Raw genomic sequence first — 57,671 nt, forward strand, 5'->3', positions numbered from 1 at the left:
TAAAAATCCAATAATATAATTTTTTATAAACAAATCGCCATTATTTGGCATATTTTTGATTTTTAAAGAAGCTTTCTAAGGTCAGAAACTAAACAAAATATACCAAACTGTAAACATAATCCTATATAACATTACTTAAGTCAAATTTCATTACATATCAAATAACATTCCACTTAATTTATTATAATATATGAATTTTTTTTGTTATTCACATATTTAATCTCTTTCAAATAGTATTGATGATAACAAATTGTTAATTATCATAACTCAATAGCATCCAAATTAACCAGAATTAATATTACATCATCCTTTCATATACAGAACTTAATTCTATACCGCATAGATAATGTAGATTATAAATCCAAACCGAACAGTTTGGTATAAAATGTTTTGTTTTTTAACAAAATTTTACATATTTAGGTTAAATAAATATATTTGAATCTTTCATTGGATGATTATTGCTAAATTACAAATTTTTATTAGAAAATATTACTTATAAAAACCTTTTCCACTGAATTTCCTCTTATTTCGCAAGAAATTTCAGTTTACTCGCACTTTTGAACATTTCGGATACAGCTCGTTTTTTTATCAATGATTTTATCTCCTTGTTTAATTTTTAAAATAAAATCAATGTATTATATCTATTTCTGCAAATGGGATATTTTTTATTTAATTACACGTGTTTACTTTATAAACTCAATTGTTATAAAAGCTGTTTATTTAGAGCTTTCCTCATAAAATTGACTAAAAGTAAGTAAAAGTCACTGATTTCTATCTCGTCATCTGACAATGTGCATATTAATATAACTAGGACTTTTTTATGGAGAGATGGTGAAAATTATCTATTTTAGCCTATTATATAAGCTGAAAAATAAACCTTATTTTATCGTCGATAATTTTCTCATCTAATAGCATATACAGATGAATTTCTCGCCGTTTAACTCATTTTCACCACATCTAATTCAGAATACCTGCATTAAATATCAATAGTGATATTTGGGGGGCAATATGTTCACCAGAATTAAATATTTATTCGAAATAGCAGTAAGATGCGATAAATGAGAATGAAATTACGCCAACCAGATAGTGCTGGCGTTTATATTCATATAGTTACCGAAGTGAATTGCATAATCAGTGAACACAGATAATCACTGTTTTCTTACGACTTATAGACCATCAGCCCTGACTTGTTCTCTAATGGCGTCATGCACTTCATTAAAATTAACCTCACCATTTGGATTTTGTTCGGCTAAAACTTCAGTTAACGCTTGAGCAAATGAATGGGTTTCGATCGGCGGTAACTCACTATTCCAATCGATCGCAATCGTTGGGCTATTTGGGTCATTTAGCAATGCACGGATAATACTAATATATTCAGACTGGCACTCAGCCCAGCCTTCATCAGTGGATGCCCAAAACCAGCGTGTGAGCGCAAAGTTGTACCACAGATCGTCCCATCCGCTATAAACCATTCGTAGCAGTGGTGCGAGCATGAGTGTCCAGTTTTTAGCTTCCTGTTCCGTGATATATTGCAACTTGCATCCGTTCAGGCACAACATACTGAAACGAACATAGTCCCAGGCCAAATATTGGATATTTTGAATATCGTTTTCATTGTTATACATCATGGTATAACGCCAGATGCTTTCTTGCTTATCGGATGCATTCATATCACTTTGCTGGACGCCCACTAAAATTTCATCAAATTCCGGTTTTGATAATTCACTGAGTTCATCTCGCATTTTGTAATAATCAGCAGCATGTCCGTTAATAAGTAGTTTAAATAACTGGAAAACGAGATCTTGCCGATTTTCAATTCCCCAAGCTGATGACAAACCACCATCATCCTCTTCTGGAGAATAATCATTACAATTCCATCCATTAAAGTAGGCATAGGGAGCACCCAGTATCATGCCCCAATCAGAGGTTGAAAAAGGCTGTGGGTTATGAGGGAGATATATTTCGTTTCTTTCCTCTGGTATACCATTTGCAGTTTGTGCTGAATTTTTTATATGCGTCAGTGTATCTTGATCAAATATAACGTAACTATCACCATTGTAGATAACGAGATCGCATTGAAACTCGTCAATAAGATAGTACAAGTATTCAGCACCGAATTGATGAAAATTTTCAGGGTTATTATTGATAGATTCTGCATTATGCCATGAAGCCGGATTTTCTTCCGAAAGGTAAGCCACAATATAGGGTCTGAAATGAAATTCAGGATCTTCCTGTATCGAAAACGAGTAGTCACGACTCTCCTCAGAAATGGAGCTGATAAGCCAAAAATCTGATGAGTGAAATAGTTTTAAAAACTCAATAAAAAGTTTTCCCTTTTGCTCTTCTGATGTTGAATTATGTAATTCAATCCATGTATCTATTAATTTATCTGACATAAAAATAATATCCTGAATGAGTCATCGAAACTTCTCTATATTATAAAATTAAAGTTATTTTTTATGGCGTTAACTGGATAATAAACTATCTGATATAGGAAAAGTAGAAATGAGAGTTAGTACCTTCTTAATTAAGTTTATTCTTCTGATATAAAAGAAATAACTAATTGCATTAATAAAGGTAGTTAATTATTTTTACCACTCAATCTTCATGAAATAGCGATAAACTGAAATTTTATTATTAGCTATTTTGTCCCGTACTATTAGAGTTCGCTGGGCTTAATAAAAATAATGAAGATATGAATATACACTTCGTCTTTCAAGTTGCCTCTTTGTTGGCTGCGCTCGTTCACCCCGATCACAGTTTTTATAAAGATACGGTTATCTATGCTCCCGGGGATGAACGCCCTTGGGGCTGCGACGTATCTTGAAATTCATGGTGTATACAAGCAGTAATGCTAAAAGCAGGTGATAGCTGATCTTATTCGTTGGGCTGATATTATTTGTGTTCTGGAACAGAAGCATAAAAATTGGTTAAAAGCTGAGTTTTTCCGCCTGCTTAAATATACGACGAACATGTTCTCAATATTCCAGATGATTATCTCTATATGGATCCACAGTTGATAAAGATTCTTGAAGATGTAGTACCTGTTTATATAACAAGTAATCACCATCTGAAATTTTAAGGCCTGAGATAACAAAGACGCATTTCTTGTTCCCATGCTTTTTTCTTTGTTCCCAAGTTTTCCCTTTGCCTATTTGCTCATACCCAGCGGATTAGAAACATTTTTCTGTGTATAAACATTTGTATAAACAAAAATAAAAAAAAAGCACTTTCCCAAAAGAGAAAGTGCTTCTTAAACAACATGTTACTGGACTAGGATCAGTTCATGCCGTATTTTTTCAGTTTCTTACGCAGAGTACCGCGGTTGATTCCCATCATCAGCGCTGCGCGGGTTTGGTTACCACGGGTGTATTGCATCACCATGTCCAACAGTGGTTGCTCTACTTCAGCCAGTACCAGCTCATACAGGTCATTGACGTCTTGACCATTCAGTTGAGCAAAATAGTTCTTCAGTGCTTGTTTAACTGAGTCACGCAGAGGTTTTTGAGTTACCTGATCTTGTGAATTTACAGTAGCAACGGTTAGTACGTCAGAATTTACGCGTTGTTCGAACATAGTTCTGTCAGCTCTTTTCTTTATTTACGCAAAAATTTTCGAAGTATGCTTCCAACACCTCCAGCTGTTCGCTGGCATCCTCAATGGCGTTGAATGAGCGCCGAAACTGGTCATCAGGAGCATGTTCCTTGAGATACCAAGATACATGCTTACGTGCAATACGAACTCCTTTGCCTTGACCGTAAAAGTCGTGCAGTTCTCGTACATGCTCGTTCATTAAACGCTGCACCTCGCCAAGGGGCATTGGTGACAGCAATTCTCCTGTTTCCAGATAATGCTGGATTTCCCGAAAGATCCAGGGTCTTCCCTGAGCAGCGCGGCCTATCATCAGGGCATCAGCCCCGGTGTATTCAAGCACTGCTCTGGCTTTTAGCGGGTCAGTAATGTCGCCATTAGCAATAATTGGAATAGCAACAGTCTGCTTAACTGTCCGAATGTTGTCATACTCGGCTTCACCATTAAACAGACAAGAACGAGTCCTGCCATGAATGGTAAGCGCCTGAATACCACAACGTTCAGCCAATTGGGCAATTTCTACACAGTTACGTTCTTCCGGTGACCATCCTGTACGGATCTTCAATGTAACAGGTACATCAACCGCATTGACTACCGCAGAAAGGATTTTTTGAACCAGTTCTGGATAACGCAGTAATGCTGAGCCTGCCAATTTACGATTAACCTTTTTGGCTGGGCACCCCATATTGATATCGATGATCTGAGCACCATTGTCGACGTTGATTTTCGCCGCCGCTGCCATCTCATCGGGATCACTACCGGCAATCTGTACAGAACGCACTCCGGGTTCGTCGCGATGAACCATACGTAGCCGGGATTTATCCGTCTTCCAGACCTGAGGGTTGGAAGAAAGCATCTCTGAGACTGTCATACCTGCACCCATGGTGTAGCATAGTGATCGAAACGGGCGATCCGTTATGCCAGCCATAGGGGCTGCAATAAGACAGTTTTTCAACTGGTATTGTCCGATACGCATAGGCGAAGAAAGAGTGGCCAACTGTGACTAAGGGCGCGTATATTACGCATTTTTCACAAGATATGAAAGGCCAAACTTTGAGCGAAACGGTATTTTAACGGAATTTTTCCAGTTGATTTTTTCAAACTTTTCTATTTATCCTTTAATAACATTAAGTTACGCATTTTTGACGAAATTTATTGTTACCTATATTTCTCATGACAAATAGTATGTATTACCACCAATTTGTCCCCCAGAGGATCATTTTAGTGGATAATCCTGTTTTTCAATAGTAGTTTGTTGATTATTTTTTAACCCCGGTAATGCGGCACCATTCTTCTTGTTCGGCGATTGGATCGATAATGAATTCATTGTTATAGGCTTCGGCAACACCTTCAGCCTGACTTACCAGTACACCGGACAAGCCTAATAATCCACCAGATTTTGGTAATGAGCCGATAACAGGAGCCAGTTCACGCAATGGGCCAGCCAGAATGTTAGCGATAGCAACATCACATTCTAAGTTGTCAGGTTGATCTTTAGACAGGTAGAGTGTCAGCAGCTCAGAAACGCCATTACGCTCTGCATTATCCCGGCTCGCCTGAATTGCCTGAGGGTCAATATCAATACCGATAGCATGTTTGGCGCCCAGTTTCAGGGCTGCGATAGCCAGAATGCCGGATCCACAGCCGAAGTCGATAACGGTTTTCCCTTGCAAGTCAAGGCCATCTAGCCATTGCAGGCAAAGAGAGGTGGTTGGATGTGTTCCGGTTCCGAAGGCCAGTCCCGGATCCAGCATAACGTTAACGGCATCAGGTTCAGGAACTTCCCGCCAGCTTGGGCAGATCCACAGGCGATGACCAAAACGCATCGGGTGGAAGTTATCCATCCACTCGCGCTCCCAGTCTTTATCTTCCAGCTGTTCAATTTTGTGGAGAAAACCTTTACCCAGTTGAGGAACCTGCTCCAGTTGGCTGACGACAGCTTTCATATCGGTTTCTGCATCATACAACCCAATGACATCGGTATCTCCCCATAAACGGGTTTCTCCCGGCAGAGGTTCAAAAATTGGCGTATCGTGGCTGTCCTGAAAGGTCACGGACACTGCGCCACTTTCTACGAGTTCATCACCGAGTGATTCAGCTTGTTGTCCCGTGGTGTTTAATCTCAGTTGTATCCAAGGCATAAAAATTCTCTTTTAAACGCAATATGTATGAAAATGATTAAAAATCAGGCTAAAAAATATCGCCGTCACTGTGATGCGGCGGTTTGTTGTATCTGTTTACTCCCAAACAGATTTCCTATTCCGAATGCCAATAAGCTCAGCAGCAATGATGGCACAATGGGATGGAATCCGAGGAGGTTAATGCTAAAGCTGGCTAATAGGGTATAGCTTATTGCTCCTGTCAGCATGGAAGTCAGCGCGCCATGTGCATTGGCTTTCTCCCAGTACAGGCCCAATACTAGTGGCCAGAGGAACACAGCCTGTAATCCGCCGAAGGCCAGCAGGTTCAGCCAGATCAGCATTTCAGGTGGTTGCCATGCCGCCAGTAGTAGCAGTATTCCCAGAAACAGGGTAGAAAAACTGGAGATGCGAGCGAGTTTTTTCTCCTGTTTGATCTGCTGCGGGAACAAATTCAAGTAGAGATCTTTAACGATAGTTGCTGAAGATTGCAGCAGTTGGGCGTTAATTGTTGACATAATGGCTGCCATCGGCGCAGCCAGAAAGATCCCGGCAGCGATAGGCGGCAGGACGGTGATCATCAGGGTTGGGATCACTTGATCGGGAACTGTCAGATCGGGGATGATCGCACGACCCAGCGCACCGGCAAGGTGCATCCCAAACATCAGGATAGCCATGACGATAGTGCCGATGATAATACCACGGTGGACAGCTTTACTGTCGCGGTAAGAAATACAACGCACAGCGGTATGTGGCAGCCCGATGACACCAAAGCAGACCAGTACCCAGAAGGAGGCCATAAAAGGGCCGCTAAGAATATTGTCAGCGCCGTGGGGAGAAACCAGGTTAGGATCGATAGTACGCAGTGTCGAAACCGCTTCTGACAGTCCACCAGCTTTATAGATCGTGCCAACAAGCAGCAGTATCGTTCCTAACAGCATAACCAGCCCTTGTAAGGCATCATTAAGTACGCTGGCTCTGAAGCCGCCAAATGCTGTGTAGAGCGCGATGGAAAGACCAAAAATCAGCAGACCTGTACCGTAAGGAATACCGGCTGCGGCTTCCAGCAGGCGGGCACCGCCAATGAACTGTACTGTCATAGCGCCGACAAAGGCCACCAACAGGCTCACGCTGGCAAACCAGACCAGAATGCGGCTCTGGTAGCGCGCATATAGCATGTCATTGAGCGTTACGGCATCATAACGACGGGCGAGGATAGCAAATTTCTTCCCCAGTACGCCGAGGGAGAGCCAGATTGCCGGCAGTTGGATCAGGGATAGCAGCACCCAACCGATGCCATATTTGTAGGCTGCACCGGGGCCACCAATGAATGAGCTGGCACTGATGTATGTTGCTGTAATGGTCATTGCCAGTACAAAACCACCCATTGAGCGACTGCCAAGAAAATATTCATTCAGGAATTCCCCCGTCTGGCGACGGCGATAGGCATAGAATGAGAGCAGAAAAACCAGTGCCAGATATCCTGCCAGAGGCAGAATGACTTCATTTTGCATCTTCATCCTCCAGAGGAACTTCTTTGAAGATAAATTTCACCATCATCCAGCACAGGATGATGAAAAGTGCAGGTAATGCTAAACAAGCCAGTTCGAACCAGTGTGGTAATCCGGTTAATCCGGTTGTATCACTGGGTAGATAGGCGCTCAGTAGCCAACCCACAAGATAAGCTAACGTCAGGAATACGGCCCAACGTGCTTCTTTATGAGATTGAACAAATCTTTTGTCCATTGATTCTCCGGGAAAGCAGAAAAATAAAGGAAGGAATTGTACGGTAACAGCCAGATTTATTCAGAAGAAAATGTGCGACAAAAACCATGCCATAAAAAATCCCATCTTGAAAAGATGGGATTTTATGCAGAATAACGATGTCAGAAAAAAGCCTTACTTATCATGTAGGCCCAGTTTCTTCTCCAGATAGTGGATATTGGTTCCGCCTTTCTGGAAGTTTTCATCATTCATGATGGACATCTGCAAATCGATATTGGTTTTGATGCCATCGATGATCAGTTCTGCCAGTGCATTCTTCATGCGTGCAATCGCCACTTCACGGGTTTCTCCATAAGTGATCAGTTTGCCGATCATGGAGTCATAATATGGCGGTACGGTATATCCTGCATAAATATGGGATTCCCAGCGTACGCCGAACCCACCCGGAGAGTGGAAATGGGTGATTTTGCCCGGGCTTGGCAAGAATGTTTTTGCATCTTCGGCATTAATACGGCATTCGATAGCATGGCCTTTGATGACAATATCTTCCTGCTTGATGGACAGTGGCAGACCGGAAGCAATGCGTAGCTGTTCTTTGATCAGGTCCACACCGGTAATCATTTCGGTAACAGGGTGTTCAACCTGAATACGGGTGTTCATCTCAATGAAATAGAACTCACCGTTCTCATACAGGAATTCAAACGTACCCGCTCCTCGATAGCCGATTTCCATACAAGCATTGGCACAACGTTCACCGATGCTGCGGCGTAGCTCAGCAGAGATACCCGGCGCAGGAGCTTCTTCCACAACTTTCTGGTGACGACGCTGCATGGAGCAGTCACGTTCAGCAAGATAAAGAGCATTGCCCTGACCATCAGCCAGTACCTGAATTTCAACGTGACGAGGATTTTCAAGGAATTTTTCCATGTAAACCATGTCATTATTGAAAGCGGCTTTAGCTTCAGCACGCGTCATGGCAATAGATTGTTCCAGCTCTTTATCACTGCGGACAACACGCATACCACGCCCGCCGCCGCCGCCGGAAGCCTTGATGATCACCGGATAACCGATGCGCTGTGCGATTTTCTTGTTCTTCTCAGTATCATCACCCAATGGGCCGTCAGAACCGGGAACACAAGGTACACCGGCTTTTTTCATCGCGCTGATGGCTGAAACTTTATCACCCATCAGGCGGATAGTTTCTGCTCTCGGGCCGATAAAGGTGAAACCGGAACGCTCCACCTGTTCAGCAAAATCAGCGTTTTCAGACAGGAATCCATAACCCGGATGGATTGCCTGTGCACAGGTGATTTCAGCCGCAGAAATGATAGCCGGAATATTCAGGTAACTTTTTGCTGATGCGGCAGGGCCGATACAGACCGTTTCATCTGCCAACAGGACGTGTTTCAAATCACGATCTGCCGCAGAGTGCACAGCAACAGTTTTGATCCCGAGTTCCTTACAGGCTCTCAGGATACGCAGTGCGATTTCACCGCGGTTAGCTATGACTATTTTCTCAAGCATGGGTTTTTCCCGCGTGATGCGCTTATTCGATGATGACCAATGGCTCGTCAAATTCAACAGGTTGACCGTCTTGTGCCAGAATTGCCTTCACGACGCCGGTTTTGTCAGCTTCGATCTGGTTCATCATTTTCATGGCTTCAACGATGCACAGGGTATCACCCTGATTAACATGCTGACCGATTTCGATAAAAGGTTTCGCATCCGGGCTTGGAGAACGGTAGAACGTACCAACCATTGGGGAACGAACGGTATGACCGCTGATCTCTGCTGCGGCTGGTGCTGCGGGAGCAGCCGGTGCCGGTGCTGCAACGGGAGCAGGTTGTTGAACAGGCGCAGAGATGTATTGCTGAGTGATCGGCATGCCCTGAACAGCCGTAGTACGGCTGATGCGAACTGATTCTTCACCTTCAGAAATTTCCAGTTCAGAAATGCCAGATTCTTCAACCAGCTCGATCAATTTTTTTATCTTACGAATATCCATGAGTGTGATTCCGTACTCTATTTATGTAAATTAGTTGGATTTTGACAAGCGGTTGACCGCTGCCTGTAATGCAAAACTATAACCATCAGCACCCAAACCACAGATCACGCCAACGGCAATATCAGAAAGATATGAATGATGGCGGAATGGCTCGCGGGCATGCACATTAGAGAGGTGGATCTCAATAAATGGAATATCCACCGCCAGAAGTGCATCGCGTAGCGCTACGCTGGTGTGCGTGAATGCCGCAGGGTTAATCAGAATAAAATCTGTATTCCCCCGCGCAGTATGAATTTTCTCAATCAGTTGAGATTCTGCATTGGATTGCAGATGGAATAATTCAATACCCGACTGGTGAGCTTCTTTTGACAGTTTGCTGACGATGTCATCAAGCGTTAACTTGCCGTAGGTCTCTGGCTCTCGCGTTCCCAACAGATTCAGGTTGGGGCCGTTCAAGAGTAAAATGCGAAACTTGTCTGCCATTGTGCGGGGATCTCCGGCAATCTGTCAACAATCGTTCAAGATAACTCGATGACAGCAGTTTGTCATCTTTTTCTATTATCAATATTTGTAAATTTGACGATAAAGCCCGACATTATAAACATATCGTAACATTTAGCAGCAAAATACTGGTCTTATCAGCTTTTCGGGCTTGATATTATTAGACTTAAGTTTATCGGCATAGTTCTAGTTTATCGGTATAGTTTCAGCGGATCTTTACCACTGTTCTGCCTGTTGCCTGATTGTTTACCAACTTATTGGCGTGCTCGATCACCTGATCTAATGAAATTTCGTTTGCGGTCTGTTGATAAAAAGATTCCGGCAACAGTTTTTGTAACCGCTCCCAGATCTTTGGTCTATCGGCGGCTGATACTATTGCTGACTCAACACCTTGTAAGCGGACATTACGCAAGATAAATGGCATGACAGTGGTAGGAAGGTTGATGTCGCTTGCCATCCCGCAGGCAGCTACGGTGCCGTTGTGGGATACCTGAGCCAGCAATTTGGCCAGAATTGTACCACCGACTGTATCAATAACACCTGACCAGCGCTGCTTTTCCAGCGGTCGTGCGGGTTGGTTGAAGTCTGAAACCGGCAGAATTTCTTTTGCTCCCAGAGAAAGTAAATATTCCTGACTTTCGGGTTTACTGCTGATGGCAACAACAGAGTATCCTAATAGGGAGAGCAGGGTAATTGCTGTGCTTCCGACCCCACCAGTGGCACCTGTGACTGCGATTTCGCCGCTTTCAGGGGTTATACCTCCCTGTTCCAGCGCCATAATACATAGCATGGCGGTGAAACCGGCTGTGCCGATAATCATGGCCTGTCTGGTACTTAAACCCGCTGGCAATGGTGTCAGCCATTCACCTGAGACTCTGGCCTGTTCTGCCAGACCACCCCAGCGATTTTCACCCACACCCCAGCCTGTTAATAAAACTTGCTGGCCGATATGAAAGCGGGGATCTTCTGAGTGACGAACAACGCCGGAAAAATCGATCCCCGGTATCATCGGAAACTGACGAATGATTTTCCCCTTGCCGGTGATCGCAAGTGCATCTTTATAATTGAGGGTTGACCAGTGAATATCGACGATAACATCACCGGGTGGAAGTTGGGTTGTGTCAATATCCTGAATAGAAGCGGATAATGTATCGTGCTGTTCCAGTAGTAATGCTTTCATAGGTTCTCCCTCTGATGGATTTTGAGTATGACACCATCACGATTCTCATGATTTCATTTTTTGTGACATTCTCAATATAGATAAAATTAAAAATGCAGAAACGGGTAGTCTGCAATATTGTGATGAATAGTCGCAAAACAGTGATTACTTATTTTTATTCTGGATGCGTGCTGAAAGATAAATACGCCTGATAATGATTTCAATATTGATAATTTACTTATTAATAATGCCTTTGTTTTTATATCTTATTGGTTCAATAATCAACAGAATGATCTGCCGATTACTCATTTATCAGTGTCGACGAAGAACAATTTTTCTTTCGGATGATGAAGATAGAACCGGTATTTAATGAATCCTCTTTGCCTAACTTATTGAATCGCGATATTGGCGGGTGGTAGCAAGAGAAATCAAAATATTTGAGGAAAAATTAATTTTTGTTGAACTTGCTGAAATCATTATAGGTCAACATAGAAAAAGTGAGTCAGTAACATCGCGGGATGCACTATATACACTATAATGTTGGTTTTTAGGGCATTTGGACATTTTAGGGTTCAGTGACGGGGTTATTGGTGGAATTAACCCATTTTTATGCAGTTTTTTTCTGCTCTGTCAGAAAAAAGTAACGTAGAATATCGTGTTTCTGATGTGAATAACGTAGCCACTTTCATTGAAGTAGTAAAAGTAGTTAATGATGCGCCTTGTCGCTGCTTCATGTGGTTGATAGAGTAGACGGACAACATCCGTCCCCAGCTTGCAGGATTATCCTTTCGTTATGTTAAAGAAATTTCGTGGCATGTTTTCCAATGATTTGTCCATTGACTTGGGTACTGCCAATACCCTTATTTATGTTAAAGGTCAGGGAATTGTCTTGGATCAACCCTCTGTTGTTGCTATTCGACAAGACAGGGCCGGTTCACCAAAAAGCGTTGCAGCCGTAGGGCTGGAAGCAAAACAGATGTTGGGACGTACTCCGGGGAATATCGCAGCTATCCGACCAATGAAGGATGGTGTGATTGCTGATTTTTATGTCACGGAAAAAATGTTGCAGCATTTTATTAAACAGGTTCATAACAACAGTTTTATGCGCCCTAGCCCGCGTGTGCTGGTTTGTGTACCAGTAGGAGCGACGCAGGTTGAGCGTCGGGCTATTCGTGAATCAGCCCAAAGTGCAGGTGCACGCGAAGTCTTTCTGATTGAAGAGCCAATGGCGGCTGCAATCGGTGCAGGTTTGCCTGTTTCAGAAGCAACAGGTTCAATGGTTGTTGACATTGGTGGTGGTACAACAGAAGTTGCAGTTATCTCCCTCAATGGTGTTGTTTATTCCTCCTCTGTCCGTATCGGTGGGGATCGCTTTGATGAAGCGGTGATCAATTATGTCCGCCGCAACTACGGTTCACTGATTGGTGAAGCGACAGCAGAACGCATTAAACATGAAATTGGTTCTGCGTACCCAACGGATGAAGTCCGTGAAATCGAAGTACGTGGCCGTAACCTTGCTGAAGGTGTACCACGTAGTTTCACACTGAATTCCAACGAAATTCTGGAAGCCCTGCAAGAGCCGCTGACCGGTATTGTCAGCGCCGTTATGGTCGCACTGGAACAGTGTCCGCCAGAACTGGCTTCTGATATTTCAGAACGAGGCATGGTGTTGACCGGTGGTGGCGCATTGTTACGAAATCTTGACCGCTTGCTGATGGAAGAAACAGGTATTCCCGTGATTGTGGCTGAAGATCCACTGACCTGTGTTGCCAGAGGTGGCGGTAAAGCGCTGGAAATGATCGACATGCACGGTGGCGATTTATTCAGCGAAGACTGAAAATAACTCTGCGAGCTGGGAGGCCAGTTTATCGGTGCCTCCTTGCTGTTTATCCAAAAGTGTATCGTTTATGACTCTTTTATTGTTTATGACACGAAACCGCTCAATAATGCGCAACTTATGAAGCCAATTTTCAGCAGAGGGCCTTCCCTACAATTACGACTCTTTTTTGCTGTTGTTATTGCCATTATTTTGGTTTTGGTAGACAGCAGGTTTGATTTTTTCCATAAAGTCCGTAGCTATATGGATACGGCAGTGAGTCCTTTTTATTTTATTGCCAATGGCCCCCGCCAGTTTTTAGATGGCATTTCTGATTCTTTGGCTGACCGTAAACAACTTGAATTAGAAAATTATTCCCTGCGCAATGAATTACGGAGGAAGGACAGTAAATTATTACTTCTGGATCAATTAAAACAGGAGAACATCCGGTTACGTTCATTGTTGGGTTCACCTTTGCGTCATGATGAACACATGATGGCTACTCAGGTAATTGCCCGTGGTCTGGATCCTTATCGCGATCAAATTGTGATTGATAGAGGCGCCAAAGATGGCGTTTATGAAGGGCAGCCGGTTGTTAGTGATCGCGGTGTTGTCGGGCAGGTCGTTTCAGTCAGCCAGCTAAGTAGCCGGGTGTTACTGATTTGCGATCCGATTCACGCCCTGCCGGTTCAGGTATTACGTAATGATATCCGGGTGATTGCAGGTGGTACAGGCTGTGCCGATGATCTGCACCTTGAACCATTACCGAGTGACACGGATATCCGGGTCGGTGATGAACTGGTGACTTCTGGTCTGGGTGGGCGATTTCCAGAAGGTTATCCTGTAGCAGTCGTTTCTTCTGTCAAGATAGACAATCAGCGGGCTCATACCGTTATTCACGCCCGTCCTTTGGCCGAATTGCGCCGCCTGCGTTATCTCCTGTTGGTATGGGGGCCGGATAATAATCCGTCTGAACCGTTGCCGCCTTCTGAAGTCTATCGAGCCGCAAATGAACGCATAAAGCAGATGTTGCCACAAGTATTGCCCAATCCGGCTGTTGAAAAACCTCACTCTTTGCCAGAAGGTTCAGGTGGAGAGGCGAGTGGAAAGGATAATAACGGAAATAAACCAGTGGCCAGGCAATCATTTTCAGCCGCCCCGTCAGGTAATACACTATCAGCTACGGAGAATCGCCGATGAGTCAGTATCACGGACGTGGTCTCTGGGTTGTTTGGTTGTCTTTCTTGGTAGCAATGGTTTTACAGAGTATGCCGTGGCCGGAACAAGTTGATGTATTCCGTCCCACTCTGCCAGTGTTATGCCTTATCTACTGGCTGCTTGCTATTCCTCATCGTATCAGTGTTGGCACCGGGTTTATTCTGGGTATCCTGATTGATTTATTGCAGGGTAGTATTCTTGGTGCACATGCACTGGCTTTTAGTCTCGTCAGTTTTTTGGTGGCCTTCAAATTTCAGCTCATCCGCAATATGGCACTCTGGCAACAATCACTTATTGTCATGGTGCTTTCAACCTTGATAAATCTCTGTGTTTTTCTGACTCATGCACTGATCCTACAGACTATTTTCCATTCTGAAGTATTCTGGAATGGCGTGGTCAATGGTATTCTCTGGCCCTGGATATTCTTATTAATGCGGAAAATCCGCCGTCAATTTTCAGTTCGTTAAAGGTGGGTTCTACTTTTTAATGAACAGCTTTTATATAAATGAACCGCTTTTAAATGAACTGACAGAAAGGATGACTCACTATGAAAACTCTTTACTTGGCTTCTGGCTCACCACGGCGGCGTGAGCTGGTGGAACTGCTGGATTTTAATTTTCAGATCCTGACACCACAGGTTGAAGAGAAATGGCAGGAAGAAGAGTCTCCGCAGCAGTATGTCGAACGATTGGCCAGAGAAAAATCAAAGGCGGGTGTGGCAATTGCACCGGATGATCTCCCCGTTCTGGGCGCGGATACGATTGTTGTGCTGAATAACCGTATTCTGGAAAAACCCCATAATGAGCAACATGCAGCTGAAATGTTACAGGCGCTGTCAGGGCAGAATCATCAGGTCATGACGGCTGTTGCTTTATCGAACAGTCAGCATACCTTAAGTGAGTTAGTGATTACAGATGTGATATTTCGCCCTTTATCCCAACGTGAAATACAGGAATATATTGCAACTGGGGAACCAATGGATAAAGCCGGCGCTTACGGTATTCAGGGTAAAGGCGGTTGTTTTGTCAGAAAGATTAATGGCAGTTACCACGCTGTTGTCGGCTTGCCACTGGTTGAAACGTATGAATTAATCACACGATTTTTGGCGTTAGCTGATGGGAAGGAGCACTTATGACAGCAGAGTTATTAGTCAATGTAACACCATCCGAAACGCGGGTTGCTTATATCGATGGCGGTATTTTGCAGGAAGTTCATATTGAACGGGAAGCTAAACGGGGGATAGTGGGTAATATTTATAAAGGCCGTATCAGCCGGGTTTTGCCCGGTATGCAGGCGGCTTTTGTTGATATCGGGCTGGAGAAAGCCGCCTTTTTGCATGCTTCAGATATTGTGCCTCATACGGAATGTATTGCCGGTGAGGAGCGGAAAAATTTTAATGTCAGGGATATTGCTGAGCTGGTCAGTCAGGGGCAGGATCTGCTTGTTCAGGTCGTCAAAGATCCTCTCGGTACCAAAGGGGCCCGCCTGACAACCGATATCACCCTGCCTTCACGCTATCTGGTTTTTATGCCGGGAGCCTCCCATGTTGGTGTTTCTCAGCGAATTGAGAGTGGAGAAGAACGCGATCGGCTGAAATCCATTGTGATGGATTATTGCGATGAACATGGCGGGTTTATTATCCGCACTGCCGCCGAAGGGGTAAGAAAAGAGGAAATTGAGCAGGATGCTGCATTTTTGAAGCGCCTGTGGAGTAAGGTCATTGAGCGTAAAAAACGGAATATCACGAAAACTAAGGTTTATGGTGAGCTGGCATTAGCACAGCGTATTTTACGTGATTTTGCTGAAGATTCTCTTGATCGCATCCGGGTTGACTCCCGCCAGACCTACCTGCAAGTTCAGGAATTCATTGATGAATATATTCCTGAAATGAATGCCAAGCTGGAACATTATCAGGGAAATCAGCCGATATTTGATCTCTGTGGTGTGGAGACGGAAATTCAGCGTGCACTGGAGCGCAAAGTAGAATTAAAGTCAGGTGGCTATCTGATTATCGATCAAACTGAAGCCATGACGACTATTGATATTAATACCGGTGCTTTTGTTGGGCATAGAAACTTAGAAGAGACTATCTTTAATACTAATATTGAAGCGACTCAGGCGATTGCCCGTCAGTTGAGGCTACGCAATCTGGGTGGGATCATTATCATTGATTTTATCGATATGGCTGATGGGGAACACCGTCGGCGGGTGCTCGCTTCTTTGGAACAGGCCCTAAGTAAAGACCGCGTGAAAACGACCATTAATGGTTTTTCTCAGCTTGGTCTGGTGGAAATGACACGTAAACGCACGCGGGAAAGCCTTGAGCACATTTTATGTGATAATTGCCCGACTTGTCAGGGGCGCGGCACCGTGAAATCGGTTGAAACGGTATGCTATGAAGTCTTACGGGAAATTGTACGTGTTCATCGCGCCATTAATGCCGATCGTTTTCTGGTCTATTCTTCCCATGCTGTGAGTGAAGCCCTTAAAGGAGAACACTCTCACGCTCTGGCTGAGGTGGAAATCTTTGTGGGTAAGCCCGTAAAAGTACAGGCCGAGCAGCTGTACAGTCAGGAACAATTTGATGTTGTTATGATGTAACTGCCAGTCTTTTGAGTAAATAGTGTGCTGACAATCAAGGAGAAATGAGTGAAGCGACTGCTCGGGATATTATTAGCGACAGCCGCAATAATCATTATCATTGTGGCTTTGTTTGTCAGCGGGTTACGTTTTTTCCTGCCTCATATCAATGATTATCGCCAGCAATTGGCGCGCCAGATTTCAGTTTTGACCGATGTTTCCGTCAATATAGGCTATATCAGTGGTCGCTGGGAGTCCTTTGGCCCACAACTGGAAGTCCGGGATATTCATGCAACAACCGAAGAAACTGATATAAAAGCCAAAAAAGTGACGCTTTCTCTGGATATCTGGCGCTCATTATTACAGCGGCGCTGGCATTTCCGTGACCTCTCTTTTTACCAGCTTCAGGTGGATTATGATAAGCCACTGTTTGATGGCGAAAGTGAACATCAGTTACCCAAACCGGACAAACTATCTTCCCTGTTTCTCGAACGTTTTAATTATTTCGATTTATATGACAGCAGCCTGACTTTTCCAACGCCATCGGGAGAAAAAGTCAGGTTATTGTTGCCACAGCTGGCATGGCTGAATAAAGACAATCGCCATCGCGCTCAGGGGCATATTAACCTGTCTTCGATTAATGGGCAGGAAGGTGTTGTACAGATTAAGTTTGACCTGAAAGATATTAATCATGTTTTAGATAGCGGCACTCTCTATCTACAGGCTGATGATATTGATATGCGGTTGTGGCTCAGCCGATGGTTAAAAGACAGCACTGGCTTGGAAAATGCCCGTTTCAGTCTGTCTAACTGGATTACCCTGAAAAACGGGAGAATTGAGAGCGGGCATTTACAACTCAGGAATGGGCAAGCCAACTGGCATGTGGGGGAGAAGAAACATCAACTCACCGTGCATGATCTCCTTTTGCAAATGCGTCGTCAGGGAGAAGGCTGGCTGTTCGATATCCCAAATCTGGAAAGCCTGAAAACTAATGGTCAGCAGTGGCTTGCAGGTCGTATTGCAGCCTTATATATCACGAAGGCGAATAAATATCAGGACAAAGATCACTGGCGTATTCGGGCTGAAAATATTCAACTGGAACGGCTGAGTGGCATGTTGCCGCTTATATCGCCTGTGACTCCTGAAATCGTCAATGACTGGCAGCATCGTCAGCCAAAAGGGCTAATTCACAGCTTTGCCCTTGATATCACACCTGAACTGGCCGATAGCATGGATATTGCTGTCAAATGGCAGGATGTCAGTTGGACTCGCTGGAAAGATCTGCCTTCCGTGAATGATTTTAGTGGCATATTGGCGGGAAATAAGCAGCAAGGAAACGTCATATTTGAGTTGAAAAACAGCTTCATTGATTACCGGCAAATGTTTCAGGCACCCTTTGATATTGCCAGTGGGGCAGGGAAAATCGAATGGAAAAATGATCAGGATGGTTTGAAAATATGGAGTCAGGGGCTGGATTTGCAGGCCAAGTCATTATGGGTAAACGGCGATTTCAATTATACAGAACGCCGGAATAAGCCACCTAAGCTGGAAATGCTGGCAGGGATCCGTCTCGATGATGCAGGCGAAGCATGGCGCTATTTTCCCCAAACCCTGATGGGAAAATCACTGACAGATTATCTGACGACAGCGTTAATTAAAGGGAAAGTCGATAATGCTACGCTGATTTTTCAGGGTAATCCTCATGACTTTCCATTCAGGCATAACAATGGCCAATTTCAGGTGTGGGTTCCCCTGCGTAATGCAACATTTCAGTACCAACCAGATTGGCCAGCTCTGTTTGACCTGAATGCTGATTTGAATTTCCGCAATAATGGATTATGGATACAGGCAGATAAAGCGAAACTGGGTAAAGTCGATGCTTCCCGGGTCTCTGCTGTGATCGCTGATTACGATAAAGAAAAACTCTTCATTGATGCTGACATCTCCGGAGACGGGGAAGATATTCACGACTATTTTCATCAGAGTTCATTATCCGAAACTGTCGGAAGTGCGCTGGATAATTTACAACTTAGCGGTAAGGTTGATGGCAGGCTTCATCTGGATATACATCTGGAAGAGGGCACAACGGATGCTCGTGGTGAGGTGGTGCTGAAAGATACTGAACTCTTTATTCAGCCTCTGAACAGTAGAATGAAACATCTCAGTGGCAAGTTCCGCTTTGATAACGGCAACTTGCAAAGTGATAGCCTTTCCACTAACTGGTTTGGTAACCCTCTGTCATTACGATTTACGACGCAGGATTTAACGCAGCATTATCAGGTTAATGTTGACCTGAATGCTGGCTGGCCTGTGGCAACACTACCGGAATTACCGGCAGAAATACGCAGACAGTTATCAGGGCAGCTCAATTGGCAGGGAAAAGTGAATATTACCCTTCCCTCAGAAGGTAAGGGCCTGCAACATGAGTTATCACAGCAGGGAGCGCAATATCAGGTTGCAATAAACGCGGATTTGTCACATATCAACAGCACGTTAGACGGGCTGAAAACAGCCTCTTTTCAAGAATGGGATAATATCAATATTCAGGCCAAAGGGGATGATAATCAGCTTAGGCTTACCGGTTCATTAGGGAACAGATATAAATTCAATAGCCAGTGGTTACTGGATAAAGGTTATACCCATTTACAGCGGGGTATTCTGACCACAGATAAGAATGGCATTCCCGCGTTGCCTGAAAAATCAATGCTCGAACTGAATTTGCCTGATATTGAGGGGGATAAATGGCTGGCACTGCTTGGCACATTGGAAACAAAACCCGGAACGGATAGTGCTTTCAGGTGGCCGGCGTTATTTGAAATTACAATACCTTCTTTGAATATCGGCGGGCAGCGTTGGCATAATCTTATACTGAGTGCCAGCAAACAATCTGATAGTTTGCATATTAATGCGATCGGAGAAGAAATTGACGGCGATTTGCGGATTTATTCGGATAGGATATGGCAGGGCGCGCTTAATTATCTCTATTATAATCCGGTGTTCCCGGACAGTGCTGCCAATGATGACAACTCGTCGGCTTCAACCGTAGCGGATACGCCAAAATATGATTTGAGTCATTGGCCAACACTTAATGTGAGATGTAATGAATGCTGGTTGGCCGGATTAAAAATCGGAAAAGTGTCAGGAACGGTAAAACCGAAAGGCAACTCATTGGTTCTGACTGATGGCCGGGTAGAAAATAGCGCGGGTAAATTGACATTATCCGGTCATTGGAGTGAAAGTAATGAGGGAAACTATACTCGGGCTAAGGGACAAATATCCGGGGGAAGTTTAGATGATATGGCGGCGTATGTTGGGTTCATTATTCCCATTACCGGTGCCCCATTTAAGTTTGATTTTGATCTTAACTGGAAGGATACGCCGTGGCAGCCTGATATTAAAACGCTCAATGGCCGCCTGACAGGGACACTGGGGAAAGGCACAATAGCTAAACTGGGCGCGGGCAGAGCAGGACAACTGTTGAGGCTGGTCAGTTTTGATGCATTATTGCGTAAATTACAGTTGGATTTCAGTGACACATTCAGTGATGATTTTAACTTTGATTCTATGCGTGGCGATGCACAGCTAAAAAATGGGGTTATGTCTACGGATAACTTCCATATTGATGGGCTGGAAGCTGATATCGATGCAAAAGGTCAGATAAACTTTATTCAGCGTCAGCTTAATATGGAGTTGGTGATCACCCCGGAAATTTCAGCCACAGTCGGTGTGGCAACCGCTTTTGCGATTAACCCTATGGCAGGTGCTGCTGTTTTTGCAGCAGCGAAAGTGTTAGGCCCGTTATGGAGCAAGATCTCAGTCATTCGCTATCGAATAACCGGCAGTCTGGAACAACCTAAAATTGATGAAGTCTTACGTCAGCTTAAGGAGAATAAAGGGTCATGAGAAACGTCAATGTTGCACTCTTACAACTATGCAGTGGTACAAACATCAAACATAATTTAGCGCAAATTGAACAGCAAATTAAGCAATTGCCTAACACTGTAAAGCTGGTTCTGACCCCGGAGAACGCCTTGCTGTTTGCAGATGCTGATGCTTATCGCGAACATGCAGAAGAACAGGGAACAGGCCCCTTACAGCAGGCTGTGCGTGAACTGGCACAGCATTATGGTATCTGGTTACTGATTGGCTCAATGCCGATGATCAGCCGGGAAGATCCGAGCCGTATTACCAGCAGTAGCTTATTATTTGATGATCAGGGAGAAATCCGCGCCCGTTATGACAAGATCCACATGTTTGATGTCAATATCAAGGATGAACACGGTTCTTATAACGAATCTTCCATTTATCAGCGTGGGGAACACATTACGGTTGTTGATACACCTGTCGGTCGTCTGGGGATGACTATCTGTTATGATCTGCGTTTCCCCGGCTTGTTTCAGGCACTGAGGGAACAGGGCGCTGAACTGATTTCTGTGCCAGCCGCTTTTACCAGACTGACAGGTAAAGCGCACTGGGAGCCACTTTTGCGTGCCCGCGCAATTGAGAATCAATGTATTATACTGGCTCCTGCACAGGTCGGTGTGCACGGCACCCGCAGAACGTGGGGGCATACAATGGCGGTGAGTGGCTGGGGGGAAATCATTAAGAAAAATCCTCTGAGTGTCTGTGCACTACAGCTCAATATCCGGCGAGACAGCCTGACTCACATGCGTGAACAAATCAGAGTGGTGAAACATAATCGCTTCCGTCCGCAACTGACTTCTTTGATAAAAAAGAATACAAATTTAGATAAAGAGTAAACACTATGAGTTTAACTTATGTCAGTGAACATTTACTGACTGACAATGGACTGAATCATAACGACTTATTTTCCGTATTGGGTCAATTGGCAGAACGCCGCCTTGATTATGCTGATCTCTATTTCCAGTCCAGCTACCATGAAACGTGGGTATTGGAAGATCGTATCATCAAAGATGGCTCCTATAATATTGATCAGGGAGTCGGTGTCCGGGCTGTTAGCGGCGAGAAAACCGGTTTTGCCTATGCTGATCAGATCACCCTGAATGCTTTACAACAAAGTGCACAGGCAGCGCGCAGTATTGTAAGAGAAATAGGAAATGGCACTGCCCATACACTGGGAGCAGTGACACATAACGTTTTGTATCCGGCAGTGGATCCGCTGCAAAGCATGAGCAGGGAAGAGAAAATCGCTCTGTTGCATCATGTTGATAAAATTGCCCGTGCGGAAGACCCACGAGTACAGGAAGTGAATGCCAGCCTGAGTGGTGTTTATGAGCAGGTACTGGTTGCTGCGACAGATGGCACGCTGGCCGCTGATATCCGTCCGCTGGTACGTCTTTCGGTCAGCGTATTAGTTGAAGAAGATGGTAAACGCGAGCGTGGTTCCAGTGGTGGTGGTGCCCGTTATGGTTATGAATATTTCCTGCAAGACACTGATGGGCAGACGCTGGCAGAACAATTTGCCCGTGAAGCTGTTCGTATGGCATTAGTGAGCCTTTCAGCAGTCGCCGCTCCAGCGGGCGCGATGCCGGTTGTACTGGGAGCAGGCTGGCCGGGCGTTTTACTGCATGAAGCCGTTGGTCATGGTCTGGAAGGTGATTTTAACCGCCGTGGCACATCTGTTTTCTCTGGCCAGATTGGGCAGAAAGTTGCTTCCGAACTATGTACTGTGGTTGATGATGGCACGATTGAAGGCCGTCGGGGTTCATTATCTATTGATGATGAAGGGGTTCCGGGACAATACAATGTTCTGATTGAGAACGGCATTTTGAAAGGTTACATGCAGGACAAACTTAATGCACGTTTGATGGGGGTTGCTCCGACAGGGAACGGTCGCCGTGAATCTTATGCCCATTTGCCTATGCCACGTATGACTAATACCTACATGCTGGCAGGTAACTCTACACCAGAAGAAATTATTTCCAGCGTTGATCGTGGTCTGTACGCACCGAATTTTGGCGGTGGTCAGGTGGATATCACATCAGGTAAGTTTGTATTCTCGACATCAGAAGCATATTTGATTGAAAACGGTAGGATCACCAAACCGGTAAAAGGCGCAACGCTGATTGGCTCCGGTATTGAGGCGATGCAGCAGATTTCCATGGTTGGTAATGATTTAGCCCTTGATAAAGGTGTTGGTGTCTGTGGTAAAGAGGGTCAAAGTGTTCCCGTGGGAGTTGGGCAGCCTACATTGAAACTGGATAACCTGACCGTAGGCGGAACAGCTTGACACTTTTTGGCGTGATTTGATCCATTAAGTGCAAGAGGTCATTATGAAAAAGAGCGCACTGGCAGGTGTATTTCTGCTTCTGGCGGTTATCTCTATTGTCTTTTTGAAAGACACGGGGTTATCTGGTAGCGGGAAAACACCGAAAAATACGGTGGTAGCAGAAGAGACAGCCACTCCGCATATTGATGTTCTGACTGAACAGCATCGGGTTGCGAATTATCTGAAACAGCATCACAAATTACCTGATTATTACATTACGAAGAAACAAGCCCGTCGTCTTGGCTGGGAACCGCGTAAAGGTAATTTATGTGAAGCCGTACCGGGAAAAGCCATTGGTGGGGACAGGTTCACCAACCGTGAGCATAGTCTGCCAGATGAAGCCGGACGCCAGTGGTTTGAAGCAGATGTGAATTATCGCTGTGGGAGTCGGGGTAGTGACCGATTACTTTATTCTAACGATGGGCTGATCTATCTGACGCTTGATCATTATAACCATTTCACAAGGCTGGAATGATAATATGAAAAAAGTGGAATTCGATTTTAACCATATCCCTGATTTAACCACTTTTTATAATCAGTTCAGGGAGCGTTTCGATCTTAGCGATGATTTTGGGGCTAATCTGGATGCGCTCTGGGATGTGGTAACCAGTGAAATTGAGTTGCCTGTTGATATTACCTTTATCCATCTGGATGTGCAGAAAAAGCCGCATTTTGCAGCGCTGGTGCTTTTATTTGAGGAAGCCGAAGAAGAGCTGGAAGGGGAACTCAAGTTTGATGTGATGAATTAACTTTTCCCTTCTTATACACTTCGTCTTTCAAGTTGCCTCTTTGTTGGCTGCACTCACTCACCCCAGTCACATAGTTATCTATGCTTCTGGGGATTCTCTCCCTTGCCGCCGCGACGCACCTTGAAATCCATTGTGTATATTACACCGCTACATTGACTGAAATATTGGCTGAAATGTGGCGGTGTTTCTATATAGAGCCAGCGGTTATTTATTTACAACATGGCTTTCATCGCCAGAAAAATAACGCTCAATATTCTTAAATGCACTGTCAAAATAGATGTCATAGCAGCTTTTTGTGACATAACCTATGTGCGGACTGCACAGGACATTATCTCGTTTTAATAATGCGTGGTCGGCATTCCAAATCGGTTCAACATCAAAAACATCCAATGCAGCAAAACCCGGCGTACCCAGATCAAGCGCTTTCTCAAGAGCGCCTGCTTCTATCAGTGCTGATCTTGCTGTATTGACGAAGACCGCACTGTTTTTCATATGTGTCAGATCAGTAAGTGTGACATTACCTGTCGTCTCTTTAACCAGACGCTGATGCAGAGTAATCACATCCGATGTTTTAAAGAAATCTTCCCGTGAATGAGGAACAATCAGACCATCCTGACGGGCTTTTTCCTGTGAGCGCTCTGAACCCCACACCTGAACCTTCATATCAAATGCGCGAGCATATCTGGCAACTCTTTGGCCAATATTTCCATACCCGAGAATACCAAGCGTTTTTTCAGCGACGGTATCGCCCAGTTCGGTTTGCCATTGACCTTTTTTCATCGACTCCACTAAAGCGACGAATTTGCGGATGGAACTTTGAATTAACAACCAAGTTAACTCGGCTGCGGCAACAGGAGAACCGGCACCCTCTACGACAGCAATGCCCTTCTGTTTACATAAATCCAGATCGATATTGTAAGCCACCTTTCCTGTTTGGCTGATCAGTCTTAAGTTAGGGGTTTTAGATAAGAACTGCTCATCAATAATTGTTCTTTCACGGATCAAGATCAGTGCATCAGCCTTAGAGAGTAACTCACTGGCTTTCGGGTCGCGATCCACTGCACCGAGGCTGACAACGTCAAAATCACGGTTTTGATATAAAGCCTGAATCTGTTTTGTTGCAGCTTGATAATCATCTGGAATAACAACGAGAGGCATGTGAAATATCCTTTATGCAAGTTCAGATAATGAAAAACAATTAAGGTTATCTCATTTTTGTTACATTTTCGTAATATTTAAACGGAAGTGTTAAATTAAGCAGTTTTAATATGATGGCGGGACAAGAGAAAAGACAGTTACCGCCATTTCTTTAAGAAATGGCGGTCTGAATATCATACTGTTCCAGATAATTCTTTCAGGTACTGAAAAATCTGTCGGTAGGATTTTGGTGGTTTGTTCGCTGCTTTCTCTTTTTTGGCATTACGTACCAGCGTCCGTAGTTGCTGGCGATCTGTATGCGGATAGAGTGTCACAACTTCTTCAAGGGCATTGTCACTTTCCAGTAATTTATCCCGCAGTTCTTCCAATTTGTGCAGGATTACAATCTGCTGGTTATGCCGGTTTTTCAGTTTATCCAATGCAATAGTAATTGGTTCTGGATCGCGGGCACGCAATAATTTACCTATCAATTGTAGCTGGCGACGACGGCCTTCGCGTTTGATTCTCTGTGCCAGCTCAATAGCGGCCAGCAAATCTTCATCCAACGGGATGCGTTCCAGTTCGCTTTTGCTCAGTTCAACCAGTTCTGCTCCCAGCTTTTTAAGCTCTTCCGCATCCCGCTTGATTTCACTTTTACTGACCCAGATTATCTCTTCTTCTTCCTCTTCAGCAGGATAATTGTCGAGCCAATCTTCAGGCTGCTTTGCCATAATTGTTTTCCTTCTAAAAAGGCCGGATAAGGTGCATTTTGGAACATGACCAATTTCCCGGTGGGTGTTAACATCCTATACCCGTCGTCTTTCAAGTTGCCTCTTTGTTGGCTGCGCTCGCTCACTTAGGTAACCGCTTTGATAAACATACGGTTATCTATGTTCTCAGGGATTGACTCTCTTGCCGTCGCGATGCAACTCGAAATCCATAGGGTATATAATATGGTGTATTGTAACTGGGAAAATTGCCTGATTACCACTCGGCATTAATACTGAAAGCCGGAATATAGCACTTTTCCTGATAAATTCCCTTTTAATTTAAATGGTTATGGTTAATTAATGATAGTTACCAATCAACAAATTACAGAGCAGCGTAAGCAACTGGAAGAGGCTGTTTCCCACGCTCTGGAATTAGCGAAAGCAGGTTGCGATGCCGCAGAAGTTGCGGTCAATAAAACAACGGGGATCAGCGTTAGTACCCGTTTCAGTGAAGTCGAGAATGTAGAGTTTAACAGTGATGGGGCATTGGGGATCACGGTTTATAACCAGCAACGCAAAGGCAGCGCATCTTCTACCGATTTAAGCCCGGAAGCTATTGCTCGTACTGTTCAGGCGGCTATTGATATTGCCCGTTATACTTCGCCTGATCCTTGTGCCGGCCCGGCAGACAAAGAATTATTAGCGTTTGAAGCCCCTGATCTGGATTTGTTCCACACTGCTGATTTGGATGCTGATAAGGCGATTGAACTGGCAGCCCGTGCAGAACAAGCGGCACTACAGGCCGATCAGCGTATTACTAATACCGAAGGCGGCAGCTTTAATGCTCACTATGGTATCCGTGTCTTTGGTAATAGTCATGGTATGTTGCAGAGCTACTGCTCAAGCCGCTATTCCACATCAAGCTGTGTGATTGCAGAACAAGACGGCAATATGGAGCGCGATTATGCTTATACCGTGAACCGTCGCTTTGATGAATTACAGTCACCAGAGTGGGTTGGTCAGGAGAGTGCGCAGCGTACATTGTCTCGTTTAGGGGCACGTAAGCTTTCAACGATGAAAGCGCCTGTGATCTTTTCCGCAGAAGTGGCTACCGGTCTGTTTGGTCATTTGGTTGGAGCGATCAGTGGCAGCAGCATCTATCGTAAATCCTCCTTCCTGTTGGACAGTCTGGGTAAACAAATCCTGCCTTCGTGGCTGACAATTGAGGAGCAGCCTCATTTATTGAGAGGTCTGGCTTCAACACCTTTTGACAGCGAAGGCGTACGCACACTGCCACGTGAAATTATTAAAGACGGTGTATTACAGTCATGGCTGATGACCTCATACTCTGCCCGCAAACTGGGTTTGACCAGTACGGGTCATGCAGGTGGAATTCATAACTGGCATATCGAAGGTCAGGGGCTGGGTTTTGATGGGCTGTTGCGGGAAATGGGCACGGGTCTGGTGGTGACGGAACTGATGGGACAGGGTGTCAGTGCAATAACAGGAGATTATTCTCGTGGTGCTGCCGGTTTTTGGGTCGAAAATGGCGAAATTCAATATCCCGTCAGTGAGATAACCATTGCAGGCAACCTGAAAGATATGTGGGCAAACATGGTAACAATCGGTAATGATATCGAAACACGCAGTAACATTCAGTGTGGTTCAGTCTTGTTGCCGGAAATGAGTATCGCCGGTCAATAAGGGATACTCAATCAACAACAGCCAGTCTGGTCTACTGGGCTGGCTGTGAGTTAACGGTGATATTCACCCGCTGCTTCGGGTTGATAAAGTATTTCTAGTACTTTTATCCGGGTTTTTTCACCATTCGGCAATTCCCATGTGATTTCGTCACCGACCTGCAATCCTAAAAGCGCAGCGCCTAAAGGTGCCATGACGGATAGCTGTTTTGTGCTGTCTTTCAGCGATGCCGGATAAACGAGAGTACGGATGCGTTCCTCATTATTGCTAAAATCAATGAATTTAATTTCACTGTTCATAGTCACAATATCTGCAGGGATTTCTGCCGGCGGTAAGATTTCCGCTCTGTCCAGTTCATCGTTCAGTGCATCTGCGATGCTGGTATTGGCAAATGCGGCTTGTTCCAACAGAGAATCTAAACGTTCTGCATCTAATTCATTAATAATGATTTTTGGTTTTTTCATACCACGCTCCAAATTAGGCTCAATACAAAATAACACCCCGCAACGCAAGGAGGGGGGTGTTATTTTCAATGTGATTAAAGTGATATTAGGCTGTTCTGTCATGAAAATAAAGAGATCATGATCACGAACTGTTTGGTGCTGCTAATGAAACAAGGTTCAGCCAGATATTATGACAGATTATAAATTATAGGCCTGTAACGGTGATCTTCGGGTTGGTTTCGCCAAAGATGGAAGTCAGTTCAACAATGTGCATTCCGCTCCATTCCTGAATGTCAGCCTGAGTAATTTCTTCGTTACCTTGTTTACCCAAAATCACGACTTCATCGCCACTTTTAACTTCAGGCAGATCGGTCACATCAATCATCACGGTGTTCATGGAAACGCGACCGACAACCGGAGCACGATGACCGTTAATCAGCACATAGGCCTTGTTTGACATAGCAGTGCTGAAACCATCAGAGAAACCGACCGGCAGGTTAGCAAGGATAGAATCACGTTTCAGGATGTGAGTGTTGTCGTAACTGACACCATTGCCTTTAGGGTAGGGTTTAACAGAGGCAACGCGGGTTTTTACCTGAATCAGAGGTTTGAATTCAGGATGGCTGGCTTGCAAGATGCCGTACAGTGCGCTGCCAACGCGAGCCATATCAAACTGGGCTTCAGGTAGGCTCAGAGAGGCAAAAGAGCTGGATGCGTGCAGAGTGATTTCATCTCTTTTCAGGTTTGCTGCTTTAATCAACCAAGCCGTTTGTTCGTTGAAGTTTTTGATACTTTCGCGGATCACATTCAGGTCAGTGAGAGCATGGTGGCTCATGATGCCAACCAATTTCAGGTTAGGCAGCTTAGCAATTTGCAGTGCTTCCTGTTTGCCCTGTTCGGTTTTCATTTCCAGCCCATTACGGCTCATCAAACCGGTGTTCAGTGCTAAATGAACCTTGATCTCTTTACCGTGTTTTTTAGCTATGGCATCAATCGCTTTGGCGCTTTCCAGATCGCCAACCATCTCTTCCATGTCATAGCTCAGTGTACTTTCAACTTCATCCGCCATTGCTGCACGGACACGTACCAGTTGGCCGGTAAAGCCGCTATCACGCACGATACGGGCTTCTTCGTTACTGGTGATCCCAACACAAGGTACTCCGGTTTTAATGATTGATGGCATCAGCAGACCAAGACCATAACCATAAGCATCACCTTTCAGAATTGCACATATTTTGGTGTCTTTGTTCAGGGTTTCTTTCAGTGTTTGGATATTATTTTCGAAAGTGGTGGTGTTGATTTCCACCCAGGCATTGTTGTGAGCAGCAATACGTTCTGCCTGCGTATTATCTAAAGAAAGCACTGGTGCTGCCTGAGCTGCGCCCTGACATAAAGTCAATCCAAGAAAGATAGCTAATGTGGTCTTATTAAAACGCATGAAGTAAATCTCCAGTTTATGAACTGTACGTATAATTCTTTGTGTATAAAAGCTCGTTAATGATAAGTTTTTTCCAAACTGATTTCATGGGGTTAAATTATTGATAGGTAACATTTATTGTTACCTGATGACTATTTATAAATAGTCGAGATGTTTAACTTATATAATTAAAAAAACTTCTCAATACATCTTTGCTCATAAATTTATAATTAGAATATATGAAGGTTATTTTATCTTTTGTTGGTTTTAAATATGGCTTTTGTTGCTGTTATTACAGACTATATACCTTTTCATAATAGTGAGAGTATCCGCATGCGGTATCCCTTACCCCGCGTTGTAAGGGATACTCCTATCATTTTGAAAAACTATTTAGCAAGCAGTATTAAGAGAAAAATAAAGAGAGTCAGGTGTTATTCACTGAATGAGAAAGGGAGGAGAAAATAGAGAAAAGTGTAATAGTGGATCTGTGCTACAAACAGGCAAAATCGTGTAAGTTTATTCTTCGTCAAAACCGGAATTGAATAACGCTATAATTGCTGATAAAGCTTGTTGTTCATCAATTCCGGTTGCTTCAACTTCAATGTAACTGCCCTGTTCGGAATCCAGCATCAGCATGGCTATGACGCTGTGAGCTTCAGCCTGAACATTGTTGCTGTTGCGCAGAATGACTTGAGACTGAAACTGCTGCACGAGGTCATATAGCTTCATGGCTGGCCGGGCATGCATACCGAGCCGGTTTTTAATCTCAACACTCTGTTTAACTGTCATGACCGGCTCGATATCAGGTTACTTACGTTTTTCCAGTGTGCGGTGACGTGACTGAACGTTCTTACCACGAGACCGGAAGTAATCAGCTAACTGTTCTGCTACATAAACTGAACGATGTTTACCACCGGTACAGCCAATGGCAACGGTCAGGTAACTGCGATTATTGGTTTCCAGCATAGGCAACCATAGCTCAAGGTAACTGCGGGTCTGGTAAATAAAGTTATGTACTTCGGTATGACGATCCAAAAACGCAGCAACCGGGCGATCCAATCCAGTCATAGGTCGAAGTTTTGGATCCCAGTGTGGGTTTGGCAGGAAACGCACATCGAAAACATAATCTGCATCAATCGGAATACCGTGTTTGAAGCCAAAAGATTCAAATACCATTGTCAGTTCACGTTCACGCTTGCCCAATAAACGTGTTCTGAGCATTTCAGCCAGTTCATGAACTGACATTTCAGAAGTATCAATGATCAAATCTGCCCGGGAACGCAGAGGTTCCAGTAAATCGCTCTCTTTATCGATGGCACTTTCCAGTGACAGGTTTTTGCTTGAGAGTGGATGCAGGCGACGGGTATCACTGTAGCGACGGATCAGTGTATTACGATCTGCGTCAAGAAACAGAAGCTGTGGTGAAAAGCTGTCCGGTAATTTTGTCAGTGCTTCTTCGAAAATTTCTGGGGATTCCGGCATATTGCGTACATCAATACTGACTGCCGCTGAAATATCACGTTCAGCCAGTGTATTAGCCAGCTCTGGAAGTAGTACTACCGGCAGGTTATCCACACAGTAGAACCCCATATCTTCCAGTGCACGCAGGGCTACGGACTTACCAGAACCAGAACGACCGCTGACTATCATCAGCACCATGAAATGACTCCCCTTTATTTTGCGGTTCCTGAGAACCGCCATCGTTTATACCCTCTGGGTATATTGCTTTTCAACAATCAATTGTAACCGTAATTGTAATTGTTATTTATTCAGTAATAATTTTGTATAATTCTTCATCACTTTGTGCCAAGCGCAGGCGACGACAGAAATTTTTATCTGAAAGACGCTTTGCGATCAAGGATAGCGAATGTAAATGTACCTGACACTGATTAGATGGAACCAATAAAGCAAACAGCAAGTCAACAGGCTGATTATCAATAGCATCAAATGTAATCGGTTGTTCCAAGTGTAAGAATACACCAACAGCATTATCTGAACTTTCGGACTCCAGTTTGCCATGAGGAATGGCAATCCCGTTGCCAATACCGGTTGTTCCCACCTTCTCACGGGAAAGGATCGCTTCAAATACGGCACTCTCTGGCAAATTCAGCTGCTTTGATGCCAGCTCGCTGATAATCTCTAAGGCGCGCTTCTTACTCGAACAGGATACGTTATTACGCGTACATTCGGATGAAAGCACTGAGCTTAGTGGTAAATCTGTTTCGTTGTTCATTTCTTTATTCGCTTAGGGCTTTAATACCGGATGCCTGAGTTCAGACATCAGGTACTGAGGCACTGTTATTACCATTAAGCCTTCAGGTGCATAGAGCAGCCTGAAGGCCGTTAGTTGGTTACAAATGGAACAGTGAGAATCTTATGACAGCCCTGTTGTCTGAAAGCTATTAATGTTGTCTCAATTTACTTTTGTGTTTGGTCAATTGACGAGTCAGTTTATCAACAAGTGCATCAATTGCCGCATACATGTCTTCATGCTCTGAACTCGCATGCAACTCACCTCCATTGACATGCACCGTGGCTTCAGCGATTTTCTGCACTTTTTCCACCCGGAGGATGACCTGAATAAGGTTAATCTTATCGAAATATTGATCCAGTTTGCCGCATTTCGTATTCACAATGTTGCGTAGTGCATCAGTGATTTCAATATTGTGACCTGTGATATTGAGTTGCATAGTGTTTTCCTTCTCTCTCCGTTGTTTTTCAGGTTGTTTCTTTGTTGGTGGTTAACCGCCTCGATACAACCGGAAATTCATAGGGTCTATGTTATTCAAACCAATTTTTTACGTTGGTTTGAAGGCGGGATGGATAACGACTCTCTATATTTTGCGACAGTCCGACGAGCTACCTGAATACCCTGTTCGGCAAGTAGGCTGGTCAGCTTACTGTCACTCAGTGGTTTGGTCGGGTTTTCTGCCGTGACCAATTTTTTCACCAGTGCCCGTATTGCTGTAGAAGAAGCTTCGCCTCCGCTGTCAGTATTTACGTGACTGGAGAAAAAATACTTCAATTCAAAAATTCCCCGTGGACTATGCAAATATTTCTGGGTTGTCACACGGGAAATGGTAGATTCATGCATATCAACCTGATAGGCAATATCTGCCAGTACCAGTGGTTTCATGTACTCTGCGCCATGCTCAAAGAAATCCTGCTGCCATTCCACAATACAGTTACTGACCTTTAATAACGTCTCATTACGGCTCTCAAGGCTTTTTATCAGCCACTTCGCTTCCTGTAAGTTATTGCGGATAAACAGGCTGTCACTTTCATTCTGAGATTGCTGCCCCAGCGCAGCATAGTGCTGATTAATGCACAAGCGGGGAATGCTATCTGTATTCAGCCTGACCTGCCAGCGTTCATTTTCTTTCTGAACGAGTACATCGGGGATCACGTATTCGGATTCACCGGTATTGACCATTAACCCGGGCCGAGGCTCCAGTGACTGTATGATAGCAATAGCTTCTTTCAGAGCACTCTCTTTTAATTTGCTCTGGCGCAATAAATTTCGGAAATCCCGGTTGCCCAGCAGCTCAAGATACGTGTTGGTCACCAGTTTCGCTTCGTTCAGATAGGGCGTTTCTTCTGGCAGCAGCGAAAGCTGGATGAGTAAACATTCACGTAAGTCACGTGCTGCGACTCCGATGGGATCAAAATGTTGTACCCGTTTGAGTACGGCTTCGATTTCTTCCGGTGTCAGTTCATCATTGCCGATGCTGATAAGGATATCTTCGACAGAAGCGGTTAAGTAGCCTGTCTCGTCAATAGCATCAATGATTGATGTGGCTATGGCTGAGTCTGTTTCAGTAAAGGGAGTCAACGCAGCCTGCCACGTCAGATAGTCTTGTAGTGTCTGAGTGGTTTCCCCCTGATAGACGGGGAAATCATCCGCACTGTAGTCACTTCGCGTTCCTGAAGATGTACCGGCGCTGTAAATTTCATCCCAGCTGGTATCAAGGGGTAATTCTTCCGGCATATTCTTTTGTTCAAGCGCTTCGAGGGTATCCATAACCGTTGTTTCGGTATCTGGATAATCCTGAGCATCAATTTCCTGAAGTGTGTCTTCCTGTTCAAGCAGGGGATTCGTCTCTAAAGCCAGTTGAATCTCCTGCTGAAGTTCGAGCGTAGAAAGTTGCAACAAACGGATTGCCTGCTGAAGTTGTGGCGTCATCGTCAATTGTTGACTGAGTTTGAGTTGCAAACTTTGCTTCATAACGTTTTCACTTCCTCCTGAACTGATCCTTTAAGACTCCTGAATGGATTCCCCTCGAACTGATATACACTTCGTTTTTCAAGTCGCCTCTTTGTTGGCTGCGCTCGCTCACCCCGGTCACATAGTTATCTATGCTCCCGGGAACTCACTCCCTTGCCGCCGCGACGCATCTTGAAATTCATTGTGTAGTTTCTCTGAACTCTGCCTGACAATGAGCTTTAAAGACGGAAGCCTTCACCCAGATATACACGCTTAACCTGTTCATTGTTAAGGATATCTTCTGGTGTACCGTGAGCAATCAGATGCCCCTGACTGACAATATAAGCGCGCTCACAAACATCCAGCGTTTCACGGACGTTATGGTCAGTAATCAGGACGCCAAGACCATAATCCCGCAGATGTTGAATGATCTTTTTAATATCAAGGACGGAGATTGGGTCAACCCCCGCAAAAGGTTCATCCAACAGAATAAATTTAGGGTTTGCTGCCAGTGCCCGGGCAATTTCCACACGGCGGCGCTCACCACCTGACAATGACTGACCAAGACTGTTACGCAAATGGGAGATATGAAACTCTTCCATCAGCTCTTCAGCGCGCGCTTTACGCTGTTCCTGATTGATATCTTTGCGGATTTCAAGGACAGCCATTAAGTTATCGTATACGCTCAGCCGACGGAAGATGGAGGCTTCCTGAGGTAAATAGCCGATGCCCCGGCGGGCACGTTCATGCAGAGGCAGCAGGCTGATATCTTCATGATCAATCGTGATAGTCCCCGTATCGCGGGGCACGATACCAACGACCATATAGAAAGTTGTGGTTTTACCTGCGCCATTTGGCCCTAGCAGGCCGACAATTTCACCTGATTTGACTTTCAGGCTGACATCCTCAACAACCTTACGCCCTTTATAAGACTTTGCCAGATTGTCTGCGTTTAATATTGCCATACGTCGTTATTTACTCTTTTTATGAACTTCAGTGCTGTTAGTACCGGTATTGTTAACACCCGGGCCTTTTTCCTGTAACTGGGAAGGTAACAGGACGGTGGTAACATGCTTACCTTTATCACTAAAGGCTTCCATTTGCTGTGTTGGCACTAAATAGGTGATTTTATCGCCTTTGATATTGCTGTCGAGCTGTTCAAGGTAAGCATTACCTGTCAGTGTGATCAGCTCATTATTCATCTCATAGCGCATCTTCGAAGCATGGCCTTTGATAGGTTTACCATCATCCTGCAACTGATAAAATGTTGCCGGGTTACCATAAGCTTCAATAACCGTTTTTTTCGAATCCCCGTCAGGGCGGGTGACAACAACCTTATCTGCATGGATATCAATCGAACCCTGCTTTACAATAACATTATCCGTAAATGTGGCAATGTTCCCCGTTAAATCCAGTGATTGTCTGGCCGAATCAATGGTAATGGGCTTTTGGGTATCATCTTTCAGTGCCAGTGCAGGCAAACTGACTGCAACCAGTGTACTGGCAATAAAGGTATTACGGATTAGGTTCTTCATGTGGAATCTCATATTGAGTGCTCACCTTTTCAATCAGTTCAGCAGTTTTATCTCGTAGGTTGCCGCGCATTTTCATCCCAACAGATCTCAGACCGACACCTTCTAATGTAATTTTATCGTCGGATGCCACATCCTGCGTCACAAGATTGACGGTCGCGTTTTCTGTTGTAATACGTTTCAGTTGTGATGCATCATTCAGGCTATCTACCTGAACATCCCCATATAAGTAGAGCATATTATCATGGGTAAGTTTTGCTTTATTGGCACGTACTGTCCATGTTGCCGGTGGCGGTGTGGATTTACTGTTAGCATCAAACGTTGTTAATACCGGCTTGGTAAACCAAGTCAGCTTTGTTTCCGTATAATTCTTAACATCATCTGCCTCTAGCTTGTAAACCAGCTTACCCTCTGGATCATAAACAAACGTAGTGGCTTCCTTTGTTTGATACGTCGGGTAGCCCTCATCCAAAACGGGTGAGGAGGTATCTTCATTTGAATTGGATAAATTCCAGCCAATCAATGCAAGCACAATGAGAGTCAGTATTGCGGTCAGCCAGGATTGAGTTCTGCTCATTCTTTTTTCAGTTCATGTGTTATATGGATAAACCTTTGGCATCTTCCAGCTTGTTCTGAGCAAAAAGCACCAAATCACAAAGTTCTCTGACTGCACCGCGACCACCGGCAATCCGAGTGACATAATCTGCTTTGGGCAGCAGTAGCGGGTGGGCATCTGCTACGGCGACAGATAAGCCGACTTTTGCCATTACAGGCCAATCGATAAGATCATCGCCGATATAGGCAACCTGTTCAGGCTGTAGCGCTAGTTTATCCAACAGTTCCTGATACGCCAAAACCTTATCGTTCTGACCTTGGTAAAGATGTGTAATACCAAGCGTTTTTGCACGATCTTCCAGCAATTTGGCCTGACGGCCGGTAATAATGGCCACTTCAATGCCAGAAGTGATTAAACAACGGATGCCGTAACCATCACGCACATTAAAGGCTTTCAGTTCTTCACCCTGATTACCCATATATATCAGGCCATCTGACATCACACCATCAACATCACAGATTAACAAACGAATTTTACGGGCTTTTTCGATAATGTTTACATTAACTGGGCCATAACAGGTATCCAGATAGGTATTTTGATTCATTCAGGAATTTCTCTATTAATAATTTGCAACAGGCCTTTGTTGCAGGCCTGTTTATTACATCTTTGCTGATATTGCTTATCAGTATTGCTTACTGGTACAACCCTATTAGCCTCACCATCCTATCAGATTTTCAGCCGGTTTTTTATACAACGCCTGCCTGTAATAGGTCGTGCATATGTAACACTCCGAGTAGTGTGTCACCTTCAGTGACCAGCAGGGAAGTGATATGGCGTGATTGCATCAGATTCAGGGCATCAACCGCCAGAGTATTCGGTTTGATACGGACCCCGCCTGTGGTCATAACGTCAGAAATTTTGGCATTATTTAAATCAATCCCCATATCAAACACTCGGCGCAGATCCCCGTCAGTGAAAATACCGTTAATCTGCATATCATCATCACAGATAACCGTCATACCCAGTTTTTTCCGGGTGATTTCTATCAGGCCTTCACGAAGGGTCGCTGTGCGGGGAACACGCGGAATATCATCGCCTGTAGTCATTAATTCGCTGGTCAGCAGCAACAATTTACGCCCAAGTGCCCCGCCGGGATGAGAGAGCGCGAAATCTTCGGTGGTAAAGCCACGAGCCTCCAGCAGGGCAAGGGCCAGTGCATCACCCATAACAAGCGTTGCTGTTGTGCTGGTGGTGGGAGCTAACCCAAGAGGACAGGCTTCCTGTGGTGTTTTAATGCACAGGTGGACATCCGCGGCTTTGCCCATGTTACTGTTACCGTTATTTGTCATACAAATGAGAGCAACTTTCTGCCGCTTAAGTACCGGAATAAGTGCGAGGATTTCATTCGATTCGCCGGAATTGGAGATAGCCAGTACGATATCTTTTGGCGTCACCATACCAAGATCTCCATGACTGGCTTCGCCGGGGTGGACAAAGAATGAAGGCGTTCCGGTACTGGCAAATGTGGCTGCGATTTTCCGCCCGATATGGCCGGATTTACCCATCCCCATCACAATGACTTTACCTTCACATCCAAACATAAGTTCGCAGGCTTTGCTGAAATCGTCATTAATGTATTGCTCTAATTCCGCCAATCCTTCGAGTTCGATATGTAATACTCTTTTACCTGCTTGCTGAAAATCGATCTTAGGCATTTCTACTCCCACTTATTCCCATTACAACCGGTAATTACTCAATACATTGATCACCAAAATTTATCACCAAACATTGATTATCAAATCGTGGTTATCAAACATCAGCCACCATACATTAGTCACTGGATATTAATCACCCTGCATCACAAAAAGTGCAACAAAATATGCGATAAAACAACTGAGTAATAGTGCACCACTCAGCCGGTTAAACCGATGTTTTCTTCTCACACAGAATATCGTGAATAGTACACTCGCCGCCATCATGATCCAAAAATCCCGGGAAAAGGCATAGGACGAAATAACGCTGGGTGAAAATAGACCGGAAACACCTAACACAAGGGTCATGTTGAAAACATTAGAACCAATAATATTTCCCATTGCCATATCATTTTCGCCTTTAATGGCTGCGGCAATAGAGGTAGCGAGTTCTGGCAGACTTGTTCCCACCGCCAAAATAGTTAACCCAATCACCAAGTCACTGATACCGTAAATCCGTGCAATGACAGTGGCATTATCAATAACCATTCGGGTAGATATCGGTAGGATAAGCAGACCCAATACAACCCAAAGCAGCGCGATACCGTTATTACCTTCGTTGGGTAATTCTGCATCTCTCTCCTTCGTATAGCTGTCAACATCATCAGATTGGGTACTGACTGTCATTTTTATCATTATTGATATAAAAAACAGGGCAGTCAGTAATAAAAAAATCCCATCCAAACGGCTCAGGTAGTTATCAGACAGCAGGTAACCCACAAAGGCCATGATCAACAACATCAGTGGTAATTCCCGCCGCAGAATCTCCGATTGCACGGTGATAGGGCGAATCAGTGCCACTGCACCGGTAATCAGTAGCAGGTTGGTGATATTGGAGCCGAGTGCATTACCCACCGCCATGTTGGGTAACCCGTTCAGACTCGCGGTTACGGAGACCATCAGCTCAGGCAGAGAAGTACCGATGCCCATAATCACCAGCCCAATAATAAAAGGAGGGACTTTTAATGTGCGGGCAAATACCGCAGCACCATATACTAATCTATCAGAACCATACACCAGTAAAATCAACCCGGTAATGAGCAGTAAAATAGTCAGAAACATGTTGTGTTCCTTAGAGAAAATTCATGTGAGCACAATGCCAGTGTTGGTTGATTTCTGAACAAAAATATTTATTTAGCCAGATTTATATATTCTGAAGGCCGAAAGGTAAAAAGTAAAATTTGCTATCACTTTGCTAACGCAAATTGGAAAATTTTTTTGTAGTATGCATTACTAATTATTTAGAAACAGCAAGAAATCCGTTTATTAACGATTAAGGGCTATCAATAATGAGTCAATTAACAGCAAATCTTATTGAGATCTGCGGCATGTCTTTTACCCGTGGTCAACGCCCGATCTTCTCCGATATCAACCTGACTGTTCCAAAAGGGAAAGTCACTGCCATTATGGGGCCTTCCGGTATTGGAAAGACGACTCTGCTGCGTCTGATGGGCGGGCAAATCCGCCCTGAGCGTGGTGAGATTTGGTTTGATGGCGATAATATTCCGGCATTGTCCCGCCAGCGCCTTTATGAAGTTCGTAAGAAGATGAGCATGTTATTTCAATCGGGCGCATTATTTACGGATTTGAATGTGTTTGACAATGTTGCTTTTCCCTTGCGTGAGCATACCCAACTCCCCGAAGAGTTAATTTATACTACAGTGATGATGAAGCTGGAAGCGGTAGGATTGCGTGGTGCGGCACAACTGATGCCATCTGAGCTGTCGGGAGGTATGGCAAGGCGGGCGGCACTGGCGCGGGCGATTGCACTTGATCCTGATTTAATCATGTTTGATGAGCCATTTGTCGGTCAGGATCCTATCACTATGGGGGTATTGGTTAAGTTGATCGATGAACTTAACCATGCGCTCGGTGTTACCTGTGTTGTGGTTTCCCACGATGTCCCTGAAGTACTGAGTATTGCTGATTATGCTTATATTGTGGCTGAGCAGAAAGTGATTGCAGAAGGGACGCCTGAACAGTTGAAAATGAACCAGGATCAACGGGTACGTCAGTTCCTTGATGGTATTGCTGACGGGCCGGTGCCTTTTCGTTTTCCTGCGGGAGATTATAAAACCGAGTTATTAACTAACAGAAATCGTTATTAGGATACTTGAATGTTGATGTTAACACGGGCGCTGGCAACATTTGGCAGGCGTGCGATTGAAGTTGTGGCTTCATTCGGTCGGGCCGGTTTTATGTTATTCAGTGCGATTATTGGTAAGCCCGAGCCTGCAAAGCAGTGGCTGTTATTGCGCCAGCAGCTTTACAGTGTAGGCGTTCAGTCATTACTGATTATTGTCGTTTCTGGTTTGTTTATCGGTATGGTTCTGGCGTTGCAGGGCTATTTGGTGCTGAGAACTTTCAGTGCTGAAGGCAGCCTTGGCATGATGGTGGCGTTATCGCTGCTGCGGGAACTGGGGCCGGTCGTGACTGCACTGTTATTTGCCGGTCGTGCGGGTTCTGCCCTGACGGCAGAGATCGGCCTGATGAAAGCGACAGAGCAAATTTCCAGTCTGGAGATGATGGCAGTAGACCCGTTGCGTAGGGTGGTTGCCCCGCGTTTTTGGGCGGGTTTTATCAGTATGCCTTTGCTGTCATTGATCTTTGTGGCTGTAGGTATTCTGGGCGGTGCGATGGTCGGAGTCGACTGGAAAGGGATTGATGGGGGATTTTTCTGGTCTTCCATGCAATCAGCGGTGGAATTGCAGAAAGACATACTTAACTGTTTTATTAAGAGCTTATCTTTTGCCATCACGGTGACATGGATCGCGCTGTTTAATGGGTATGATGCTATCCCGACATCAGAAGGGATCAGCAGGGCAACGACGCGTACAGTGGTTCATGCATCGTTGGCAGTATTGGGTTTGGATTTTGTGCTGACGGCACTGATGTTTGGGAACTAATTCGATGCAAAGCAAGAAAAATGAAATTTGGGTTGGAAGTTTTATCTTAATTGCACTGGCCGCAATCATTTTTTTATGCCTGAAGGTCGCTAATGTCCGATCTTTTGGCAGTCAGACCACTTATCATGTCACTGCAGCATTTGACAATATAGGTGGGTTAAAAGAGCGTTCTCCGGTCAAAGTAGGAGGAGTGGTCATTGGTCGGGTAGGGAAAATCTGGCTCGATAAGAAAACTTATACACCGCAGGTTGAACTGGATATTTTCTCGCAATACGACAACATTCCCAGTTCCAGTTCGCTGTCTATCCGGACTTCAGGTCTGTTGGGTGAACAATATGTTGCGTTGAATGTAGGGTTTTATGATGCTGATTTGGGGATCACCATGCTGAAAGATGGAGATCGCGTTGAGGACACCAAACCTGCAATGGTTCTTGAAGATTTAATTGGTCAGTTCCTGTACAAAAGCGGAAGCGGTGATCATCAAAAATCACCTGAGGCTCCCACACAGATACATTAATCAGCAATCCACTGCTTAGGAGAAATAGCAATTATGTTTAAGCGATTACTTATGGCTGCCTTATTGGTGGTTGCACCACTAGCGAATGCGGTTGATCAGACTAACCCGTACGATTTGATGAAAGTCGCGGCAGAAAAAACTTTCTCACGCCTGAAGAGCGAACAGTCACAGATTCGTGCTAATCCGCAAATATTGCCTCAGATTGTGCGTCAGGAGCTATTGCCTTATGTTCAGGTAAAATATGCGGGGGCACTGGTTCTGGGGCCTTATTACAAGCAGGCGACGCCAGAACAGCGTGATGCTTATTTTAAAGCATTTGAGGATTATCTGGCACAGGCCTATGGTCAGGCTCTGGCAATGTATCACGGGCAGAATTATCAGATTGCCCCGGAGCAGCCATTGGGAGATAAGAATATCGTCGCTATTCGTGTCACCATCACCGACCCGAATGGTCAGCCCCCTGTCCGTCTGGATTTTCAGTGGCGTAAAAACAGCAAAACCGGATATTGGCAGGCTTACGACATGATAGCTGAAGGGGTGAGCATGATTACAACCAAACAGAATGAGTGGTCGGAAATCCTGCGTCAGAAAGGTATTGATGGTTTGACAGCGCAGCTGAAAATCAGTGCACAGGCGCCAATCACTTTAGAAAAGAAAAAGTGACATGGAAAACGGTGAAATGAAAAACCGGGAAATGGATAAAACCTCTGGCAAAACACCGCTTAGCTGGAAGCAGGCAGGAAACACCCTGTTTCTGAAAGGTACGCTGGATCGCGATAGCCTGTTGCCTCTTTGGCAGCAAAAGGACAGCCTATTGGCTCACATTGAAAACATTGATGTTTCGGGGCTTGAACATGTGGACTCGACGGGAATGGCCTTATTTGTCCGCATAAAAGGCGATTGGCAGCAGAGTGGTAAGGTGGTGACATTTTCTGGCATAGGGGAGCGATTGAATACACTGATTGCGCTCTATGGTCTGCAAAGTCTCTTTGCTGATAATTCGCCTGAGAAAGGAAATTCGCCAGAATAAATGTAATGCCTTCATTCTAGACCTAACAGATTTCAGGGTATTGTTGATAACTCTGTTACCTGAAAGGTGGATATAATTATCGCCCTTATGAGTCATTGCCTTATAAGGGCGTTTTTCTTGGTTTAAGAGTCGTCTGGATTCCATTACGATAGGCATCTACTATTATTTTTAACGACGAATGTGAGCAAGATATGGATACTAATGAGATTAAACAGGTACTGATGGAAAAATTGGTACTTGATGAAGTTATTGTTAGCGGCGACGGCAGCCATTTTCAGGTAATTGCTGTAGGTGAAATCTTTGGTGAGCTGAGCCGGGTAAAACAACAACAAACAGTTTATGCGCCTCTGATGGAATACATTGCTGATAATCGTATCCACGCCCTGTCAATCAAGACCTACACACCAGCGCAATGGCAACGTGACCGCAAGCTCCAGGGTTTCTGAGGTTGTTTGCTTCGCCGCGAACAGCACACTTTGAATTAGATAAGAGAATTATGATAGATGGATAAATTTCAAGTGAAAGGGCCGACCTGCTTGTCAGGCGAGGTCACTATTTCCGGGGCAAAAAATGCCGCATTACCAATCCTGTTCGCAGCGTTGCTGGCGGAAGAGCCAGTTGAATTACAAAATGTTCCTGAATTAAAAGACATTGATACCACAATCAAGCTATTGAATCGTCTTGGAACGAAAGTGGAACGTAAGAACGGTTCTGTATTTGTTGATGCCAGTGCGGTTAATGAATACTGTGCTCCTTATGAACTGGTCAAAACCATGCGTGCTTCTATCTGGGCACTGGGGCCATTAGTCGCCCGTTTTGGTCAGGGGCAGGTTTCTTTACCCGGCGGCTGTGCCATTGGTGCCCGTCCTGTTGATCTCCATATCACCGGTTTGGAACAACTTGGTGCAGAAATAGTGCTGGATGAGGGCTATGTTAAGGCATCCGTGGATGGTCGATTAAAAGGGGCCAGCATCGTCATGGACAAAGTCAGTGTCGGTGCAACGGTCACTATTATGGCTGCCGCAACACTGGCGGAAGGCAAGACTATTATTGAGAATGCCGCCCGTGAGCCTGAAATCGAAGATACAGCCAACTTCCTGAATACGTTAGGTGCAAAAATTACGGGGGCAGGAACAGATCGCATCGTGATTGAAGGCGTTGAACGTTTGGGCGGTGGTGTTTATCGTGTCTTGCCTGACCGCATTGAAACCGGTACTTTTCTTATCGCAGCGGCTGTTTCTCGCGGGAAGATTGTCTGCCGTCAGGCTAAGCCTGATACGCTGGATGCCGTGTTGGCTAAATTACGTGAAGCGGGTGCAGATATTCAGGTAGGCGATGACTGGATTAGCCTCGATATGCATGGTAAACGACCAAAGGCGGTGACATTCCGTACAGCACCCCATCCGGGTTTTCCTACAGATATGCAGGCGCAGTTCAGTTTACTGAATATTGTTGCTGAAGGCGCGGGCATGATCACTGAGACTATTTTTGAAAACCGTTTTATGCATATTCCTGAATTGATTCGCATGGGGGCACACGCAGAGATTGAAAGTAACTCTGTACTCTGCCACGGCGTTGAGAAATTATCAGGAGCTCAGGTAATGGCAACAGATCTGCGTGCTTCTGCAAGTCTGGTGATTGCTGGTTGCATTGCCGAAGGAACAACAATCGTCGATCGCATTTATCATATTGACCGGGGCTATGAGCATATCGAAGATAAGCTGCGTGGTCTGGGAGCCAATATCGAACGTATTAAGTAAACCGAATTCTATTTAAACCGTCACTTAGTAATATCTTCTTTTGACAGGCAGTATGCAGTGGCGGTTTTTTTCGAATAATCAATTCAGTTGTGGATCTAAAATATCTATGACTTTAGCTAATATTTCATCAACAATACTAGGTTCCGCCTGTGCCGAATAGGTAGCTTTGCGTTCTATTAAATCCAGTGAACGGATCTGGTAACACAGTACAACCCCGGTAATTTTACCTGTATCAGTACTTGCACCATCTAAATATACGGTAACCGCCTCGGAGCGTGCTAGCCCTCCTCCAGTGGTTATTGGAACGCAAAGTGCAGTGCCTAACTTTTGATTCAGTGCAAATTCAGAGATAACCAGATAGTAATGCGCCCCTTTAAATTCTCTGCCGCTAACGGGATCACCGCTAGCGTGCCAGATTTCCCCCTTGCTTGGGATACTTCTTCTGCGTATCATTAAATCACCTCATTACCAACAGGAGGAGAGTTTAAATCGTCAGCAGTTACTTCGTTGAAAGCCCTGACTTCTGTTTCATCAATTCCCTGTAATAATTCAGAGAGAGACTTTCTGCCTCGGGCGATTCTGCCTGTTGGTTTGATGTTTATGGTGTCGCCTGATGGTTGTATATCCAGAGTCATGCCGACAGACCATCCCATTACGGTGGCAACATCACTAGGAATCGTGATAACGACAGCTCCACCCTGTTGACGTAAACGTGTTATTGCCATGATAACCTCCGATAAAATATGTAACCTTATCTCATTTGTTTATTTTATCATCAAGTTTCACAAAGTCACACTTTTGTTTAGATATATTCGGCTCAGTATTCATCAAATTCTTCAATCATAACGTTGAAGGTCAGTGTTTGACCATCACGTAAGACAGTAACAGGAACGACTTTTCCGGGGCGGATTTCTGCAACCTGATCCATGATTTCGGCAGGTGAGAGCGCAGTTTTATGATTGAGACTGGTGATAATATCACCAACTTGTATTCCGGCTTTTTTGGCTGGGCTTCCCGGTAAAAGCTGAAAAACCCGTACTCCCTGAATCTGATGGATTTGGGTATCTGATGAGCGGATATTCGGTAGCTCTTTTGTTGAAATGCCGATATATCCTCTGATAACCCGACCATCACGGATCAATTTCTGCATAATTTTTGTTGCCAGCGCGGTGGGAATAGCAAACCCCAATCCTTCAGGTGTAGAGCCAAATTCAGACTTATCAAACGACAATGTATTAATGCCGACCAGTTCCCCGAGTGTATTAACCAATGCTCCGCCGGAGCTGCCCTGATTGATTGAGGCATCTGTTTGCAGGAAATTCTGGCGTCGTGTCGGACTCAGCCCGACACGACCGGTCGCACTGATAATACCTTGAGTAATTGTTTGCCCTAAATTGTAAGGATTGCCGATTGCCAGCACGATATCCCCTACATGAGGTGCCCTTTTGAGATTAATAGGGATAACCGGCAGATCTTCGGCCTTTATTTTGAGTACGGCCAAATCGGTCGGGCCATCAGAGCCTACCAGCAAAGCTTCATAGAAACGCCCGTCCTGCAATGCAACAATGATAGAACCTACTTTGTTGATAACATGCTTATTGGTGAGTATATAGCCCTGTTCGCTCATTATGACGCCGGAACCCAATGGAAGCAGTTCCCGGGGTTCATGGGAAAAACTCCCTATACTGGTGCTATATATATTCACAACCGCAGGTGCCGCCCGACGAACTCCCTGACTGTAACTGGATGGTTTTTCTGTGTTATCGCTGTACAGGAGATTATTTAACTTATTGGGACGTAGTGAGGGTATGGCAACCAGTAAAATTGCTGCAATAAGTAATCCCGCCAATATGGAGCGCAGTAATTTAATCAACATAGCATTGTTCAGTAATCAATAAGTAAAAAAAGCATAGCACAGAAGCAAGCAGACACAGCCTGTGCTGTGTCTGCTTAATGTACTGCAATTAGAAAAATAATGGCATAGCGATTAATTGTTCAATAACAGGTAAATATTGTCGCCACCACGCAGAATATTCAGTGCAATAACGGATGGTTTTCCTTCAAGTACCTTTTGTAGCTCATTGATATTCTTAACCCGAACATTATTCGCCCCGATGATCAAATCATTCTTCTGCAAACCGACCATTGCGGCTGGCGAATTTTTGGTGACACCGTCGACTTTCACTCCGGGAGTATTGTTCACAATACCAGTACTGAGATTCGCACCTTGTAGCGCAATGCTTAATTTCTCAGCTTTGGTGGATGGAGATTCACTATTTTCCAGAACAACAGAGACCTCCATAGGTTTCCCTTTACGCAGCAAACCTACCTTGATTTCTTTACCCGGTGCTGTAGTGCCGATTTTCGCTCTTAGTTCAGCAAAGCTATTAATTTTCTTACCATCAATGGAGGTCAGTACATCTCCGGGTTTAATACCGGCTTTAGCCGCAGCAGATTTAGGAACCACTTCACTGACAAATGCACCCTGCTGAGCGTCAACATTCAGTGCCTTGGCGATATCCGCTGACATTTCAGTACCTTTGATACCAAGCAGGCCGCGTTTTACTTCGCCATGAGCGATCAGTTGGTCAGCCAGATTTCTGGCCATGTTACTTGGGATCGCAAAACCAATACCCACGTTGCCGCCACTAGGAGCAACAATAGCGGTATTAATGCCGATCAATTCCCCTTTAAGGTTGATCAGGGCACCACCAGAGTTACCCCGGTTAATTGAGGCATCTGTCTGAATAAAGTTTTCCAGACCTTCCAGATTCAGGCCGCTACGGCCAAGAGCTGAAATGATCCCTGAAGTCACTGTTTGCCCCAGCCCGAATGGGTTACCGATAGCAACAGCATAATCACCGACGCGAAGCTGATCAGAATTAGCAAATTTAATTGCAGTCAGGTTTTTGGCATCTTTAAGCTGCAAAAGTGCGATATCAGTCTGTGGATCACGACCGATGAGTTTAGCTGAATATTCACGTCCGTCATTTAGCTGGACTTTAATTTTATCCGCGTTGTTGATGACGTGATTGTTAGTCAGTACATATCCTTTATCGGCATTAATAATGACACCGGAACCTAACCCCTGAAACGGGCGGCTTCTTTGTTGTTCCATTGGTGGAAAACCCGGCCCAAAGAAGAACTGGAAATCCTCTGGCAGCTGGAGCTGCTGGGTTTGAACTTCAGTGCCGGCAACATGAACGGTAACAACGGAAGGAAGGACTTTTTCTAACATTGGAGCAAGGCTCGGTAATTCCTGAGAGGCCATAGCAGCGGGTAAAGCCGCATTACTTACCATTGGTACCGAAGCTAAAGATAAACCAATACTGATCGCTAATGCGCTGAGCAATGTGTTTTTACTTTTCATTGAATGCGTTCTCTTACATACCTAAGCCAGAAAAGGAAAATCGTACTTAAAGCCCCGAACCCATAAGAGAATTTCGTTTTTCTGAGAAACTACACTCATCGGAACAGGTTTCAAGCATAATTGTTTCGTTGCAGTTATGACTACCAAGTATTCAGCAAAGTTCACTAATAATGTCGTTTTGTCGAATGTCTTTACAGGGATTTACCTGAAAAAACATTTAAATACAGTATGATAAGCAATATTGCCGTGGCATAAATTATGACCACGGCAAGAGTAATTACTGTTTTTGTTCCTGAACGGGACGTAATAGCCCGGATGAACCTTCAGAATAGTCTCGTGGAGGCTCATCTGTGACAATTTGGCTGGTATTGCTCTTAGATTCGCTAAGGCGATAATTAAAGGGGTTTTCCTGTATTGGCATATCTGGCATTAATTCATTGGAACTTTTAGCCATATGTTGATACAGCTGGCGATAATCACGGGCCATATTATCCAGCAACTCAGCGCTACGGGCAAAATGGCTGACCAGCTCTTTACGATATTCTTCAAGCTCTGCCCGGTTTTTCTCCAGTTCAGCCTGTGCCGCATTTTGCTGGCGCAGTTTTTGGCTACCAAAGCGGACAGCCAATGCTCCGATGATCAAACCAACAATTAATCCTATCAGTGCGTATTCCCAAGTCATGGCAACTCCTTTCTTAACATCATTGCTACCACTATAACCGCTAATTCAGTCAGAGTGGAATATTGATTATTATTTAATTAATTTATATCTCACCCGAGGTGTTAATTTTATACGAATTTGTCATGATAGGCTGTGAGTTATACCCAATGTATATACTCAACTGAAATCTATTAAGTATATATGGCGGGGATAAAAATTTTTAAGGATTACTATATTAATGTCACCGATTACACCTTCGTTTCTTTACCAGACTGCACTGTCTGAAGGGCAGTATCAACCTGATGAAGTGCAACGTAATACTGTCGCCCGTCTGGATATGATTTACCATGAACTGGTACAGGTTTCTGCCGGAAATGCGGCACTTGCAGATGGTTCAGGCGGATTAAAAAGTCTGTGGAATAAACTCTTAGGGCGTTCATCAAAGGAAAATATCCGGCCTGTGCAGGGGCTGTATATGTGGGGTGGTGTAGGGCGGGGGAAAACATGGCTTATGGATATGTTTTTCCAGAGCTTACCGACAGAAAGGAAGCTACGCCTGCATTTCCACCGTTTTATGTTGCGGGTACACGAAGAATTAACTGAATTGCAGGGGCATGAAAATCCACTGGAGATTGTGGCTGATGGTTTTAAGGCACAAACCGATATCCTCTGTTTTGATGAGTTTTTTGTTTCTGATATTACGGATGCTATGATCCTCGGCACTTTACTGGAAGCGTTGTTCAGACGCGGAATCGCGTTAGTAGCGACCTCAAATATCCCACCGGATCAATTGTACCGTAATGGTTTGCAGCGAGCCCGCTTTCTGCCTGCCATTGAACAGATCAAAAAATATTGTGATGTCATGAATGTGGATGCGGGTATCGATTACCGGCTGAGAACGCTGACTCAGGCCCATATTTACCTGACGCCGCTATCGGAAGAGAGCCGACAGGAGATGCATCAAGTGTTCCTGCGTCTGGCAGGGCGGGAAGGGGAACCCGCTCCGGTACTGGAAATTAATCATCGTGATATGCCAGCGATAAACAGTGTTGATGGTGTGCTGGCAATCAACTTTAAAACGCTGTGTGAAGATCCCCGTAGCCAGCGGGATTATATTGCGTTGTCTAAGATCTATCACACCGTTTTACTGCATGATGTGCCGATCATGACCAAACTGGATGAAAGCGCTGCACGTCGGTTTATTGCACTGGTTGATGAATTCTATGAGCGCCATGTGAAACTCATCATCAATGCCGAAGCACCGATGGAAAGGATTTATCAGGGAGAATTGCTCCGTTTTGAATATCAGCGTTGCTTGTCCCGTTTACAGGAGATGCAGAGTGAGGAATATTTACAGCGCCCGCATTTACCCTGAGATTTATACTCTTCCGTCTTCCTGATTACCTCTCTGTTGGTTGTCAGGCAGAGAGTAAAAAGTCAACAGATAGGATAATTATTGAATTTGGGGTCGATTTTTTATAACGACTTCTCTATAATCTTGCGACCCCACGTTACAGCAAGATTTTTTATTTCCCAAAAAACTTGCATTAGTGCCGGCATAGGCTATTCGAAGGGGTAGGTTTGCTGGACATGAGTCGTGTGAACCTCAACAAAGTTTCTGAACCTCGAGTGTTCACCAACGTGTAACTTATAATTGGGTAAGCTTTAATGAAAACTTTTACAGCTAAACCAGAAACCGTAAAACGCGACTGGTATGTTGTTGACGCAGATGGCAAAACTCTGGGCCGTCTTGCAACTGAAATAGCTCGTCGCCTGCGCGGCAAGCACAAGGCGGAATATACTCCGCACGTTGATACTGGTGATTACATCATTATTGTTAACGCAGAGAAAGTTGCTGTAACCGGCAACAAACGTGCTGACAAAATCTATTATCACCACACTGGCCACATCGGTGGTATCAAGCAAGCGACCTTTGAAGAGATGATTGCCCGCCGTCCTGAGCGTGTCATTGAAATCGCGGTTAAAGGCATGCTGCCAAAAGGGCCTCTGGGTCGTGCAATGTACCGTAAAATGAAAGTTTACGCGGGCAGCGAGCACAACCACGCGGCACAGCAACCACAAGTTCTGGACATTTAATCGGGATTATAGGCAATGGCTGAAAATCAATACTACGGCACTGGTCGCCGCAAAAGCTCATCCGCTCGTGTCTTCATTAAGCCAGGTAGCGGTAACATCGTAATCAACCAACGCAGCCTCGAAGTTTACTTCGGTCGTGAAACTGCGCGCATGGTTGTTCGTCAGCCACTTGAGCTGGTTGACATGCTGGGCAAACTGGATCTGTACATCACTGTTAAAGGTGGTGGTATCTCTGGTCAGGCAGGCGCAATCCGTCACGGTATTACTCGTGCACTGATGGCTTATGACGAGACTCTGCGTTCTGATCTTCGCAAAGCTGGCTTCGTTACTCGCGATGCTCGTGAAGTTGAACGTAAAAAAGTGGGTCTGCGCAAAGCACGTCGTCGTCCACAGTTCTCCAAGCGTTAATTTTTTGTCACTACGGTGGCATTGGATTAATGTTGAAACCCGCCATGTTTATGGCGGGTTTTTTATTGCAGGTTTTATTTCCTTAGTGAATACGCTTTTTTTGCAGAAAAAAAAAGCATATTGCAGAGATAATTCCCTAAACTCCGATATATCATCATTAATTCTCAATCTACTTCCCCACAAAATGTTCGAAATCTGGTAAACTAGTGACAATTTTTTGCCTTATCCATGCGTTTGCCTGACTTGTCTTATAATCCTCGGATAATAAGTGCGAAACCGGATGAGAATATGAGCGAGAATAGCCATTGTTCATTGAAGGGCTGTTCGTTCCTTTTTTTAGATAAACTTGGAGGTTTTCATGGCTGTCGCTGCCAACAAACGTTCGGTAATGACTCTGTTTTCCGGCCCGACCGACATTTTTAGCCATCAAGTGCGAATTGTACTGGCGGAAAAAGGGGTCAGCGTTGAGATAGAACACGTTGAAGCAGGCAATTTGCCTCAGGATCTTATTGATCTGAACCCTTATCAAACGGTTCCTACCCTCGTAGATCGTGAGCTGACTCTTTATGATTCTCGCATCATAATGGAATATCTGGATGAGCGTTTCCCGCATCCGCCGCTCATGCCTGTATATCCTGTTGCACGTGGCTCCAGTCGCCTGATGATGCATCGAATCGAAAAAGACTGGTATTCCCTGATGTATAAAATTCAGGAAGGAAGTGCTCAGGAAGCCAATGCTGCGCGGAAACGTCTTGCTGAAGAGTTGCTGGCAATCGCACCAATTTTCAGAGAAATGCCTTTCTTCATGAGTGATGAGTTCAGTCTGGTTGACTGTTATCTTTCTCCGCTGTTATGGCGTTTACCTGTGCTGGGTGTAGAGCTGTCTGGCCCGGGAGCCAAAGATCTTCAGGTTTATATGCAGCGTGTATTTGAGCGTGACGCATTTCTGGCTTCATTGACAGAAGCAGAGCGTGAAATACGTTTACAGTCACGGGGTTAATGTATGGATATGACTCAAATGTCTCCCCGCCGTCCTTATTTATTGCGGGCACACTATGAGTGGCTGCTGGATAATGATTTGACTCCGCATATCGTTGTGGATGTGACTCAATATGGTGTCAACGTTCCAATGGAATATGCGCAGAATGGGCAGATAATCCTGAATATTGCTCCACGGGCGGTTGGTAATCTGGAATTGGCTGATGACGAAGTTCGTTTTAATGCCCGTTTTGGTGGCATCGCGCGTCAGGTATCTGTTCCGATGTCTGCTGTCATTGCGGTTTATGCCCGTGAAAACGGTGCCGGGATGATGTTTGAGCCAGAAGTCGCCTATGAAACAGACTCAGAGTCGGAAGATTCAGAGTCTCCGGTAGCCGATAATCTGGTATTGATTCGTGATATGAAAACATCTCATGATGATAATTCGCCGGATGATGAGCCACCTCAGCCTCCAAAAGGTCGCCCGACCTTACGTGTTGTAAAATAAAGAGCGATAAAAGTAATACGAAAAAATAGAGGAGATAATCTCTCCTCTATTTTATTACAAATAGGTCGCGTAAGATTTAGTCAATTCTGATTGGCACTGTTCTATATTTTCTTCATCTTTTCTGCTTGCTGATGTTCTGGCTGTCTTTAAACTTGTCGCGACATCCCGAACAAATCTCTCTTTGCTTTGTATTCCGATTAGTGTTGATGGTATATTGCAGATGTTATTGGTTGACGATGGTTGGTATTTATCTGCCATTGCTAAAACTTCAATCGGATTATTAATTAGAGCAAAGGATAATGAATTAAAAATTTGGTTGGAAAAATCGCGGTGGATGTTAGGAACTAATTGAAAAGCCACCTCTAACCACTCAGTTTCTCCGGTAGTAATAAAATCAGCGATTTCTTCTCTTTTTCCTCTCTCACCTATCTCAGCAACAACAGAATTTACTCCCCTCTCTTTCACCTGTTGAATAATTTCTTTTGGTGTAGATAAACCGGCGACAGAAGGTGGACTAATCAAGAATATGAAAGAGAGCAGTGATATTTTAGTTAGTAAACGCATTTATCTCTCCCAATTATTATATCCGTAGTTTTCAATTTACGGCTTTGTTGGCTGCACGTTGAAATCCGTAGGGTATATCATGTGATGAATTTTTAATTGGTTATTATTTAATGTTGTTATATGCATTTTACTTAAAAGTGAGAGGGGCAAATCTGTAATTTACGTATGAAATATTATCTTATTTGACTCATACCCTATTTTCTGAAATCTTTCTTTAAGAAAAATCTTTATATGTTGAATTGGAAATTAGCTTTTAAAGAAGTGGAAAATTATTTGGGGTGATTTATCTGTTTAAAACAGTAAGACTAATCAGGATTGAAACTAAACTCAGCTTCAATCACTTTTATAAAGAGGGGGAGAGAAAAGTAGGTTAACCAATTGGGAGTATTTTAAAAATACTTGGGATATATTTGATTCAACTTCAAAATACACCTTTCTATATTTTCTTTATCTTTTCTTTTTGCGGATTTTTCAGCGCTCTTTAAACTCGCAACGATGCCTTTGATAAGCTTATGCTTGTTTTTCTCTGCTATAATTGTCAGTGAAAGATCACAGATGTTATTTGTTAAGCTAGGTCTGTATTTGTTGGCCTGAGCTAAGACTTCAACCGGATTATTGAGCAAAGCCAGTGATAATGAATCAAAGATCTGATTGGAAAAGTCCCGATGGGTATTGGGAGTCAATCGAAAGGCAACTTCTAACCAGTCAGGATCTCCGGTAGCAATCAATTTAGCAATTTCATTTCTTTTGTTTCTTTCACCTATTTCTGCAACAGTGGAATTCACTCCCCTTTCTGTAATTTGCTGAATAATCTCCTTTGGCGTGGATAAACCGGCGATAGAAGGAAAACTAATCGAGAGTACGAAAGAAAAAAGGGATATTTTAGTTAATAAACGCATTCATTTCTCTCTGTTATTATATCTTCCAGATTTCAATTGAGCGCTTGACCTGCTGCACACTGAAATCCTGTTCAATGAATTATTATGTAATCGGCTTGAAATGACAGGTGTTAAATCTGTTGTTTTTGTAATAAGCGAAATTTTATTTCATGGGTACGCTGTATTCCTGATGTTATTTTTAGAAAAAGTATTTATTTGCTAATTTTCAGGATATTAAATTTGAATATTTGTTTTTGGGATATAGGAATAATCGCATAATGTAAAAAAACAAAATCATTGTGGTAGTAAAAAGGTAATGACGCGAGTAGCGATTATTTGGCAGGATTTTCTCCGGCCAGAAGACCGGAGAAGGATTCAGGAGAAAATTAAATTAGACTTCAAGGTAGTCGAGAATACCGGAGGCGGCTTTTCTGCCTTCAGCAATAGCGGTAACGACTAGGTCAGATCCTCGAACAGCATCCCCACCAGCGAAGATTTTAGGGTTACTGGTCTGAAACGACAAAATGCTGGATTCAGGAGCGATAATACGCCCTTGTCGGTCAAGATTGATCTGATGCTCATCCAGCCATGTCATGGAATGCGGCTTGAAACCAAATGCCATAATGACAGCATCGGCATTAATGACAAACTCCGAATCGGGAATGAGCTCCGCCTGCCGGCGTCCTTTTTCATCCATTTCGCCTAATCGTGTCTGGGCCATTCTGACCCCACAAACATACCCGTTATGATTAACCTCAATGCTGATAGGCTGAAGATTGAATTGGAAATCGATACCTTCTTCCCGTGCGTTCTTCACTTCACGGCGGGAGCCCGGCATATTCTCTTCATCCCGCCGGTAGGCGCAAATCACATGACTTGCCCCCTGACGGACAGCAGTGCGTACGCAATCCATCGCGGTATCACCACCCCCCAAAACCAGAACCCGCTTACCTTTCATATCAATATAGGGTTGTTCTGGTGATTCTTCATAGCCCATTAATTGGCGAGTGTTAGCGATGAGAAAGGGTAGAGCATCGTATACTCCATTGGCATTTTCATTTTCCAGATCGGCATGAATAGACTGATAAGTCCCGACGCCCAAAAAAACGGCATCAAATTGCTTTATGAGCTCAGCAAGAGCAACATCTTTACCTATCTCCGTGTTCAGGCAGAATTCGATACCCATTCCGGCGAAAATTTCACGGCGACGACTCATCACTTCTTTTTCCAGTTTGAATGCCGGGATCCCAAACGTCAGTAAACCGCCAATTTCAGGGTGGCGATCGTAAACGACAGCTTGTACACCATTGCGTGCCAGAACATCAGCACAGGCCAGTCCGGCCGGCCCTGCTCCAATGACCGCAACCCGTTTACCGGTCGGGATCACATGTGACATATCCGGCTTCCAGCCCATTGCAATGGCGGTATCATTGATATAACGCTCAATATTGCCGATGGTGACAGCCCCAAAATCGTCATTCAGCGTACAGGCACCTTCACACAGGCGATCCTGCGGGCAAACCCGCCCACAGACTTCCGGCAGGCTGTTGGTCTGATGAGATAGCTCTGCGGCTTCAATAATGCGTCCTTCATTGGCTAACTTCAGCCAGTTCGGAATATAGTTATGTACCGGGCATTTCCACTCACAGTAGGGATTACCGCAGTCAAGGCATCGATCTGCCTGAGCTTCGGCCTGAATTTCAGAGAAAGGTTCATAAATCTCCACAAATTCTATTTTGCGGACTTTCAGCGCTTTTTTCGGAGGATCGACACGCTGTAGATCGATAAACTGATAAACATTCTGACTCATTCCTGACTCCTACTGTGCCTGAACCCGTAATTCTGCGCTGGAACGGCTGCGATGCCCCAGCAGCGCGCTGACATCACTGGATTTAGGCTTAACCAATGCGAATTTATCGACCCACTGTGACCAGTTTTCCAGAATACTTTCACCATGTGGGGAGCCGGTCAGGCGAACGTGTTCAGTGATTAATCCGCGCAGATGTTCTTTATGAATGGTAAGGGTATCCATTGAGAGCACTTCGACTAATTCTGGATTAACCCGTTTGCGGAAATCATCGGATTCATCGAGAACATAAGCGAATCCTCCGGTCATGCCTGCGCCGAAGTTGACGCCAGTGTCACCCAGTACACAAACTATCCCGCCGGTCATATATTCACAGCCATTATCGCCGATACCTTCAACCACAGTGATGGTGCCTGAATTTCTTACGGCAAAGCGTTCACCGGCACGACCCGCAGCAAATAGTTTTCCACCGGTTGCCCCATAAAGGCAGGTATTGCCAATAATCGTCGCTTCATGACTTTTGAATGCTGAGCCAACCGGAGGCAGGATAACAATTTGTCCGCCAGCCATCCCCTTGCCGACGTAATCATTGGCATCGCCGGTGAGTGTCAGTTCAACCCCACCCGCATTCCAGACCCCAAAACTTTGCCCGGCTGTTCCTGAAAAATGCAGTTTTATGGGATTGCCGGCCAGCCCCTGATCACCGTGCATGGTTGCTATGATTCCGGATAATGCTGCACCGACAGAACGATCTGTATTCTGGATATCGAAATAGAATGACTTACTCTGCGATTTTTCTACGTAAGGCAGAGCCTGTTTGACAATCGCTTTATTCAGAATTCCCAGATCAAAAGAAGGATTATCTTCTGTACAGTGTTGTTCCTTGCCTTCGTGGGGCTGTGCGGTTTCCAACAGAGGCTCAAGATTGAGTTTACTTTGTTTGGCAGAGATACCTGCCAGTATGTTAAGTAAGTCTGTGCGGCCAATCAGATCTGTTAGCTTGCGGACGCCCAATTGCGCCAGAATTTCACGCGTTTCTTGTGCAATAAAGTGAAAGTAATTAATCACGCGTTCCGGCAGCCCGTGATAATGGGACTGGCGCAGTTTTTCATCCTGCGTTGCCACTCCGGTAGCACAGTTATTGAGGTGGCAGATCCTCAGATATTTACAGCCGAGGGCGACCATCGGCCCTGTGCCAAAGCCAAAACTTTCCGCACCTAAAATCGCCGCCTTAATAATATCGACCCCGGTTTTCAACCCGCCATCAACCTGAAGACGGATTTTGTGGCGTAGGCCATTGGCAACCAGAGCCTGCTGGGTCTCTACCAGACCAAGCTCCCAGGGACAGCCGGCATATTTAACTGAGGAGAGAGGACTTGCGCCTGTTCCGCCATCATAACCGGCGATAGTGATAAGATCTGCATAGGCTTTTGCTACCCCTGTAGCAATTGTGCCTACTCCCGGCTCAGACACCAGCTTAACGGAAATCAGTGCCTTGGGATTGATCTGTTTCAGGTCGAAAATGAGCTGAGCTAAATCTTCGATAGAATAAATATCATGATGCGGTGGGGGGGAAATAAGTGTCACACCGGGGATTGAGTAACGTAGTCTGGCAATATAAGGCGTGACCTTATCCCCCGGTAATTGCCCGCCTTCTCCGGGTTTTGCCCCTTGAGCAATTTTAATCTGAATCACATCGGCGCTACTTAAGTAGGCAGGTGTAACACCAAAGCGCCCGGAGGCAACTTGCTTAATGCGGGAAACTTTTTTCGTACCATAACGGGCAGGGTCTTCTCCGCCTTCCCCTGAGTTGGAGAAACCACCCAATGTATTCATTGCTTCAGCCAACGCTTCATGAGCCTCAGGACTCAGAGCGCCAATTGACATAGCAGCGGTATCAAAACGCTTAAACAGCTCTTCTGCCGGCTCGACCTCTTCAATGGGAACGGGGTCATCTTTTGGTGAGATCGCCAGTAAGTCGCGCAGTGTCGTTACCGGGCGACCGTTGACTAATTGTGAGTATTTCTGGTAATCGCTGTAATTACCGCTGTGGACGGCTGCCTGTAACGTGCTGACAACATCAGGGTTATACGCGTGATACTCTCCGTCGTGGACATATTTCAGCAGCCCACCTTGCTCGATGGTATGGCGGTGCAGCCAGGCTCGTTTGGAGAGATTATGCAAATCCTGCTCAAAATCACTGAAATCAGCGCCTTCAATACGGCTGACCACACCATTGAAGCAGATATCTGTTACTTCGGAATGCAAACCGACAGTTTCAAATAATTTAGAGCAACGATAGGAGGATATTGTGGAAATCCCCATTTTGGACATGATCTTATATAGCCCTTTATTGATGCCATTACGATAATTCAGCATCACGCGGGCATATGGGGTCGTGAGTGTACCGTCATCGATCATTTTGCCTAAGGACTCGTACGCCAGATAAGGGTAAACCGCGGTAGCCCCAAATCCAAGCAGCACAGCAAAGTGGTGAGGATCACGGGCACTGGCTGTTTCGACTATCAGGTTGGCATCGCAACGCAGGCTTTTTTCCACCAGACAATGCTGGATGGCTCCAACGGCCATTGGTGCAGGGATCGGTAATTTTTCAGGAGAGATATCGCGGTCAGACAACACCAGTAAGACTGCACCATCACGGACAAGTTTTTCAGCCTGTTCGCACAGGGCTGAGACGGCATTTTTAAGCGTGATCTCCTGTGGATTAAAGGTTAAATCCAACGTTTCTGCCCGGTAATAAGATTCCTGCTGCTGTGTCAGTTGCACGAAATCCGGATAAAGCAGCACCGGTGATTCAAAACTCAGACGGTGAGCCTGACCTTCTGCTTCAGAAAAGACATTCATTTCCCTGCCGATGCGGGTGGACAGCGACATAACATGTGCTTCACGCAGCGGATCAATCGGAGGGTTGGTTACCTGAGCAAACTGCTGGCGGAAATAGTCATAGATAATACGTGGGCGGCTGGAAAGGACGGCAAATGGC

The 57,671-nt window shown here is 44.8% G+C and carries 58 protein-coding genes (1 of these 58 running past the window's edge); 24 read left to right on the plus strand and 34 right to left on the minus strand.

From position 1 onward, the window contains the following. Positions 1 to 1,166: 1,166 nt before the first annotated feature. The 10 genes from AAC855_RS10830 to acuI form a co-directional block, all read right to left on the minus strand. Complete coding sequence (locus tag AAC855_RS10830; RefSeq protein ID WP_340609581.1) at positions 1,167 to 2,396, minus strand: DUF1266 domain-containing protein; 1,230 nt, start codon at positions 2,394 to 2,396, stop codon at positions 1,167 to 1,169. An 883-nt stretch (positions 2,397 to 3,279) separates the two neighbouring features. Continuing rightward, positions 3,280 to 3,576, minus strand: a complete 297-nt coding sequence (gene fis, locus AAC855_RS10835) for a DNA-binding transcriptional regulator Fis (protein WP_010847912.1) — start codon at positions 3,574 to 3,576, stop codon at positions 3,280 to 3,282. 7 nt (positions 3,577 to 3,583) lie between these two features. Continuing rightward, positions 3,584 to 4,567 (minus strand): tRNA dihydrouridine synthase DusB, encoded by a 984-nt coding sequence (gene dusB, locus AAC855_RS10840; RefSeq protein ID WP_099109617.1) that lies wholly within the window; start codon positions 4,565 to 4,567, stop codon positions 3,584 to 3,586. 283 nt (positions 4,568 to 4,850) lie between these two features. Continuing rightward, the gene (prmA, locus tag AAC855_RS10845; protein WP_340609583.1) at positions 4,851 to 5,732 is read right to left on the minus strand and encodes a 50S ribosomal protein L11 methyltransferase; all 882 of its coding nucleotides are present in this window, start codon (positions 5,730 to 5,732) and stop codon (positions 4,851 to 4,853) included. A gap of 65 nt (positions 5,733 to 5,797) precedes the next feature. Further along, on the minus strand, positions 5,798 to 7,243 hold the full coding sequence (panF, locus tag AAC855_RS10850; protein ID WP_340609585.1) for a sodium/pantothenate symporter: 1,446 nt from the start codon (positions 7,241 to 7,243) through the stop codon (positions 5,798 to 5,800). Continuing rightward, on the minus strand, positions 7,233 to 7,475 hold the full coding sequence (locus AAC855_RS10855; protein ID WP_340609586.1) for a YhdT family protein: 243 nt from the start codon (positions 7,473 to 7,475) through the stop codon (positions 7,233 to 7,235). Before AAC855_RS10855 ends, panF begins: the two co-directional genes overlap by 11 nt. A 153-nt stretch (positions 7,476 to 7,628) precedes the next feature. Then, the gene (gene accC / locus AAC855_RS10860) at positions 7,629 to 8,978 is read right to left on the minus strand and encodes an acetyl-CoA carboxylase biotin carboxylase subunit (RefSeq protein WP_340609587.1); all 1,350 of its coding nucleotides are present in this window, start codon (positions 8,976 to 8,978) and stop codon (positions 7,629 to 7,631) included. Positions 8,979 to 9,000: 22 nt separating this feature from the next. After that, a complete protein-coding gene (gene accB / locus AAC855_RS10865) occupies positions 9,001 to 9,459 on the minus strand; it encodes an acetyl-CoA carboxylase biotin carboxyl carrier protein (RefSeq protein ID WP_099122280.1) in 459 nt (152 codons plus the stop codon). 30 nt (positions 9,460 to 9,489) lie between these two features. Further along, positions 9,490 to 9,942: a type II 3-dehydroquinate dehydratase gene (aroQ, locus tag AAC855_RS10870; protein WP_340609588.1), complete on the minus strand. Its 453-nt coding sequence runs from the start codon at positions 9,940 to 9,942 to the stop codon at positions 9,490 to 9,492. Between the two features lie 223 nt (positions 9,943 to 10,165). Further along, positions 10,166 to 11,140 (minus strand): acrylyl-CoA reductase (NADPH), encoded by a 975-nt coding sequence (gene acuI / locus AAC855_RS10875; RefSeq protein WP_340609590.1) that lies wholly within the window; start codon positions 11,138 to 11,140, stop codon positions 10,166 to 10,168. A 588-nt stretch (positions 11,141 to 11,728) separates the two neighbouring features. Here acuI and AAC855_RS10880 point away from each other — a divergent pair. The 11 genes from AAC855_RS10880 to AAC855_RS10930 all read left to right on the plus strand — a co-directional run bounded on the left by AAC855_RS10880 (position 11,729) and on the right by AAC855_RS10930 (position 23,732). Continuing rightward, a complete protein-coding gene (locus AAC855_RS10880; protein ID WP_340609591.1) occupies positions 11,729 to 11,869 on the plus strand; it encodes a hypothetical protein in 141 nt (46 codons plus the stop codon). Positions 11,870 to 11,912: 43 nt separating this feature from the next. After that, on the plus strand, positions 11,913 to 12,956 hold the full coding sequence (gene mreB / locus AAC855_RS10885; RefSeq protein ID WP_086113213.1) for a rod shape-determining protein MreB: 1,044 nt from the start codon (positions 11,913 to 11,915) through the stop codon (positions 12,954 to 12,956). 120 nt (positions 12,957 to 13,076) lie between these two features. Next, positions 13,077 to 14,135, plus strand: a complete 1,059-nt coding sequence (mreC, locus tag AAC855_RS10890; protein ID WP_340609592.1) for a rod shape-determining protein MreC — start codon at positions 13,077 to 13,079, stop codon at positions 14,133 to 14,135. Continuing rightward, on the plus strand, positions 14,132 to 14,620 hold the full coding sequence (gene mreD, locus AAC855_RS10895) for a rod shape-determining protein MreD (RefSeq protein ID WP_340609594.1): 489 nt from the start codon (positions 14,132 to 14,134) through the stop codon (positions 14,618 to 14,620). The genes mreC and mreD overlap by 4 nt, the downstream gene beginning before the upstream one ends. A gap of 80 nt (positions 14,621 to 14,700) precedes the next feature. Beyond that, complete coding sequence (locus AAC855_RS10900) at positions 14,701 to 15,288, plus strand: Maf family protein (protein WP_340609596.1); 588 nt, start codon at positions 14,701 to 14,703, stop codon at positions 15,286 to 15,288. Continuing rightward, positions 15,285 to 16,754 carry a ribonuclease G gene (gene rng, locus AAC855_RS10905; protein WP_340609597.1) on the plus strand — a complete coding sequence of 490 codons (1,470 nt, stop codon included), beginning with the start codon at positions 15,285 to 15,287 and terminating at the stop codon, positions 16,752 to 16,754. The genes AAC855_RS10900 and rng overlap by 4 nt, the downstream gene beginning before the upstream one ends. A 48-nt stretch (positions 16,755 to 16,802) precedes the next feature. After that, positions 16,803 to 20,636: an AsmA2 domain-containing protein YhdP gene (gene yhdP, locus AAC855_RS10910; protein WP_340609599.1), complete on the plus strand. Its 3,834-nt coding sequence runs from the start codon at positions 16,803 to 16,805 to the stop codon at positions 20,634 to 20,636. Further along, on the plus strand, positions 20,633 to 21,493 hold the full coding sequence (gene nit1 / locus AAC855_RS10915) for a deaminated glutathione amidase (protein WP_340609600.1): 861 nt from the start codon (positions 20,633 to 20,635) through the stop codon (positions 21,491 to 21,493). Before yhdP ends, nit1 begins: the two co-directional genes overlap by 4 nt. Before the next feature lie 5 nt (positions 21,494 to 21,498). Further along, the gene (tldD, locus tag AAC855_RS10920) at positions 21,499 to 22,944 is read left to right on the plus strand and encodes a metalloprotease TldD (RefSeq protein ID WP_340609602.1); all 1,446 of its coding nucleotides are present in this window, start codon (positions 21,499 to 21,501) and stop codon (positions 22,942 to 22,944) included. A 43-nt stretch (positions 22,945 to 22,987) separates the two neighbouring features. Continuing rightward, positions 22,988 to 23,458, plus strand: coding sequence for a ribonuclease domain-containing protein (locus AAC855_RS10925; RefSeq protein ID WP_340609603.1), 471 nt, complete (start codon positions 22,988 to 22,990; stop codon positions 23,456 to 23,458). 4 nt (positions 23,459 to 23,462) lie between these two features. After that, positions 23,463 to 23,732, plus strand: coding sequence for a barstar family protein (locus AAC855_RS10930; RefSeq protein ID WP_340609604.1), 270 nt, complete (start codon positions 23,463 to 23,465; stop codon positions 23,730 to 23,732). A gap of 204 nt (positions 23,733 to 23,936) precedes the next feature. Here AAC855_RS10930 and AAC855_RS10935 read toward each other — a convergent pair whose 3' ends face one another. Both AAC855_RS10935 and yjgA read right to left on the minus strand, forming a co-directional pair. Then, positions 23,937 to 24,890 (minus strand): D-2-hydroxyacid dehydrogenase family protein, encoded by a 954-nt coding sequence (locus tag AAC855_RS10935; protein ID WP_340609606.1) that lies wholly within the window; start codon positions 24,888 to 24,890, stop codon positions 23,937 to 23,939. A 173-nt stretch (positions 24,891 to 25,063) separates the two neighbouring features. Continuing rightward, complete coding sequence (gene yjgA / locus AAC855_RS10940) at positions 25,064 to 25,600, minus strand: ribosome biogenesis factor YjgA (RefSeq protein ID WP_340609608.1); 537 nt, start codon at positions 25,598 to 25,600, stop codon at positions 25,064 to 25,066. Between the two features lie 339 nt (positions 25,601 to 25,939). Here yjgA and pmbA point away from each other — a divergent pair, with 339 nt between their 5' ends. Continuing rightward, positions 25,940 to 27,283 carry a metalloprotease PmbA gene (gene pmbA, locus AAC855_RS10945; protein WP_340609610.1) on the plus strand — a complete coding sequence of 448 codons (1,344 nt, stop codon included), beginning with the start codon at positions 25,940 to 25,942 and terminating at the stop codon, positions 27,281 to 27,283. Positions 27,284 to 27,333: 50 nt separating this feature from the next. Here the strand turns inward: pmbA and rnk are convergent, their stop codons facing one another. The 13 genes from rnk to AAC855_RS11010 all read right to left on the minus strand — a co-directional run bounded on the left by rnk (position 27,334) and on the right by AAC855_RS11010 (position 38,245). Then, positions 27,334 to 27,744 carry a nucleoside diphosphate kinase regulator gene (rnk, locus tag AAC855_RS10950; protein ID WP_340609611.1) on the minus strand — a complete coding sequence of 137 codons (411 nt, stop codon included), beginning with the start codon at positions 27,742 to 27,744 and terminating at the stop codon, positions 27,334 to 27,336. Positions 27,745 to 27,928: 184 nt separating this feature from the next. Then, positions 27,929 to 29,161, minus strand: a complete 1,233-nt coding sequence (gene alr, locus AAC855_RS10955; RefSeq protein WP_340609612.1) for an alanine racemase — start codon at positions 29,159 to 29,161, stop codon at positions 27,929 to 27,931. A gap of 495 nt (positions 29,162 to 29,656) precedes the next feature. After that, positions 29,657 to 29,929, minus strand: a complete 273-nt coding sequence (gene npr / locus AAC855_RS10960; protein WP_340609613.1) for a PTS phosphocarrier protein NPr — start codon at positions 29,927 to 29,929, stop codon at positions 29,657 to 29,659. Between the two features lie 18 nt (positions 29,930 to 29,947). Then, complete coding sequence (gene rapZ, locus AAC855_RS10965) at positions 29,948 to 30,799, minus strand: RNase adapter RapZ (RefSeq protein ID WP_038259562.1); 852 nt, start codon at positions 30,797 to 30,799, stop codon at positions 29,948 to 29,950. A gap of 106 nt (positions 30,800 to 30,905) precedes the next feature. Beyond that, complete coding sequence (gene ptsN / locus AAC855_RS10970) at positions 30,906 to 31,373, minus strand: PTS IIA-like nitrogen regulatory protein PtsN (RefSeq protein WP_340609615.1); 468 nt, start codon at positions 31,371 to 31,373, stop codon at positions 30,906 to 30,908. 169 nt (positions 31,374 to 31,542) lie between these two features. Beyond that, the gene (hpf, locus tag AAC855_RS10975; RefSeq protein ID WP_099109641.1) at positions 31,543 to 31,830 is read right to left on the minus strand and encodes a ribosome hibernation promoting factor; all 288 of its coding nucleotides are present in this window, start codon (positions 31,828 to 31,830) and stop codon (positions 31,543 to 31,545) included. A 95-nt stretch (positions 31,831 to 31,925) separates the two neighbouring features. Continuing rightward, entirely contained in the window at positions 31,926 to 33,365 is a 1,440-nt protein-coding gene (rpoN, locus tag AAC855_RS10980) for an RNA polymerase factor sigma-54 (protein WP_340609617.1), read from the minus strand. Between the two features lie 218 nt (positions 33,366 to 33,583). Next, on the minus strand, positions 33,584 to 34,309 hold the full coding sequence (gene lptB / locus AAC855_RS10985; protein WP_340609618.1) for an LPS export ABC transporter ATP-binding protein: 726 nt from the start codon (positions 34,307 to 34,309) through the stop codon (positions 33,584 to 33,586). 6 nt (positions 34,310 to 34,315) lie between these two features. Continuing rightward, positions 34,316 to 34,879 (minus strand): lipopolysaccharide ABC transporter substrate-binding protein LptA, encoded by a 564-nt coding sequence (lptA, locus tag AAC855_RS10990; RefSeq protein WP_099109644.1) that lies wholly within the window; start codon positions 34,877 to 34,879, stop codon positions 34,316 to 34,318. Further along, the gene (gene lptC, locus AAC855_RS10995; protein ID WP_340609620.1) at positions 34,860 to 35,453 is read right to left on the minus strand and encodes an LPS export ABC transporter periplasmic protein LptC; all 594 of its coding nucleotides are present in this window, start codon (positions 35,451 to 35,453) and stop codon (positions 34,860 to 34,862) included. The genes lptA and lptC overlap by 20 nt, the downstream gene beginning before the upstream one ends. Before the next feature lie 19 nt (positions 35,454 to 35,472). Beyond that, positions 35,473 to 36,036, minus strand: coding sequence for a 3-deoxy-manno-octulosonate-8-phosphatase KdsC (kdsC, locus tag AAC855_RS11000; RefSeq protein ID WP_340609621.1), 564 nt, complete (start codon positions 36,034 to 36,036; stop codon positions 35,473 to 35,475). Positions 36,037 to 36,178: 142 nt separating this feature from the next. Then, positions 36,179 to 37,147, minus strand: a complete 969-nt coding sequence (gene kdsD, locus AAC855_RS11005; RefSeq protein WP_340609622.1) for an arabinose-5-phosphate isomerase KdsD — start codon at positions 37,145 to 37,147, stop codon at positions 36,179 to 36,181. Between the two features lie 129 nt (positions 37,148 to 37,276). Next, positions 37,277 to 38,245 carry a calcium/sodium antiporter gene (locus tag AAC855_RS11010; RefSeq protein WP_340609623.1) on the minus strand — a complete coding sequence of 323 codons (969 nt, stop codon included), beginning with the start codon at positions 38,243 to 38,245 and terminating at the stop codon, positions 37,277 to 37,279. A 227-nt stretch (positions 38,246 to 38,472) separates the two neighbouring features. Between AAC855_RS11010 and mlaF the strand changes: the two genes are divergently transcribed. From mlaF to murA, 7 genes are all read left to right on the plus strand, one after another. Beyond that, entirely contained in the window at positions 38,473 to 39,291 is an 819-nt protein-coding gene (gene mlaF / locus AAC855_RS11015; protein WP_340609624.1) for a phospholipid ABC transporter ATP-binding protein MlaF, read from the plus strand. A 15-nt stretch (positions 39,292 to 39,306) separates the two neighbouring features. Beyond that, positions 39,307 to 40,089, plus strand: coding sequence for a lipid asymmetry maintenance ABC transporter permease subunit MlaE (mlaE, locus tag AAC855_RS11020; protein ID WP_340609798.1), 783 nt, complete (start codon positions 39,307 to 39,309; stop codon positions 40,087 to 40,089). A gap of 4 nt (positions 40,090 to 40,093) precedes the next feature. Then, positions 40,094 to 40,606, plus strand: coding sequence for an outer membrane lipid asymmetry maintenance protein MlaD (gene mlaD / locus AAC855_RS11025; RefSeq protein WP_340609625.1), 513 nt, complete (start codon positions 40,094 to 40,096; stop codon positions 40,604 to 40,606). Positions 40,607 to 40,639: 33 nt separating this feature from the next. Continuing rightward, positions 40,640 to 41,269 (plus strand): phospholipid-binding protein MlaC, encoded by a 630-nt coding sequence (mlaC, locus tag AAC855_RS11030; RefSeq protein ID WP_340609626.1) that lies wholly within the window; start codon positions 40,640 to 40,642, stop codon positions 41,267 to 41,269. Position 41,270: 1 nt separating this feature from the next. Beyond that, entirely contained in the window at positions 41,271 to 41,636 is a 366-nt protein-coding gene (gene mlaB, locus AAC855_RS11035) for a lipid asymmetry maintenance protein MlaB (protein WP_340609628.1), read from the plus strand. Positions 41,637 to 41,827: 191 nt separating this feature from the next. Next, positions 41,828 to 42,082, plus strand: a complete 255-nt coding sequence (gene ibaG, locus AAC855_RS11040) for a BolA family iron metabolism protein IbaG (protein ID WP_099109652.1) — start codon at positions 41,828 to 41,830, stop codon at positions 42,080 to 42,082. Positions 42,083 to 42,139: 57 nt separating this feature from the next. Next, a complete protein-coding gene (gene murA, locus AAC855_RS11045) occupies positions 42,140 to 43,396 on the plus strand; it encodes a UDP-N-acetylglucosamine 1-carboxyvinyltransferase (protein ID WP_340609630.1) in 1,257 nt (418 codons plus the stop codon). 78 nt (positions 43,397 to 43,474) lie between these two features. Here the strand turns inward: murA and AAC855_RS11050 are convergent, their stop codons facing one another. The 5 genes from AAC855_RS11050 to zapG all read right to left on the minus strand — a co-directional run bounded on the left by AAC855_RS11050 (position 43,475) and on the right by zapG (position 47,448). Continuing rightward, on the minus strand, positions 43,475 to 43,849 hold the full coding sequence (locus AAC855_RS11050; protein ID WP_340609632.1) for a type II toxin-antitoxin system PemK/MazF family toxin: 375 nt from the start codon (positions 43,847 to 43,849) through the stop codon (positions 43,475 to 43,477). Next, positions 43,849 to 44,121: an AbrB/MazE/SpoVT family DNA-binding domain-containing protein gene (locus tag AAC855_RS11055; RefSeq protein ID WP_340609633.1), complete on the minus strand. Its 273-nt coding sequence runs from the start codon at positions 44,119 to 44,121 to the stop codon at positions 43,849 to 43,851. The genes AAC855_RS11050 and AAC855_RS11055 overlap by 1 nt, the downstream gene beginning before the upstream one ends. 92 nt (positions 44,122 to 44,213) lie before the next feature. Next, positions 44,214 to 45,272: an outer membrane-stress sensor serine endopeptidase DegS gene (degS, locus tag AAC855_RS11060; RefSeq protein ID WP_340609634.1), complete on the minus strand. Its 1,059-nt coding sequence runs from the start codon at positions 45,270 to 45,272 to the stop codon at positions 44,214 to 44,216. Positions 45,273 to 45,383: 111 nt separating this feature from the next. Then, positions 45,384 to 46,766, minus strand: coding sequence for a serine endoprotease DegQ (gene degQ, locus AAC855_RS11065; protein ID WP_340609635.1), 1,383 nt, complete (start codon positions 46,764 to 46,766; stop codon positions 45,384 to 45,386). Between the two features lie 277 nt (positions 46,767 to 47,043). Continuing rightward, positions 47,044 to 47,448 (minus strand): Z-ring associated protein ZapG, encoded by a 405-nt coding sequence (zapG, locus tag AAC855_RS11070; protein WP_340609637.1) that lies wholly within the window; start codon positions 47,446 to 47,448, stop codon positions 47,044 to 47,046. 217 nt (positions 47,449 to 47,665) lie between these two features. Here zapG and zapE point away from each other — a divergent pair, with 217 nt between their 5' ends. The 5 genes from zapE to sspB all read left to right on the plus strand — a co-directional run bounded on the left by zapE (position 47,666) and on the right by sspB (position 51,418). Continuing rightward, on the plus strand, positions 47,666 to 48,802 hold the full coding sequence (gene zapE, locus AAC855_RS11075) for a cell division protein ZapE (RefSeq protein ID WP_340609638.1): 1,137 nt from the start codon (positions 47,666 to 47,668) through the stop codon (positions 48,800 to 48,802). A 293-nt stretch (positions 48,803 to 49,095) separates the two neighbouring features. Continuing rightward, positions 49,096 to 49,524 carry a 50S ribosomal protein L13 gene (gene rplM / locus AAC855_RS11080; RefSeq protein ID WP_086954482.1) on the plus strand — a complete coding sequence of 143 codons (429 nt, stop codon included), beginning with the start codon at positions 49,096 to 49,098 and terminating at the stop codon, positions 49,522 to 49,524. A gap of 15 nt (positions 49,525 to 49,539) precedes the next feature. Further along, the gene (gene rpsI / locus AAC855_RS11085) at positions 49,540 to 49,932 is read left to right on the plus strand and encodes a 30S ribosomal protein S9 (RefSeq protein ID WP_012990148.1); all 393 of its coding nucleotides are present in this window, start codon (positions 49,540 to 49,542) and stop codon (positions 49,930 to 49,932) included. A 358-nt stretch (positions 49,933 to 50,290) separates the two neighbouring features. Beyond that, positions 50,291 to 50,932, plus strand: coding sequence for a stringent starvation protein SspA (sspA, locus tag AAC855_RS11090; protein WP_086954480.1), 642 nt, complete (start codon positions 50,291 to 50,293; stop codon positions 50,930 to 50,932). Positions 50,933 to 50,935: 3 nt separating this feature from the next. Then, positions 50,936 to 51,418, plus strand: a complete 483-nt coding sequence (sspB, locus tag AAC855_RS11095; protein WP_340609639.1) for a ClpXP protease specificity-enhancing factor — start codon at positions 50,936 to 50,938, stop codon at positions 51,416 to 51,418. A gap of 54 nt (positions 51,419 to 51,472) precedes the next feature. Here the strand turns inward: sspB and AAC855_RS11100 are convergent, their stop codons facing one another. The 4 genes from AAC855_RS11100 to gltB all read right to left on the minus strand — a co-directional run. Continuing rightward, entirely contained in the window at positions 51,473 to 51,982 is a 510-nt protein-coding gene (locus tag AAC855_RS11100; RefSeq protein ID WP_340609640.1) for a hypothetical protein, read from the minus strand. A 389-nt stretch (positions 51,983 to 52,371) separates the two neighbouring features. Further along, the gene (locus AAC855_RS11105) at positions 52,372 to 52,881 is read right to left on the minus strand and encodes a hypothetical protein (protein ID WP_340609643.1); all 510 of its coding nucleotides are present in this window, start codon (positions 52,879 to 52,881) and stop codon (positions 52,372 to 52,374) included. 370 nt (positions 52,882 to 53,251) lie between these two features. Continuing rightward, positions 53,252 to 54,670, minus strand: coding sequence for a glutamate synthase small subunit (locus AAC855_RS11110; protein ID WP_340609644.1), 1,419 nt, complete (start codon positions 54,668 to 54,670; stop codon positions 53,252 to 53,254). Positions 54,671 to 54,679: 9 nt separating this feature from the next. Next, positions 54,680 to 57,671, minus strand: the 3' portion of a protein-coding gene (gene gltB, locus AAC855_RS11115; RefSeq protein WP_340609645.1) for a glutamate synthase large subunit. 1,466 nt of this gene lie beyond the right edge of the window; the window shows 2,992 of its 4,458 coding nt (coding positions 1,467–4,458); its start codon lies off the right edge, out of view; it ends in the stop codon at positions 54,680 to 54,682.

The organism is Xenorhabdus bharatensis, assembly GCF_037996705.1.
Classification (GTDB): Bacteria; Pseudomonadota; Gammaproteobacteria; order Enterobacterales; family Enterobacteriaceae; genus Xenorhabdus; species Xenorhabdus bharatensis.

Bases quoted from the DNA above. Each gene is read 5' to 3' on its own strand.
- lptA (WP_099109644.1), bottom strand. From the start codon at position 34,879: ATGAAGAACCTAATCCGTAATACCTTTATTGCCAGTACACTGGTTGCA.
- degQ (WP_340609635.1), bottom strand. From the start codon at position 46,766: ATGAAAAGTAAAAACACATTGCTCAGCGCATTAGCGATCAGTATTGGT.
- AAC855_RS10855 (WP_340609586.1), bottom strand. From the start codon at position 7,475: ATGGACAAAAGATTTGTTCAATCTCATAAAGAAGCACGTTGGGCCGTA.
- degS (WP_340609634.1), bottom strand. From the start codon at position 45,272: ATGTTGATTAAATTACTGCGCTCCATATTGGCGGGATTACTTATTGCA.
- AAC855_RS11105 (WP_340609643.1), bottom strand. From the start codon at position 52,881: ATGCGTTTATTAACTAAAATATCCCTTTTTTCTTTCGTACTCTCGATT.
- AAC855_RS10900 (WP_340609596.1), top strand. From the start codon at position 14,701: ATGAAAACTCTTTACTTGGCTTCTGGCTCACCACGGCGGCGTGAGCTG.
- AAC855_RS11055 (WP_340609633.1), bottom strand. From the start codon at position 44,121: ATGGCAATAACACGTTTACGTCAACAGGGTGGAGCTGTCGTTATCACG.
- accB (WP_099122280.1), bottom strand. From the start codon at position 9,459: ATGGATATTCGTAAGATAAAAAAATTGATCGAGCTGGTTGAAGAATCT.
- rapZ (WP_038259562.1), bottom strand. From the start codon at position 30,799: ATGGTGCTGATGATAGTCAGCGGTCGTTCTGGTTCTGGTAAGTCCGTA.
- rng (WP_340609597.1), top strand. From the start codon at position 15,285: ATGACAGCAGAGTTATTAGTCAATGTAACACCATCCGAAACGCGGGTT.
- kdsC (WP_340609621.1), bottom strand. From the start codon at position 36,036: ATGAATCAAAATACCTATCTGGATACCTGTTATGGCCCAGTTAATGTA.
- mlaF (WP_340609624.1), top strand. From the start codon at position 38,473: ATGAGTCAATTAACAGCAAATCTTATTGAGATCTGCGGCATGTCTTTT.
- AAC855_RS10925 (WP_340609603.1), top strand. From the start codon at position 22,988: ATGAAAAAGAGCGCACTGGCAGGTGTATTTCTGCTTCTGGCGGTTATC.
- rpoN (WP_340609617.1), bottom strand. From the start codon at position 33,365: ATGAAGCAAAGTTTGCAACTCAAACTCAGTCAACAATTGACGATGACG.
- aroQ (WP_340609588.1), bottom strand. From the start codon at position 9,942: ATGGCAGACAAGTTTCGCATTTTACTCTTGAACGGCCCCAACCTGAAT.
- kdsD (WP_340609622.1), bottom strand. From the start codon at position 37,147: ATGCCTAAGATCGATTTTCAGCAAGCAGGTAAAAGAGTATTACATATC.
- AAC855_RS10935 (WP_340609606.1), bottom strand. From the start codon at position 24,890: ATGCCTCTCGTTGTTATTCCAGATGATTATCAAGCTGCAACAAAACAG.
- mreB (WP_086113213.1), top strand. From the start codon at position 11,913: ATGTTAAAGAAATTTCGTGGCATGTTTTCCAATGATTTGTCCATTGAC.
- zapE (WP_340609638.1), top strand. From the start codon at position 47,666: ATGTCACCGATTACACCTTCGTTTCTTTACCAGACTGCACTGTCTGAA.
- npr (WP_340609613.1), bottom strand. From the start codon at position 29,929: ATGACAGTTAAACAGAGTGTTGAGATTAAAAACCGGCTCGGTATGCAT.
- tldD (WP_340609602.1), top strand. From the start codon at position 21,499: ATGAGTTTAACTTATGTCAGTGAACATTTACTGACTGACAATGGACTG.
- AAC855_RS11050 (WP_340609632.1), bottom strand. From the start codon at position 43,849: ATGATACGCAGAAGAAGTATCCCAAGCAAGGGGGAAATCTGGCACGCT.
- acuI (WP_340609590.1), bottom strand. From the start codon at position 11,140: ATGAAAGCATTACTACTGGAACAGCACGATACATTATCCGCTTCTATT.
- sspB (WP_340609639.1), top strand. From the start codon at position 50,936: ATGGATATGACTCAAATGTCTCCCCGCCGTCCTTATTTATTGCGGGCA.
- ptsN (WP_340609615.1), bottom strand. From the start codon at position 31,373: ATGAACAACGAAACAGATTTACCACTAAGCTCAGTGCTTTCATCCGAA.
- zapG (WP_340609637.1), bottom strand. From the start codon at position 47,448: ATGACTTGGGAATACGCACTGATAGGATTAATTGTTGGTTTGATCATC.
- AAC855_RS11110 (WP_340609644.1), bottom strand. From the start codon at position 54,670: ATGAGTCAGAATGTTTATCAGTTTATCGATCTACAGCGTGTCGATCCT.
- dusB (WP_099109617.1), bottom strand. From the start codon at position 4,567: ATGCGTATCGGACAATACCAGTTGAAAAACTGTCTTATTGCAGCCCCT.
- lptB (WP_340609618.1), bottom strand. From the start codon at position 34,309: ATGGCAATATTAAACGCAGACAATCTGGCAAAGTCTTATAAAGGGCGT.
- AAC855_RS11010 (WP_340609623.1), bottom strand. From the start codon at position 38,245: ATGTTTCTGACTATTTTACTGCTCATTACCGGGTTGATTTTACTGGTG.
- mreC (WP_340609592.1), top strand. From the start codon at position 13,077: ATGAAGCCAATTTTCAGCAGAGGGCCTTCCCTACAATTACGACTCTTT.
- AAC855_RS11100 (WP_340609640.1), bottom strand. From the start codon at position 51,982: ATGCGTTTACTAACTAAAATATCACTGCTCTCTTTCATATTCTTGATT.
- prmA (WP_340609583.1), bottom strand. From the start codon at position 5,732: ATGCCTTGGATACAACTGAGATTAAACACCACGGGACAACAAGCTGAA.
- nit1 (WP_340609600.1), top strand. From the start codon at position 20,633: ATGAGAAACGTCAATGTTGCACTCTTACAACTATGCAGTGGTACAAAC.
- mlaE (WP_340609798.1), top strand. From the start codon at position 39,307: ATGTTAACACGGGCGCTGGCAACATTTGGCAGGCGTGCGATTGAAGTT.
- mlaB (WP_340609628.1), top strand. From the start codon at position 41,271: ATGGAAAACGGTGAAATGAAAAACCGGGAAATGGATAAAACCTCTGGC.
- ibaG (WP_099109652.1), top strand. From the start codon at position 41,828: ATGGATACTAATGAGATTAAACAGGTACTGATGGAAAAATTGGTACTT.
- lptC (WP_340609620.1), bottom strand. From the start codon at position 35,453: ATGAGCAGAACTCAATCCTGGCTGACCGCAATACTGACTCTCATTGTG.
- rnk (WP_340609611.1), bottom strand. From the start codon at position 27,744: ATGAAAAAACCAAAAATCATTATTAATGAATTAGATGCAGAACGTTTA.
- accC (WP_340609587.1), bottom strand. From the start codon at position 8,978: ATGCTTGAGAAAATAGTCATAGCTAACCGCGGTGAAATCGCACTGCGT.
- sspA (WP_086954480.1), top strand. From the start codon at position 50,291: ATGGCTGTCGCTGCCAACAAACGTTCGGTAATGACTCTGTTTTCCGGC.
- mlaC (WP_340609626.1), top strand. From the start codon at position 40,640: ATGTTTAAGCGATTACTTATGGCTGCCTTATTGGTGGTTGCACCACTA.
- panF (WP_340609585.1), bottom strand. From the start codon at position 7,243: ATGCAAAATGAAGTCATTCTGCCTCTGGCAGGATATCTGGCACTGGTT.
- murA (WP_340609630.1), top strand. From the start codon at position 42,140: ATGGATAAATTTCAAGTGAAAGGGCCGACCTGCTTGTCAGGCGAGGTC.
- alr (WP_340609612.1), bottom strand. From the start codon at position 29,161: ATGCGTTTTAATAAGACCACATTAGCTATCTTTCTTGGATTGACTTTA.
- AAC855_RS10880 (WP_340609591.1), top strand. From the start codon at position 11,729: ATGCAGTTTTTTTCTGCTCTGTCAGAAAAAAGTAACGTAGAATATCGT.
- AAC855_RS10930 (WP_340609604.1), top strand. From the start codon at position 23,463: ATGAAAAAAGTGGAATTCGATTTTAACCATATCCCTGATTTAACCACT.
- mlaD (WP_340609625.1), top strand. From the start codon at position 40,094: ATGCAAAGCAAGAAAAATGAAATTTGGGTTGGAAGTTTTATCTTAATT.
- hpf (WP_099109641.1), bottom strand. From the start codon at position 31,830: ATGCAACTCAATATCACAGGTCACAATATTGAAATCACTGATGCACTA.
- yjgA (WP_340609608.1), bottom strand. From the start codon at position 25,600: ATGGCAAAGCAGCCTGAAGATTGGCTCGACAATTATCCTGCTGAAGAG.
- mreD (WP_340609594.1), top strand. From the start codon at position 14,132: ATGAGTCAGTATCACGGACGTGGTCTCTGGGTTGTTTGGTTGTCTTTC.
- pmbA (WP_340609610.1), top strand. From the start codon at position 25,940: ATGATAGTTACCAATCAACAAATTACAGAGCAGCGTAAGCAACTGGAA.
- rpsI (WP_012990148.1), top strand. From the start codon at position 49,540: ATGGCTGAAAATCAATACTACGGCACTGGTCGCCGCAAAAGCTCATCC.
- AAC855_RS10830 (WP_340609581.1), bottom strand. From the start codon at position 2,396: ATGTCAGATAAATTAATAGATACATGGATTGAATTACATAATTCAACA.
- fis (WP_010847912.1), bottom strand. From the start codon at position 3,576: ATGTTCGAACAACGCGTAAATTCTGACGTACTAACCGTTGCTACTGTA.
- rplM (WP_086954482.1), top strand. From the start codon at position 49,096: ATGAAAACTTTTACAGCTAAACCAGAAACCGTAAAACGCGACTGGTAT.